General features: G+C 36.9%; 51 protein-coding genes, 1 tRNA gene and 1 other RNA gene. 49 read left to right on the top strand and 4 right to left on the bottom strand.

The annotated features are described in order from the left end of the window. The first annotated feature begins 258 nt into the window (after positions 1–258). Both HMPREF1495_RS06175 and HMPREF1495_RS06170 read left to right on the top strand, forming a co-directional pair. Positions 259–669: a hypothetical protein gene (locus HMPREF1495_RS06175; RefSeq protein WP_034212957.1), complete on the top strand. Its 411-nt coding sequence runs from the start codon at positions 259–261 to the stop codon at positions 667–669. A gap of 61 nt (positions 670–730) precedes the next feature. Then, a complete protein-coding gene (locus tag HMPREF1495_RS06170) occupies positions 731–1,513 on the top strand; it encodes a hypothetical protein (protein ID WP_051402813.1) in 783 nt (260 codons plus the stop codon). A gap of 127 nt (positions 1,514–1,640) precedes the next feature. Here the strand turns inward: HMPREF1495_RS06170 and HMPREF1495_RS06165 are convergent. Beyond that, a tRNA-Ser gene (locus tag HMPREF1495_RS06165) sits at positions 1,641–1,730 on the bottom strand. A 196-nt stretch (positions 1,731–1,926) separates the two neighbouring features. On the opposite strand from HMPREF1495_RS06165, the gene HMPREF1495_RS06160 reads away from it, so the two are divergent. Continuing rightward, positions 1,927–3,690 carry a zinc ribbon domain-containing protein gene (locus tag HMPREF1495_RS06160; RefSeq protein WP_034212955.1) on the top strand — a complete coding sequence of 588 codons (1,764 nt, stop codon included), beginning with the start codon at positions 1,927–1,929 and terminating at the stop codon, positions 3,688–3,690. 74 nt (positions 3,691–3,764) lie between these two features. Here the strand turns inward: HMPREF1495_RS06160 and HMPREF1495_RS06155 are convergent, their stop codons facing one another. Then, positions 3,765–4,184 (bottom strand): pyridoxamine 5'-phosphate oxidase family protein, encoded by a 420-nt coding sequence (locus HMPREF1495_RS06155; RefSeq protein WP_034212953.1) that lies wholly within the window; start codon positions 4,182–4,184, stop codon positions 3,765–3,767. 187 nt (positions 4,185–4,371) lie between these two features. On the opposite strand from HMPREF1495_RS06155, the gene serS reads away from it, so the two are divergent. The 9 genes from serS (at position 4,372) to HMPREF1495_RS13595 (ending at position 17,180) form a co-directional block, all read left to right on the top strand. Further along, positions 4,372–5,655 (top strand): serine--tRNA ligase, encoded by a 1,284-nt coding sequence (gene serS, locus HMPREF1495_RS06150; protein ID WP_034212951.1) that lies wholly within the window; start codon positions 4,372–4,374, stop codon positions 5,653–5,655. A gap of 56 nt (positions 5,656–5,711) precedes the next feature. Beyond that, positions 5,712–6,080, top strand: a complete 369-nt coding sequence (locus HMPREF1495_RS06145) for a VOC family protein (RefSeq protein ID WP_034212949.1) — start codon at positions 5,712–5,714, stop codon at positions 6,078–6,080. 24 nt (positions 6,081–6,104) lie between these two features. Continuing rightward, complete coding sequence (locus tag HMPREF1495_RS06140) at positions 6,105–7,304, top strand: NADP-dependent isocitrate dehydrogenase (protein WP_034212947.1); 1,200 nt, start codon at positions 6,105–6,107, stop codon at positions 7,302–7,304. Between the two features lie 80 nt (positions 7,305–7,384). After that, positions 7,385–10,750 (top strand): PD-(D/E)XK nuclease family protein, encoded by a 3,366-nt coding sequence (locus HMPREF1495_RS06135; protein ID WP_034212945.1) that lies wholly within the window; start codon positions 7,385–7,387, stop codon positions 10,748–10,750. Continuing rightward, positions 10,740–14,186 carry a helicase-exonuclease AddAB subunit AddA gene (addA, locus tag HMPREF1495_RS06130; protein ID WP_034212943.1) on the top strand — a complete coding sequence of 1,149 codons (3,447 nt, stop codon included), beginning with the start codon at positions 10,740–10,742 and terminating at the stop codon, positions 14,184–14,186. The genes HMPREF1495_RS06135 and addA overlap by 11 nt, the downstream gene beginning before the upstream one ends. Then, entirely contained in the window at positions 14,183–14,770 is a 588-nt protein-coding gene (locus tag HMPREF1495_RS06125; protein ID WP_034212941.1) for a Maf family protein, read from the top strand. The genes addA and HMPREF1495_RS06125 overlap by 4 nt, the downstream gene beginning before the upstream one ends. A gap of 163 nt (positions 14,771–14,933) precedes the next feature. Further along, complete coding sequence (locus HMPREF1495_RS06120; protein ID WP_034212939.1) at positions 14,934–16,574, top strand: DUF438 domain-containing protein; 1,641 nt, start codon at positions 14,934–14,936, stop codon at positions 16,572–16,574. After that, complete coding sequence (locus HMPREF1495_RS14325) at positions 16,571–16,855, top strand: DUF4491 family protein (protein WP_084544501.1); 285 nt, start codon at positions 16,571–16,573, stop codon at positions 16,853–16,855. Before HMPREF1495_RS06120 ends, HMPREF1495_RS14325 begins: the two co-directional genes overlap by 4 nt. Positions 16,856–16,991: 136 nt before the next feature. Next, a complete protein-coding gene (locus HMPREF1495_RS13595; RefSeq protein ID WP_256379710.1) occupies positions 16,992–17,180 on the top strand; it encodes a Maf family protein in 189 nt (62 codons plus the stop codon). Positions 17,181–17,266: 86 nt separating this feature from the next. On the opposite strand, the gene HMPREF1495_RS06115 is transcribed toward HMPREF1495_RS13595, so the two are convergent. Then, a complete protein-coding gene (locus tag HMPREF1495_RS06115; RefSeq protein ID WP_034212937.1) occupies positions 17,267–18,259 on the bottom strand; it encodes an N-acetylmuramoyl-L-alanine amidase family protein in 993 nt (330 codons plus the stop codon). A gap of 70 nt (positions 18,260–18,329) precedes the next feature. Then, positions 18,330–19,004, bottom strand: a complete 675-nt coding sequence (locus tag HMPREF1495_RS06110) for an MgtC/SapB family protein (protein WP_034212935.1) — start codon at positions 19,002–19,004, stop codon at positions 18,330–18,332. A 137-nt stretch (positions 19,005–19,141) separates the two neighbouring features. On the opposite strand from HMPREF1495_RS06110, the gene nusB reads away from it, so the two are divergent. From nusB to rnpB, 37 genes are all read left to right on the top strand, one after another. Further along, entirely contained in the window at positions 19,142–19,579 is a 438-nt protein-coding gene (gene nusB, locus HMPREF1495_RS06105) for a transcription antitermination factor NusB (protein ID WP_034212933.1), read from the top strand. A gap of 18 nt (positions 19,580–19,597) precedes the next feature. Next, entirely contained in the window at positions 19,598–20,776 is a 1,179-nt protein-coding gene (gene xseA / locus HMPREF1495_RS06100; RefSeq protein ID WP_034212931.1) for an exodeoxyribonuclease VII large subunit, read from the top strand. A gap of 13 nt (positions 20,777–20,789) precedes the next feature. Then, complete coding sequence (gene xseB / locus HMPREF1495_RS06095) at positions 20,790–21,002, top strand: exodeoxyribonuclease VII small subunit (protein WP_034212929.1); 213 nt, start codon at positions 20,790–20,792, stop codon at positions 21,000–21,002. Next, positions 20,995–21,885, top strand: coding sequence for a polyprenyl synthetase family protein (locus tag HMPREF1495_RS06090; RefSeq protein ID WP_034212927.1), 891 nt, complete (start codon positions 20,995–20,997; stop codon positions 21,883–21,885). Before xseB ends, HMPREF1495_RS06090 begins: the two co-directional genes overlap by 8 nt. 8 nt (positions 21,886–21,893) lie before the next feature. Continuing rightward, on the top strand, positions 21,894–23,771 hold the full coding sequence (dxs, locus tag HMPREF1495_RS06085) for a 1-deoxy-D-xylulose-5-phosphate synthase (RefSeq protein WP_034212925.1): 1,878 nt from the start codon (positions 21,894–21,896) through the stop codon (positions 23,769–23,771). Next, positions 23,761–24,552, top strand: coding sequence for a TlyA family RNA methyltransferase (locus HMPREF1495_RS06080; protein WP_034212923.1), 792 nt, complete (start codon positions 23,761–23,763; stop codon positions 24,550–24,552). Before dxs ends, HMPREF1495_RS06080 begins: the two co-directional genes overlap by 11 nt. Before the next feature lie 17 nt (positions 24,553–24,569). Further along, a complete protein-coding gene (locus tag HMPREF1495_RS06075) occupies positions 24,570–25,394 on the top strand; it encodes an NAD(+)/NADH kinase (protein ID WP_034212921.1) in 825 nt (274 codons plus the stop codon). 1 nt (position 25,395) lies between these two features. Beyond that, the gene (gene argR, locus HMPREF1495_RS06070; protein ID WP_007592901.1) at positions 25,396–25,851 is read left to right on the top strand and encodes an arginine repressor; all 456 of its coding nucleotides are present in this window, start codon (positions 25,396–25,398) and stop codon (positions 25,849–25,851) included. Positions 25,852–25,891: 40 nt separating this feature from the next. After that, positions 25,892–27,541, top strand: a complete 1,650-nt coding sequence (recN, locus tag HMPREF1495_RS06065) for a DNA repair protein RecN (RefSeq protein ID WP_034212919.1) — start codon at positions 25,892–25,894, stop codon at positions 27,539–27,541. Positions 27,542–27,554: 13 nt separating this feature from the next. After that, positions 27,555–28,997, top strand: a complete 1,443-nt coding sequence (gene glgA, locus HMPREF1495_RS06060; RefSeq protein ID WP_007592898.1) for a glycogen synthase GlgA — start codon at positions 27,555–27,557, stop codon at positions 28,995–28,997. Next, positions 28,994–29,479, top strand: a complete 486-nt coding sequence (locus tag HMPREF1495_RS06055; protein WP_034212917.1) for an HD domain-containing protein — start codon at positions 28,994–28,996, stop codon at positions 29,477–29,479. Before glgA ends, HMPREF1495_RS06055 begins: the two co-directional genes overlap by 4 nt. Next, positions 29,476–29,934, top strand: coding sequence for a divergent PAP2 family protein (locus tag HMPREF1495_RS06050; RefSeq protein ID WP_007592894.1), 459 nt, complete (start codon positions 29,476–29,478; stop codon positions 29,932–29,934). The genes HMPREF1495_RS06055 and HMPREF1495_RS06050 overlap by 4 nt, the downstream gene beginning before the upstream one ends. Then, positions 29,934–30,713 carry an HAD family hydrolase gene (locus HMPREF1495_RS06045; RefSeq protein ID WP_034212915.1) on the top strand — a complete coding sequence of 260 codons (780 nt, stop codon included), beginning with the start codon at positions 29,934–29,936 and terminating at the stop codon, positions 30,711–30,713. Before HMPREF1495_RS06050 ends, HMPREF1495_RS06045 begins: the two co-directional genes overlap by 1 nt. Positions 30,714–30,722: 9 nt before the next feature. Then, positions 30,723–31,700: a hypothetical protein gene (locus HMPREF1495_RS06040; protein ID WP_051402812.1), complete on the top strand. Its 978-nt coding sequence runs from the start codon at positions 30,723–30,725 to the stop codon at positions 31,698–31,700. Beyond that, entirely contained in the window at positions 31,687–32,166 is a 480-nt protein-coding gene (locus tag HMPREF1495_RS06035; RefSeq protein WP_034212913.1) for a DUF5721 family protein, read from the top strand. Before HMPREF1495_RS06040 ends, HMPREF1495_RS06035 begins: the two co-directional genes overlap by 14 nt. A 1-nt stretch (position 32,167) precedes the next feature. Next, positions 32,168–32,686 carry a sigma-70 domain-containing protein gene (locus HMPREF1495_RS06030; protein WP_034212911.1) on the top strand — a complete coding sequence of 173 codons (519 nt, stop codon included), beginning with the start codon at positions 32,168–32,170 and terminating at the stop codon, positions 32,684–32,686. 15 nt (positions 32,687–32,701) lie between these two features. Further along, the gene (locus HMPREF1495_RS06025; RefSeq protein ID WP_034212909.1) at positions 32,702–33,925 is read left to right on the top strand and encodes a 6-phosphofructokinase; all 1,224 of its coding nucleotides are present in this window, start codon (positions 32,702–32,704) and stop codon (positions 33,923–33,925) included. Positions 33,926–33,947: 22 nt separating this feature from the next. After that, on the top strand, positions 33,948–37,682 hold the full coding sequence (locus HMPREF1495_RS06020) for a phosphoribosylformylglycinamidine synthase (protein ID WP_034212907.1): 3,735 nt from the start codon (positions 33,948–33,950) through the stop codon (positions 37,680–37,682). 27 nt (positions 37,683–37,709) lie between these two features. Continuing rightward, positions 37,710–39,029 carry an aspartate kinase gene (locus tag HMPREF1495_RS06015; protein WP_034212904.1) on the top strand — a complete coding sequence of 440 codons (1,320 nt, stop codon included), beginning with the start codon at positions 37,710–37,712 and terminating at the stop codon, positions 39,027–39,029. A 1-nt stretch (position 39,030) separates the two neighbouring features. Next, positions 39,031–40,272: an NAD(P)/FAD-dependent oxidoreductase gene (locus tag HMPREF1495_RS06010; RefSeq protein WP_034212902.1), complete on the top strand. Its 1,242-nt coding sequence runs from the start codon at positions 39,031–39,033 to the stop codon at positions 40,270–40,272. Next, positions 40,253–40,918, top strand: a complete 666-nt coding sequence (gene cmk / locus HMPREF1495_RS06005; RefSeq protein ID WP_034212901.1) for a (d)CMP kinase — start codon at positions 40,253–40,255, stop codon at positions 40,916–40,918. Before HMPREF1495_RS06010 ends, cmk begins: the two co-directional genes overlap by 20 nt. Continuing rightward, positions 40,915–41,763: a 4-hydroxy-3-methylbut-2-enyl diphosphate reductase gene (ispH, locus tag HMPREF1495_RS06000; RefSeq protein ID WP_007592866.1), complete on the top strand. Its 849-nt coding sequence runs from the start codon at positions 40,915–40,917 to the stop codon at positions 41,761–41,763. The genes cmk and ispH overlap by 4 nt, the downstream gene beginning before the upstream one ends. Then, complete coding sequence (gene rpsA / locus HMPREF1495_RS05995) at positions 41,744–42,850, top strand: 30S ribosomal protein S1 (protein WP_007592865.1); 1,107 nt, start codon at positions 41,744–41,746, stop codon at positions 42,848–42,850. Before ispH ends, rpsA begins: the two co-directional genes overlap by 20 nt. A gap of 74 nt (positions 42,851–42,924) precedes the next feature. Further along, positions 42,925–43,770, top strand: coding sequence for a CPBP family intramembrane glutamic endopeptidase (locus HMPREF1495_RS05990; protein ID WP_034212900.1), 846 nt, complete (start codon positions 42,925–42,927; stop codon positions 43,768–43,770). 5 nt (positions 43,771–43,775) lie between these two features. Then, complete coding sequence (gene cbiG, locus HMPREF1495_RS05985) at positions 43,776–44,777, top strand: cobalt-precorrin 5A hydrolase (RefSeq protein ID WP_034212898.1); 1,002 nt, start codon at positions 43,776–43,778, stop codon at positions 44,775–44,777. Between the two features lies 1 nt (position 44,778). Next, a complete protein-coding gene (locus HMPREF1495_RS05980; protein WP_007592862.1) occupies positions 44,779–45,027 on the top strand; it encodes a hypothetical protein in 249 nt (82 codons plus the stop codon). 143 nt (positions 45,028–45,170) lie between these two features. Then, on the top strand, positions 45,171–46,163 hold the full coding sequence (plsX, locus tag HMPREF1495_RS05975) for a phosphate acyltransferase PlsX (RefSeq protein ID WP_007592860.1): 993 nt from the start codon (positions 45,171–45,173) through the stop codon (positions 46,161–46,163). 13 nt (positions 46,164–46,176) lie between these two features. Further along, positions 46,177–46,410 (top strand): acyl carrier protein, encoded by a 234-nt coding sequence (gene acpP, locus HMPREF1495_RS05970; protein ID WP_007592858.1) that lies wholly within the window; start codon positions 46,177–46,179, stop codon positions 46,408–46,410. A gap of 291 nt (positions 46,411–46,701) precedes the next feature. Beyond that, entirely contained in the window at positions 46,702–47,400 is a 699-nt protein-coding gene (gene rnc, locus HMPREF1495_RS05965; RefSeq protein WP_009664134.1) for a ribonuclease III, read from the top strand. Continuing rightward, positions 47,391–50,948 carry a chromosome segregation protein SMC gene (smc, locus tag HMPREF1495_RS05960; protein ID WP_034212896.1) on the top strand — a complete coding sequence of 1,186 codons (3,558 nt, stop codon included), beginning with the start codon at positions 47,391–47,393 and terminating at the stop codon, positions 50,946–50,948. The genes rnc and smc overlap by 10 nt, the downstream gene beginning before the upstream one ends. Before the next feature lie 9 nt (positions 50,949–50,957). Further along, the gene (gene ftsY / locus HMPREF1495_RS05955; RefSeq protein WP_009664101.1) at positions 50,958–51,887 is read left to right on the top strand and encodes a signal recognition particle-docking protein FtsY; all 930 of its coding nucleotides are present in this window, start codon (positions 50,958–50,960) and stop codon (positions 51,885–51,887) included. Positions 51,888–51,931: 44 nt separating this feature from the next. Next, on the top strand, positions 51,932–53,161 hold the full coding sequence (gene ilvA / locus HMPREF1495_RS05950; protein WP_034212895.1) for a threonine ammonia-lyase: 1,230 nt from the start codon (positions 51,932–51,934) through the stop codon (positions 53,159–53,161). Beyond that, positions 53,154–54,479, top strand: coding sequence for a chloride channel protein (locus HMPREF1495_RS05945; RefSeq protein WP_034212893.1), 1,326 nt, complete (start codon positions 53,154–53,156; stop codon positions 54,477–54,479). Before ilvA ends, HMPREF1495_RS05945 begins: the two co-directional genes overlap by 8 nt. A gap of 10 nt (positions 54,480–54,489) precedes the next feature. Further along, positions 54,490–55,371, top strand: coding sequence for a 4-hydroxy-tetrahydrodipicolinate synthase (gene dapA / locus HMPREF1495_RS05940; protein WP_034212892.1), 882 nt, complete (start codon positions 54,490–54,492; stop codon positions 55,369–55,371). Further along, positions 55,371–56,123, top strand: a complete 753-nt coding sequence (gene dapB, locus HMPREF1495_RS05935) for a 4-hydroxy-tetrahydrodipicolinate reductase (protein ID WP_034212891.1) — start codon at positions 55,371–55,373, stop codon at positions 56,121–56,123. Before dapA ends, dapB begins: the two co-directional genes overlap by 1 nt. 2 nt (positions 56,124–56,125) lie before the next feature. Further along, positions 56,126–57,382, top strand: a complete 1,257-nt coding sequence (locus HMPREF1495_RS05930) for a tRNA(Met) cytidine acetate ligase (protein WP_034212890.1) — start codon at positions 56,126–56,128, stop codon at positions 57,380–57,382. A 41-nt stretch (positions 57,383–57,423) separates the two neighbouring features. Next, an RNA gene (gene rnpB, locus HMPREF1495_RS13460) (RNase P RNA component class A) lies at positions 57,424–57,671 on the top strand; the annotation flags it as partial.

Raw genomic sequence — 57,671 nt, 5'->3', positions numbered from 1 at the left:
AGACTTGGGAATTGATTTAGGACATTTTATTACAATTAACCATACAACTTATTACATTTTTCGCATAGAGTAATATTGGTGTGTATAATAAGTGATAATATACAAGAATTAAAGGATGGTGTTGGCTATGAATGAGTTAAATCCTATGAGATATAAAAATGGAGATAAACTAAAGTTCAATATTGGTATTAAAATACCGTATTGAATAAATTATACTTGAAACATATAAATAGCTAAGATTAGATAAAGGAGAAATGTATGCTCAGTAATATATTAAAAAATTGTGCCATATGTAGTGCTATTTTATTGTTATTAAATTTTGGTGTTAATCCAATACAAGCTTCGACAAGAGATAAAAATGAAAGGGAAAATACCTTTGTAGTGAATGGAGAGATTCTAACAGAAGATGAGTACTGGGCAAAGATAGAAGCTCTGGGGGTTGAAGTAACTGATTCTATGAAATGTGATAAATGCATACCTGAGGATGATGTTTGTGTTGGGATGAATGCAGAAGAATTTTATAATTATATAAGTACTTTGGTGGAAGAATCTGATGATATATATGTTCTTGGATTCACCGAAGTTTCAGAGGAGGAATTTAAAGAGGTATTAAGTGAAGATGATACTGAGTACCATACTTTTGAATCAGATTTATTTGATTTAAACTAAATAATAAAAAATAAAATGTTTGGATGACGTAAAGATAACTTTGCGGCAAATGGTTATGTAAATGCGTATTAAAATTATAAAAAAGTATATAGTAAGCTTAGTTGTAATAACAGCTGTACTTGTCAGTTGCGGTGTAAATGTTAAACAGGATTCAGGTAATATTAATTCTGTAGAAACATCTATAGTTGAAAAAGAAAATGAAAGTACCGGAGAAACTAATACAGATAATATTCCTGTCAGCGTGGACAATAATTTATCTCAAGGAATAATAAAGGATGGAGTTTGTCTTGAACTTATTTCAGACATAGACATGACCCCTATGCATTATCTTACATTTAGAAAAAAGGACACTACTAATGGAAAGATAATTAAAATTGAAGGAGAAGATCATCAGCTGGATATTTCAGTACAAAATTTAGTTGCATATAATTTTGAAGATGGAAATCTTGTAATGGAATTGAATACATTGGAGGAAAATTTTCCGATTAGCATAATTTTTGACGGATATGAATATTTATACTCACCAACCAAGGTTTCTCCAAAAACAATTACTTTAAATTACGATATCAGCTATGATATTTATACTGCAAAAATTGATAAAAGTGAGATTTACCCAAATTCTATAGTTTTATATCTATCAAACCCCAATGATAAGGATGCTTTTCACGAAGCTTTTATTCTGGTAGATGATGATACAGGAAAAGAAACGGTTGCCAATACAATGTTTACGGATGAAGGTATGACACTTATTTTTCCCGGGAAGGATTTAGGGAAAAAGGATAGTATAACTGTTAAAATTGGAGGTAAGGACAATTATAGTTTTCAGGATATTTTACTTAAATAATCACAAAGCTAAGACATAGGTATGAGTGTAAAGTGTCTAATCTAATAAGAAAAATAAAGGGAGTATGTGACTTACTATGAGTTACATACTCCCTTTGTTGAAACTGTTACTACTACAGTTCTTTTCACGGAGGCGAAGAGATTCGAACTCTCGTGCCACGAAAAAGTGACAACCTGATTTCGAGTCAGGCTCGTTATGACCACTTCGATACACCTCCATGTTCTAGTATACAAAAAAATACGAATTAAATCAACCTTAATAATGATTAAGAAAAACACAATAATTACATTTTATATAGAAGAAACTCACATTTGGATTATTATTTTATTGGCAAATAACAATAAATAGATTGAAAAATATAAGAATTTATGTTAAGGTATTGGCAACAATAAAATATCTCGGGAGGGTTAGGCATGCAGTGTAAAAAATGTGGTTCTATGAACATCGACGGAGCAAAGGTTTGTGAGAGTTGTGGAGTTACCATGGAGGACGTGAACATGAAGCAGAATCAAAATGATACCGGAACAAAGACATCTAATACCGGTAGTACCCCCGGCAGTCAAAAAAAGTTACCGAAAAATCTTATCTTCGGTATAGCAGGTGCTATGGCTGCATTTCTTATTATTCTGATAGCAGTTTTGGCTATGAATTCAAGTAAAGTTATTGATTTGAACAAATATATCAGCTTTGAATCCAGCGGATATGACGGTTATGGACAGGCAAGTATAAATATTGACTGGGAAAAGCTTGAAAAGGATTATGGAAAAAAGATAAAGTACAGCAGTAAGGGTAAAAAGGAGTATGGTGTTTTGACCTATGCTTTTGAACCTGTATATGTACTTCATGATGCCGTATCGGGAGTAGAACTTGAAAAGACTGAAAAGTTAAGCAATGGCGAAAAGGTTAAGTATACCTGGACGGTAGATGATGAAAAAGCCAAGAGTATTAATTATAAGTTAAAGTATAAGAATGGAGAATATTCAATCTCAAACCTATATAAACTTGGTAAGTTTGATCCTTTTAAAGATATAAAGGTGGAATTTTCAGGGATTGCACCGGAGGGAGAAGCTAAGTTTACTTATAGCGGTGACGATATAATACATAAAGGCAAGTTTAAAATTGATAAGCATGATAACCTAAAAAACGATGATGTTGTGACAATAAGTCTTGATCTTAATGAAGATGAAATCAGCTTCTTGGCAACAAGATATGGAAGAGTACCTGAGAAAATGAGCGAAAGTTACACAGTATCGGGACTTGAAACTTATGTAACAAAATACAGTGAGTTTCCGGAAGATTTCATAAAAGAAGCAAATGGTAAAGCAACAGAGGTTATAAAAGAATATACAGACAGTGCATACGGTGAGGGTACTACACTTTCAGATTTAAAGTATGAAGGCTATCTTTTCAAAACAAATGTGGACGGATACAATGTATTATACATTATTTACAGCAGAGTACTTACAAGTGTGGAACATAAATATGTGACTACTAAGATGTACTATCCTGTGGCATTTAGGACCTTAATGCTTAGTGATAAAATAAGCTATAAGACAGGTCCGGAGTTGGTCGGCAAATCCTATGGAGTCGGAGATAACAGCGATACAAAGGGATTTAAGTTCCCAAGTGAGCTTTATAGCAACAACTATAAGAATACAGTCATAGAGGCCGGAGACGGTTTTGAAAAGTTCAAGGAGCAGTCGTATGTACACAAACTTGAAGATATGACTGACGAATACAGAAAAGCATTGCAGGATGAGGCAAGAGTGACTCTGGATGCATATATTGCAAAAGATTATAAGCCGAACATGCAGGTAAGCGATATTGAATTTGCCGGAGAGTATTTACAGTATACCTCAGATGACAAGCGTCAGTTTAACGGTACAAATGTATACTTTGTAGTGTTTAAGGCTAATTTGTCGGACGCAAACGGTAAATTTCCTACTACCACAATTTATTATCCGGTAGAATATACCTATATAATGAAATTAAGTGATAATGATTTTACAGCAGCCAATAATACAAGTGTTTTCCTTAACTACACAACTCTTCCAAATACCTATGATACTACAAGAGGTTTTATAGACGGCAATGAGATGTACAATAAAATAATAAGCAACCGTACAAAGTTATACGAGTATCAAGTCAGCGACAGTTTAAAACAGTTTGGAGAGTAATAATAAGTATATTATGCTTATACAAGCAAATATGTAGAATAGTAAAAAAAGGGGGCTGACAGTCAGCCCCTCTTTTATAACGTAATCGTTTGAATATTGGACAAATCTAAAGTAACAGTAGCTGTTTTAAAGTGTATTTCATATAATAACAATAAATTTCCTGCATGTTCTATTGTGTTTTTGTAATCGGGTATCTTGTCACAAAAGCAATCTGCCAAATCAAAAACGGTTTGCTTGCTTCTTAGTGCAATTCCTCTTGCCTTTATATGTTCATTGCCGTTTGTGGGGATTGTTGTAAAGGCTACGTTTCGATTTTGATCTATTTCCTGTACTTTTTTATTATCTTTAAAGGTTGCAAAGTATATGACATTATTTTTAGGATTAAAATAATAGTTGACTATTCTGACATTTGGATTGCCGTCTGTTCCGACGGTTGACAAAGCAAGGTCAGTCTGTGTAGTCATGATTCTTTGGAATTCTTTTAGTGTATCCATGAAAACCTCCGTTTATTTATAATAAATGAATAATACAATACCGAAAAAGGTTTATCAAGCCGATATTGCGTGCAACTCGATACCAACTTGGAATAGACATAAAAGCTCATTTGATGTATACTTTTCTCTATGTAAGATATCAAAAGATATCGTCTAAATATTTAGATATAGAGAAAAAGGGGAAGCCATGATTGATATTAAATTTTTAAGAGAAAATCCGGATATTGTAAGACAGAATATAAAAAACAAATTTCAGGATTTTAAACTTCCAATGGTTGATGAAGTTATAGAACTTGACGAGAAGCTTAGAAAGACAAAGGCCGAGGCTGATGAGCTCAGATCAAAGAGAAACAAGATTTCAAAAGAGATCGGTTCTTTGATGGCACAGGGCAAAAAGGAAGAAGCAGAACAGGTAAAGGCATCTGTAGCAAGTATCGGTGAGACATTGGCAGGTTTGGAGCCGCTTGAGGCCGAACTTGAAGAAAAAGTAAAGAAGATCATGATGACCATTCCAAATATCATTGATCCGAGTGTACCTATAGGTAAGGATGACAGTGAGAACGTGGAAATTGAGAAATTCGGTGAGCCTTTCGTACCTGAGTTTGAAATACCTTATCATACAGATATCATAGAAAAACTTAACGGTATAGATCTTGACAGCGCAAGAAAGGTAGCAGGAAACGGATTCTACTATCTTATGGGAGATATTGCAAGACTTCATTCAGCTGTAATATCTTATGCAAGAGATTTTATGATTGAGAGAGGATTTACATACTGTGTACCTCCTTTCATGATCAGATCGGAAGTGGTTACAGGTGTAATGAGCTTTGCCGAGATGGATGCAATGATGTACAAGATTGAGGGAGAAGACCTTTATCTTATCGGTACAAGTGAGCACTCTATGATCGGAAAGTTTATTGATACATTAAATGATGAGGCTAAGTTGCCATATACACTTACATCTTATTCACCATGTTTCAGAAAAGAAAAGGGAGCACATGGTATTGAGGAGAGAGGTGTTTATCGTATCCACCAGTTTGAGAAGCAGGAAATGATAGTTGTCTGCAAGCCTGAAGAGTCAAAGATGTGGTATGAGAAATTATGGCAGAATACCGTTGATCTTTTCAGATCTCTTGATGTACCTGTAAGAACACTTGAGTGTTGTTCGGGAGATCTTGCAGATCTTAAGGTGAAATCATGTGACGTAGAGGCATGGTCACCAAGACAGAAGAAGTACTTTGAGGTAGGAAGCTGCTCAAATCTTGGAGATGCACAGAGTAGAAGACTTAGAATCAGAGTGAAAGACGAAAACGGAAATAAATATTTTGCACATACACTCAATAATACAGTGGTTGCACCACCTCGTATGCTTATCGCATTCCTTGAGAACAATCTCAATGAAGACGGAAGCATAAGAATACCGGTAGCACTCAGACCTTATATGGGTGGAAAAGAAGTTATAAAAGGTTAAAAATATTACACCCTGTAGAATATACAGGGTGTATATTATAATGAAAGGGATAAAAGATGAATTTTTCATTTGCACATTTTAATTTTAATGTACTTGATTTAGAGAGAAGTTTAAAGTTTTACAAGGAAGCACTTGGCCTTGAGCCTGTAAGAAGAAAGGATGCAGCTGACGGATCATTTACTTTGGTTTATCTGGGAGATAAGGAAACAGGATTTCAGCTTGAGCTTACTTATTTAAGAGACAGAAAAGAGCCATATAATTTGGGAGAGCTTGAGTATCATCTTGCACTTGAAACAGATGATATGGAAGCGGCTCATGCATTACATGAAAAGCTTGGTGTAATATGCTATGAGAATCCGGGCATGGGAATATATTTTATAAGCGATCCGGACGGATATTGGATAGAGATAGTACCTAAAAAATAAAACTTTATAGAATTAGAGGTAAATATGGCAAAGATACAGATGATTACTCCACTTGTTGAGATGGATGGAGACGAGATGACAAGGATCCTGTGGAAGATGATTAAGGACGAGCTTATTCTTCCATTTGTAGATTTGAAGAGTGAATATTATGATTTGGGATTAAAGCACAGAGATGAAACAGATGATAAGGTAACTGTGGAGTCGGCCAATGCTACAAAAAGACTTGGAGTGGCTGTAAAATGTGCCACCATCACTCCAAATGCCGCAAGAGTTAAGGAATATGACTTAAAGGAGATGTGGAAATCTCCAAACGGTACTATCAGAGCTATCTTGGACGGAACGGTATTTAGAAAGCCTATATTGGTAAAGGGTATTGAGCCTAATGTCAGAACATGGAAAAAGCCAATTACCATTGCTCGTCATGCCTATGGTGATGTATATAAAAATACGGAGATGATTATAGACGGACCGGGCAAAGTGGAGCTGGTATATACAGACAGCAAAGGAAATGAAAAGAGAAGTCTTGTACATGAATTTAAAGCTGCAGGTATTGCACAGGGCGTTCACAATCTGGATGCTTCTATTGAAAGCTTTGCAAGAGCCTGCTTTGAATATGCTTTGAGTCAGAAAGAGGATCTTTGGTTTGCTACAAAGGATACCATATCAAAGCAGTATGATCATACCTTTAAGGATATCTTTGAGGAGATATATGAAAAGGAATATAAGCAGAAGTTTGAAGAGGCCAATATCACATACTTCTACACTCTTATAGATGATGCGGTTGCCAGAGTTATGAAATCCGAGGGTGGATTTATCTGGGCTTGCAAAAACTATGACGGAGATGTAATGAGCGATATGCTCTCATCCGCATTCGGTTCTCTTGCAATGATGACCTCGGTACTTGTTTCACCTGACGGATGTTATGAGTATGAGGCGGCACATGGTACGGTTCAAAGACATTATTATAAATATTTGAAGGGTGAGAGTACTTCTTCAAATTCGGTGGCTACCATCTTTGCTTGGAGCGGTGCGCTAAGAAAGAGGGGAGAGCTTGATAATCTTCCTGATTTGGTGGATTTTGCAAACAGACTTGAAAAGGCAACTCTTGATACCATAGAGTCAGGTAAGATGACAGGTGATCTCGGTGCGATTTCAAGCTTAGAGAATATACAAGTTTTAAACAGTGAAGAATTTATACATGAGATTGCAAAGAAGTTGCAATAATGTGGTATTGACTGAGGGTTTACCTCATACATAACAATGGATGGCAGTTTCCTATGGAAGCTGCCATTTTTAGGAGAAATATGGGATACAGATTTTATTTTGGAGCATCGGGTGCCGGCAAAACCTATAGAGCTTTTAGCGATATTATAAATGAGTCTATAAAGAACAGGGAAAAAAGATATTTTATTATTGTACCTGAGCAGTTCACTATGCAGACTCAAAAAGATATAGTGCAGATGCATCCAAGTCATGCAAGCAATAATATAGATGTACTAAGCTTTAACAGACTTGCATACAGAATTTTTGAAGAACTGGATATAGAAAATCCTAAGCTTTTAGATGAGCTTGATAAGGCACTTATACTTAGAAAGATAGCAAATCAGGTAGAGTTAAAGGCATGGAAGAAGCAGTTTCAAAAAGCAGGCTTTATAGACAATATCAAATCACTTATATCTGAGTTTATGCAATATGATATAAGCGATGGATTTATAAAAGAGCAGCAGGAAAATAATGAAGTAAACTCCTTATTAAAAATAAAACTTGAAGATATTTATAAGCTGAAAAAGGGTTTTGGAGAATATATAGCAGGGAAATATTTTACTAATGAACAGGTACTTGATATACTAAATCAAAATATTGTAAACAGTGAATTGCTAAAAGATGCTGTCATATTATTTGACGGTTATACGGGATTTACTCCGATACAAAACCGCATAGTTGAAAATCTGATGAAGGTTGCAAAAGAAGTGAGATTTTCAATAACTTTGGGAAAGAACATAAATCCTGATATAAAGTCATCTGAAAGTGATTTGTTTTTTATAAGTACAAAGATGATTTCTCAAATCAATGATATGGCTAAAAGATGTAATATCAAAAGACTGCCTGATATAAATTTAAATACAGGTGAAGTACACAGGTTTAAAAATTCAAAGGATCTTTACTTTTTTGAAGAGCATTTTTTAAGATATGACGGCAAGAGAGCAAAAGAGGTTTCAGATATCGAGATAAATCACCTGCTGAATCCGCTTGATGAGATAGATTATGTGGCAAATAAGATATTAAAACTCGTAAAGGATGAGGGCTACAGATACAGAGATATTGCGATAATATACGGAGATTTGGAAGGTGTATCAAACTCACTTGCCAACAGATTCCATCAGCTTGAAATCCCGTACTATCTTGATGAAAAGATGGATATAAACAATAATGAATTGGTTGAACTTATAAATGCTTTTATTGCTCTGATAAGCGATAACTTTTCATATGATGCGGTCAACAGGTTTTTAAGACTCGGTCTTTTGGACTTTGACTACAGAATGGTATCATTACTTGATAATTATCTGCTTGAAACCGGGATAAGAGGATATAAAAGACTGCATACAGATTTTACATATTTGCCGACGAGTTTTTCAGAGACTGAACTTGAAGAGATAAACGAGTTTAAAAATACGGCACTTGAAAAGATATCTCCTCTTTATAGGGCTATGAGTAAGAGTAAAATAAGTATAAAGGATGTATGTGATGCCTTCAGAAAAATATTTGATGAGCTTCAAATAGAGGAAAAGCTTGAGAATGTAAAAAATGAGCTTGAACTTTGTAATGATATAAAAAGAGCCAGAGAGTATGATGGTGTACTTGATGAGGTACTGAGTCTTTTTGAAAGGCTTGAGCTGATACTTGAAGGTGAGAGTATAACCAAAAAGGAGCTTTCAGATCTTCTGCATACAGGCTTTGAGGAGATAAAGCTCGGTATGATACCTGACAGGGTTGACAGAGTGGTCATAGGTGATTTAAAAAGAACCAGACTTGGCAGTATAAAGGCATTGTTTGTATGTGGAGCAAATGACGGTTCCCTGCCCACAGTAAAGGATGCGGGCGGACTTATAAATGACAGGGAAAAAAGAGAACTTAAATCTATCGGATTTAATCTTTCGGATACTGTCAGAGAAGATTTGTATACAGGAAGATTTTATTTATATCAGGTGCTTACAAAGCCTTCAAACAAGCTCTTTGTAAGTCTTACAGGTATGGATTTTGACGGTAAGAGTTGCAGGCCGTCAATACTTATAAATATGATCAAGAATATTTTCCCAAATATTGAAATAAAGACTCAAAAAGAAACTGAAATATACTCAAGATTTGAAGCCGAGGAATATTTGACCGACAATCTCAGGAAACTGAGAGCGAAGGAGAATGTTGACGAGGACCTTTTAAGGTATGTAGCTACATTTTTTGATAAGGAATTTATCAGAAAGCTTACAACTTTCGCTATGTACATATACCGTGACTCGGGTATCGGAGAAAGTGCCGCAAGGGAATTGTTCGGTGAGGAGCTTCGTGTAAGTGTAACAAGACTTGAAAACTATAACGGCTGTCCTTTTGAGCATTTTATCAGTTACGGTTTGGGAGTGGAAGAAAGACAGGTACATTCATTCAAGGCTTCCGATATAGGTACTTTGGTACATGAGATGCTTGAAAGATGCTTCAGATATGCCAAAGCAAGAAAGAAAACTGTTGCAAATATGGACGAGACAGAACTTTACTCTCTTGTGGATGAAGCTGTAAAGGAAAGCATGGCATCAGAGAAAAGTAATATCTTTGAAGAGAGCAAAAAGTCAAAGTTTCAGCTTGAAAAGATAGTAAGAATGACAAAGCTTACAATGCTTGTACTGGCAAAGCAACTTGCTGCCGGAAACTTTAAGCCGTTTGATTTTGAAAGAGTTTTTGGAGAAAGGGATAATCTTGAAGCCCTAAATATTGATTTAAAAAACGGTGCAAAAATGTATCTGAGAGGAAAGATTGACAGAGTGGATACCTGTGATACGGACGGAAAAACTCTTGTTAAGATAATAGATTATAAGACCGGAAATACGAAATGGGAAACAGATATGCCATACTATGGAAGAGCATTGCAGCTGGTTATATACCTTGATGCTGTAATGGAGCAGCTCTCAAAGTCGGGTAAAGAGATATTACCTGCGGCATTTTTCTATTATCATATAGATACACCTTTCCTTACCAGAGATGAGGCAAAAAATGAGAATGCCGTTTTAAATAAGCTTAAGCCGAGCGGAATAGTAAATACGGATCTTGATATAATAAAAAATCTGGACAGAAGTTTTGTGACCGAGAGTGATGTAATACCTGTTTCCACCAAAAAGGACGGAAGCTTTGCAAAATCTGCAAGTGTAGCAAGTACAAAAAGAATAAATTTCCTTAGGGAGTATGTAAGACAAAAGGCGAAGGATACGGCTGAAAATATCTTAAGCGGTGAGATAAGTATAAAACCGTCATTAAGGAGAGGCTTGGCAAAATGCGATTACTGTCCATATACTGCCATATGCGGTTTTGATGAGGGAATAGAAGGATTCTCATACAACAGCTTGACACCTATAAAAGATGATGAAATTTGGGAAAAGATGGAGAGTGAAAAAAATGTGGACTGAGGCACAACAGGCGGCAATAGATATAAAAAAGGGCAGTATATTGGTATCTGCAGCGGCCGGAAGCGGAAAGACCGCAGTACTGGTCGAAAGAATTATAAAAAAGATTACAGACAGTAAAAATCCTATAGATGTGGACTCTCTTTTGGTGATGACATTTACCAGAGCCGCAGCCGCTTCCATGAAGGAGAAAATTTATAATGCGCTTTTAAAGGAAATGGAAAAGCACGATAATGATTCCGAAGAATTTAAAAGACTTAAGGAACAGTCAATACTTCTATCATCAGCAAAAATAATGACTACCGACAGCTTTTGCCTTTCAATACTGAAGGAAAATATAGACAAAATAGATATAGATCCGGCATTCAGTGTGGCTGATGAGAGTGAAATATCACTTCTAAGAGCCGACACGATGGAGGAGCTTTTGGAAAGTGAGTATGATGCGGGAAGTGAAGACTTTATTGAACTTTCAGATGCCTTTGCAAATACCAAGGGAGATAGAAGCATATCTGAGTTTATCGAAAAGCTGTATCGCTTTGCGATCAGTAAGCCATGGCCGGAAGAATGGCTGGATTCATTGAATGAAAAGGGAGATGAGTGGCAGGAGTATATTTTTAATGAGATAAGCAGAAGTATTGATTCCATTTTATCAGATATAAAGGAAATAATAGAGATTTGTAATGAGGATGAAGGTCCCATTCAATATCTTGACAATATTTTAGAAGAGCAATCAAGTATCGGAAATATAAAAAACGCCGGTGATATATTTGAATTGTCCGAAAGACTGAATAATGTAAGTTTCGGCAGATTAAAGTCTGTAAAGGGTGGCAATGAAGAATTAAAGGAAAAGGCCAAGGGACTTAGAGATGCATATAAGAAAGCCATATCAAAACTTTCAGAGGAGTATTGTTTTGACAAAAAAAGGCTTTTGGAAGAGGAAGAAAAGGAAAAGCCGAAGATCAGAGCAATTGTAGATTTGACAAAGAAATATATTGCGCTTTTCAATGAAAAGAAGAGGGATAAAAATATTGTAGACTTTTCGGATATAGAGCATATGGCACTTGGAATACTCTTGGATGAAAATAAAAACCCTACAGAGATTGCAAATCGTTATAGAAAAGAGTTCAGTGAAATATATATCGACGAATATCAGGATTCAAACTACTTACAGGAAGCCATTGTGACGGCTATTGAAAAGAACAATATATTTATGGTAGGTGATGTAAAGCAGTCCATATACGGTTTTCGTCAGGCTTCACCACAGCTTTTTATGGATAAGTACAAGAGTTTTACACATTTTGAAAAGGCCGATTTTGATGATGAATTACAAAAGAAGGTAATTCTTAGCAAGAATTTCAGAAGCCGCAGTAATGTGCTCAATTGTGCAAATGTTATTTTCAAAAAGATTATGAAAGAAAACACAGGAGGAATTGAGTATGATGATGATGCGGCACTTTATCTCGGTGCGGATTTTAAAGAGGGAAAAGAATATATCAGCGAAATAATGCTGACACAGACCTCGGATATTGAAGATGATACAAATGCCATAGAACTTGAGGCAAGAGCCATTGCGAAAAGAATAAAGGAGCTTAAGACGGAGCTTAAAGTAGGTGAGGGCAGGGATTTAAAGTACAGCGATATTGTAATCCTTGTGCGAAGCAATATAGGTGAGAGCATTGCGAAGGTTTTGAATGATGAAAATATTCCGGCATATGCCGAAAGTAATAAAGGATATTTTAAGACCTTTGAGGTAAGAAAGATACTTGCTATACTGGCGGCAATTGACAATCCTTATTCAGATGTGGACCTTACGGCATTTCTTAATTCAAATCTTGTTGGAATAACAGATTTGGAACTTGCAAATATTGTTTCTGCGTACAGGAAATCAAAGAATATAGAAAAGTCGGCAAAGATTAGAATGATGGATGCTATTTTGTATGAGGGAAGTGAAAGCAATATTGAGCTTGAAACAAGAGAAAAAATAAAGACTGCGCTGGATTTTTTAAATAAATACAGGAAAAAGTCAGCATATATGAATATTGCGGCACTCTTACAGGATATTTATAATGAGACCGACTTTTTAAACCTGATAGCGGCTATGCCGGGAGGACAGGTCAGAAGAGCAAATCTGATGTTGCTTATAAATAAGGCAAAGACATTCAGTAATTCGGGATATAGCGGACTTTATAATTTTATCAGATATATTGCCAAGTTAAAGGACTTTGACAATGACTTCGGTGAGGCAGGTATACTTTCCGAAAATGATGATATAGTAAGAATCATGACTATACATAAGTCAAAGGGGCTGGAATTTCCGGTATGTTTCCTTGCATGTGCACATAAAAAATTCAATAAAACGGATTTAAGGCAGGGGATGGTAATAGATACCGACTTCGGATTGGGTGTGCAGTATGTTGACAGTGAAAAAAATATAAAAGACAGCTCTATAAAGCAAAACGTAATAAAACATAAGCTTAATGTAGATCTTATGGGCGAAGAGCTTAGAGTATTATATGTGGCGCTTACCAGAGCTATGGAAAAAATGATCATTTCAGGAAGCTGCAATGATGCCCAAAAGGAACTTGAAAAAATGAAGGATTCCCCGAGTTTTCTTGATATAAGATCCTGTAATTCATATCTGGATATGATACTTTTGGGACGTGACAATGTGCATTTTGATATTAAAACATATGATTATAATATGCTCTTAAAAGAAGAGGTAGAAACTCAAAAAGAGGTAAGAGATCTTCATAAGGTCTTTGAAGAGTTGAGTGAGAATGAGTATGATAATTTAAAAAACAGGCTCGAATACATCTATCCATATGCTGAAAATATCGATTTAAAAACAAAATTCTCGGTATCCGAGATAAAGAGAATGTCACAGAGTGAAGAGTTTGAAGTGAAGGAAAATAAAAAGCCGAGTATAAATGCAGGAAATGCTAGTGAGAGGGGAAATGCATATCATAAGTTGATGCAAAAGATTCACTATGAAAATATTTATAATTTCAGCAGTAGAGAGGACTTTGTAAAAGAAGAAATTTCACTTTTAAATAATCATGTATACAGAGAACTTATCAACCCTCTTGATATAGTAAAGTTTTTAGACAGTAAACTCGGAGCTGACTTTATAAAGTATAATGGGAGCCTGAAAAGAGAAAATCAATTTATTATGGGAATCTCAGCTAAGGAAGCAGGTATGGGTGAAAGCGATGAGACCATACTTATACAGGGTATTATAGACGCATATATTGAAAAAGATGACAATATAATTTTGGTGGATTATAAGACCGACAATGTAAGAGATGCAGAAAGTCTTATAAAGAGATATAAAACCCAGCTCCTGCTTTATAAAAAATCACTTGAAATGAGCACAGGTAAAACGGTAAATGATATTTTCATATATTCATTTGCACTTTGTAAGGAGATAAGAATAGAATGAAAGATATAAAAATAATTCTTGCTTCGGCATCGCCCAGAAGAAAGGAATTATTAAGTCAGATCGGACTTGATTTTGAGATAATGGTTTCGGATAAGGAAACCGAGATAGACAGTAAAGACCCGAGGGAGGCCTGTGAAAAGCAGGCCTGCCAAAAGGCGGCGGATATTGTAGAGCAGGCGACACTAAAATACAAGGAAAATGATTTTATCGTAATAGCTGCGGACACCATAGTGGCACTTGAAGGAAAAATACTTGGGAAACCGAAATCAAGAGAAGATGCAAAACAGATGATTGAAGCCATTTCCGGCAGAAAGCATAGAGTATATACGGCGGTATGTGTTTATAATTCTATTAAGAAAAGCTATGAGAGTTTTGTAGATGATACTCCGGTGGAAGTAGCCAAACTTTCAGAGGGAGAAATAGAAGATTATTTAGATAAAAAAGAACCCTATGATAAAGCGGGTGCCTATGCAATACAGGGATATTTTTCAAGGTATATAGTCGGAATAGAAGGTGATTATTACAATGTAATGGGACTACCGATAGGAAGACTTTATAGGGAACATTTAAGAAATTACATTTAGGCAATTGAAGATTAGAATTTAATATGGAAATTTCATTGTTTTTCTTTCTTCTTTTTTGCTATAATATTATAAGTTAGATTATTCTAACCAACTATGCAATACTATATTTTCCTTTCTAATCTAATTGGATAGCAGATAGGAATATCCCCTGAAGGAGAAAACTATGAGAGAGAATTTTCAAAATATTGATGGCAAGAAGTTAGAAATTGTCCATGAAATAAAATCCGCCTATGATGAGGGAAAGATTTCTTTGGAAGAAGCAAGAAAAGCCCTTAAAGATAGAGTACAGCACCTTGCACCCTATGAAATCGCCATTATTGAGCAGGAAATGGTGGAAGAAACCGAAGATGAGTGCATTAAGGAAGATATTCAAGCTATGCTGGAGGTCTTCCAGGATGTTTTAGTAACAAAGGATCAAGAGCTTCCGGAAAATCATCCCATCTCCTGTTACCGTAGGGAAAATGCCAAAATGAAGGAACTACTGCTTTCCGTTGAGGATTTGGTGCAGTACCCTCTCATTAAAAACCAATGGCTGGAGCTTTATGAAGACTTGTTGAAATTCAAGATTCATTTGTCCAGAAAGCAAAACCAATTATACCCGGTTTTGGAAAAGAAAGGCTTTACCCGCCCTACCACCACCATGTGGACTTTGGATGACTTTATCCGGGATGAGATTTCAGAGTGCTACAATCTTCTTTTAGAGGATAAGGAAGAGGAATTTATCGGAAAGCAGGCAGAACTTGTGGCTGATGTTCGGGATTTGATGGACAAGGAAGAAAATATCCTCTACCCTACCTCCTTGGAAATGATCAATGAAGAAGAGTTCCGTTATATGGCTGAGGGAGACCGGGAAATCGGTTTTGCCTATATTAGCGTGCAAGCAGATAAGTCCGGCAATTCAGCTTCGGCTTCATCTTCTGCCACAGCTTCTACAGCCGGTGCTCCCCTATCCGGACTTTCTTCCGCTCCCGGTTTTGCGGAAGAGCTTGCCGGTCTTCTGGGAAAATACGGCTTTAACAATAAAGAAGAAAAGTTGAATGTTACTACCGGTCAGCTTACCCTGGATCAGATTAACCTGATTTACCGGCACATGCCGGTGGATCTTTCCTATGTGGACGAAAATGAACTGGTGTGCTTCTACACCGACACCAAGCACAGAGTTTTTCCCAGAAGTAAAAATGTCATCGGAAGAGATGTGAAAAACTGTCATCCAAAGGCTTCGGTACATATCGTTGAGGAAATCATTAAGAAGTTCCGTTCCGGAGAGCAGGATAAGGCGGAGTTTTGGATCAACAAGCCGGACCTCTTTATTTATATCGTTTACTATGCGGTTCGAGATGAAAAGGGAAAGTTCCGCGGTGTGCTGGAAATGATGCAGGACTGCACCCATATCCGTTCCTTACAGGGCTCTCAAACTCTTCTGACCTGGGAGCAGCAGGAAAAGGGAGAAGGCAAAGAGACTGCTGAAGACGAAGACAAGAGAGAAGACTCAGAGACTTCTGAAGATGTAGGCAATAAAGAAAACACAGGGACTTTGGGAGACGAAGAAAATAGAGAAAGTACAGAGTCTTTGACAGCCGGCAAGCTGACAGAAATCACCGAAGACACTCTGTTAAAAGATATTTTGGAAGCAGATCCCAATGTAAAGACTCTCCTTTTCCGATTAAGCGATCGCTTTAAGGCCTTAAACACTCCTCTTGCTCGTATTATGTTGCCGAAAGCCACGGTAAAGATGATGAGTGAACGGGCAGAGGTGGATATTAACACTCTGCTTCGAGAGCTTCGGGGGTATTTTAAACTATGAGCTTTCAAGGTTTACTCTTAGGCTTGGTTTGTTTTCTCTGCATAGGGATATTTCACCCCATAGTGGTCTATGCGGAGTATTACTTTAGTAAAAAAATAGCCTGGCTTTTTTTCATAATAGGTCTATTCGCTTGTGTAGCCAGCATTTTTCTCCCTTCTCTTTTCCTCTCCGGAAGTTTGGCCATCTTTGGCATTTCCTGCTTTTGGAGTATCCATGAATTATATGAGCAGGAAAAAAGAGTGGAAAAAGGATGGTACCCGAAAAATCCAAAGAGAAAATAGTTCAATACAACGAAAATAAAGCTATAGATGCTGTAAAAATAGAAAGCTCTCTTTAGGCAACAACTCATGAAAAGAGTTTCAAGCTTCTATTTTTACAGCCACTTTTTTTAATTTTCTATTTTATTCACTAGTACATATAAAAAATTATTTTTCATTCTCACTATACTTCTATTTAGATAAAAAAGAACCTTATGATAAGGCAGGTACCTACGCAATACAAGGATATTTTTCAAGATATATAGTCGGAATAGAAGGTGATTATTATAATGTAATGGGATTGCCGATAGGTAGACTTTATAGGGAACATTTGAGAGATTACATTTAGAATCAAATAACAGCTTTTAAATTTTACAATCCTAAACATATCTAAAACGGATTGTAAAATAAAAGCTGTTATAAATTAATATATATTTAGTTTCCTTCAGGGTTTAGGCATTTGCCTTCTTTATCAAATTGATAGCTTACACCCTTTATATCAATGGATCGATCTCTGGCCATCTTGCCGTCAAGAAGCATATAGCACCAGCTTCCGTCATCCTTAGGTACCCATTCATTGGTAGCCATGGTACCGTTTGAATGTACATAGTAGGTATTGTTGCCGTCTTTTATCCACTTACGCATAGCCATCTTACCGTTGTAATTGAAATAATACCACTGATTGTTGTCAGGGTTTTGAGCCCACTCACCTTGTGCCATAGTGCCGTTTGAGTGGAAATAATAGTAAGCGTCTTTTATCTTCTGCCAACCGGTAAGCATTGAACCGTTATTGCTTAAATAGTACCAGTTACCGTCTATCACTTTCCAACCTGTGGTTTTTTTGCCGTTGGCATCATAATAATACCAATATCCGTCTTTTTCTTCCCAATTTGTTTTCTCAACGACATTTACATGAATTGATTTAGTGATATCTCTGTATGTAACATTGATATTGGTCTCACCGACCTTTTTAGCATGTACTTCACCTTGATAAACATCTGCAATATCGGGATTCTCCGAACTCCATACGGCAAATTGGCTTACATTGGTATAAATACCGCCTTCTAAAAATATTGCACTTGTATCAACGTCAAACAATAATTCCATATCCATCTCTGTGGGAGCGACAATAAGATGCTTAGTCAATCCGTCAGCGGAATCCGTACCGGCATTTGCCATTGCAAGGCCTGTCATTTTCTTTTCAATGGAATCCACATCATATTCATTTTCATAGTCGACACCGATACTGTTATAAACATCTCCGATATCTGTAGAACTGATTAATTCCCTTACGACACCTGTCTTAACCGAATTGTCTACGGCTGTAAGACTGCCTTCTTCAACGGAAGACTTATTTTCACAGCCTGTTATTAAAAAACTACTACCTATACCTAATGATAGTAATAAGAACGGTATAATCCTCTTCATATTCCTCCAAACTCTAAAACATTTACTTAGGGTATTATAGCTATTTAAAAATAGCATTTCAACATATATTTTAATATAATTCCATGAAAAAAATAATTCCCTGAGTATTTTTTACAAGACTTAATATAATATCGCGGCTGTTCTTTTGCTTACCCTGTATTGTAATTGTGGCCGCACCGCAGGTATCGGGTATCAAATTATTTTTGGTCAATTCAAGCTCGACTATATCCAAGTCATTTTGCCTGACATTGCTTAAGAAAATACTTAAAGGTATTTTTCTGTCGTATTCTATATATAATTCGACAGAGGTTGAGTCTTTTCTTAAAAATCCGTCCAAATTTTGAAGCAATGCCATTACAATAAATATAGCCACTCCGCCTGCTATAGCGCCTTCATAAAATCCTATTCCTATAGTCAGACCGCAGCAGGCGGCGGCCCATATACCTGCAGCTGTGGTAATACCTTTTACCTGATTACGGCCGGTAAGTATTATTGTTCCGGCACCCAAAAAACCTACACCGCTTACAACTTGAGCACCGAGTCTTACGGGATCACCGCTTTTAAATACCTGAAACACATATTGATTTGTCATCATAACAAGAGTTGAACCAAGGCAAACCAATATATATGTTCTAAAGCCTGCCGGCCTGTTTTTTCTTTCACGATCAAAGCCCAATATTCCACCAATCAATACGGACAGTATAATGCGAATTATCATAGAGTAAAAATTTAATTCCCTTGGCATACACACTCCTTAAAATATTTAATGTGCCTATTATATATTTAATATCTGATAAGGTAAATATCAATATAAATTAATTTGCTTTTAACCTTGCTATAAGCTATAATTATATGATTAATGTAGACAATATGGAGGATCATATGACAAGGCATTTGCTAAGAGAACATTGTTTTAAAATATTATTTGTTTTAGATTTTTATCCGGAAGAAGAGATGGAGATCCAAATAGATAATTATTTTGAATCACCGTCTTTAGAAGATGAAGAAGATACACTTATTCATGATGCAAATTATAGTGATGGGGATATAGAATATATAAAGTCAAAGGCAATGCTTGTAATTGAAAGACGTCTTGAGATTGACCAAATAATAAGCGATTTGTCACAGGGGTGGAAGCTTGAGAGAATAGGACGAGTTGAAAGAAATATTCTAAGACTTGCTATAGCTGAAATGAAATACGACAGCGATATACCTGTAAGTGTGGCGATAAATGAGGCGGTAGAGCTTGCAAAGACATTCGGTAGAGATGAGTCTTATTCATTTGTAAATGCTATATTGTCAAAGGTTAAAGTAGAGTAATAAATACCTGGAGGATATATGGTTTATTCTGTATCAAAAGTGAATGCATATATAAAAAATATGTTTATGCAGGACTTTGTACTAAATAAGATATCGGTAGAGGGAGAAGTAAGCAATTGTACATATGCAAACTCTAATCATATATATTTTACCATAAAGGATGAAGGAGGGACCTTATCTGCGGTTATGTTTGCCGGTCAGAGAGGAGGTCTCTCTTTTGATATGAAAAGAGGGCAAAAAGTAGTCGTTACAGGTACTATATCCTGCTATGAAAAAGAGGGCAGGTATCAGCTCTATGCAAATAAGATAGAGGAAGCAGGCAAGGGAGATCTGTATGAAAAATATCTGGAGCTTAAGGAAAAGCTTGAAGATATGGGTATGTTCGATCAAAGTTATAAGAAAGAAATACCGAGGTTTGTACAGAGCATAGGTGTGGCAACAGCTCAGACCGGAGCCGTAATAAATGATATACAAAATGTAAGTTACAGAAGAAATCCCTATGTCAGGATAGTTTTGGCACCATGCCTTGTACAGGGTGATGCGGCACCGAAAAGCATCATTTCCGCTATAAAAAAACTTGATAAAATGAATCTGGATGTTTTGATAGTGGGAAGAGGCGGAGGATCTATAGAGGATTTGTACTGCTTTAATGATGAAGAACTTGCAAAAACCATTTTTAATGCCAAAACACCTATAATTAGTGCCGTGGGACATGAAACCGATTTTACAATAGCCGACTTTGTGGCGGATTTGAGAGCTCCTACACCAAGTGCGGCGGCGGAGATTGCAAACTTTATCTATAACGACTATATGTATACATTGGACGTCTATAATAGAAAGCTTACAGAGCAAGTTGAAAGAAAGATAGATTATGCAAAAAGAGATTTGGATATGCTTCTTATAAAGCTGAATACTCTAAGTCCGCAGATACGTATAAGAGAACAAAAGCAAAGACTGGAAAACTTTGCAAAGATATTACAAAATACTTTTAAAAACAATTTGGAAAATAAAAAGACTGCACTTATAAACTTAAGTAAGAGGCTTGATACGGTATCACCTCTGAAAAGATTGTCAGGCGGTTATGCATATATAAGTGATAATAAAAACAATAAAGTTTTAAGTGCCGAAAGCGTAAAGCCTGAAGATGAATTAAATATATATTTTTCCGATGGCAAGGTAAGAGCAAAGGTCTTATAATAGAGGGAGAAATATGCCGAAAAAAGAAGAAAAAAAGCTTGGTATAGAGGAAAATCTGGTAAACATAGAAAATGTAATAGCAAAACTTGAAGAGCCGCAGACTACACTTGAAGAGGCATTTGTACTTTATGAAGAGGGTATAAAGCTGATAAAACAGGCAAGTGAGGGAATAGCTCATGTAGAGAGACAGATGGAGATACTGTCAGGGGATACAAAAGATGAATAAGGACAATTTAAAGAAAATAGAAGATATAATAGAGTCATTTTTTTTCAGCGAAGATGATTTAAATAAAAAGGTAATCACGGCCTCAAATGAAGCAATCAAAAACGGAGGTAAGAGACTTAGACCTCTTATAATGTTTGAAACTTATAAGGCTGTTGTGGGGGCGGAATATGATGAAGGAGTAATTGCACCTTTCTTGGCTGCAATAGAGATGATACATACATTTTCATTGATTCATGATGACCTTCCGGCAATGGATAATGACAGACTGAGAAGAGGTAAGCCTACTACATGGGTAAGCCATGGTGAGGATATGGCAATACTTGCAGGAGATATGCTCTGTGTACAGGCGTTTGAAATCATATCCGAGAAAATGCAGGATGTTGAAGATATTATTATTTTAAGAAGAATGTCAAAAGCATTGTATACATTGGCAAGAGCCACCGGAGGTTTCGGCATGATAGGCGGACAATGTGTGGATGTGGAGTATTGCGGTAAAAAGATGAGTGAAGATGTGATGAGATATACTTATTCATTAAAGACCGGAGCAGTATTACAGGCATCCTTTGTTATCGGAGGCATACTTGCAGGAGCAAATGATGAAGAAATCAAAATGCTTGAAAAAGCCGGAAGCTATATAGGTGAAGCATTCCAGATAAGAGATGATTATCTTGATATAGTGGCTGATGAAAAGGAGCTTGGAAAACCTACACATTCGGATGAAAAAAATGAGAAGACAACCTATGTAAATATAGTCGGTATTGATGAAAGCTTAAGAAGAGTTGAATCACTTAGTGCTGATGCTAAGAAATGCTTGAAAGAAGTAAGGGGAAATATGAACTCTATTTTTGAAATCATTGATATGATGGTAAATAGAACTTCATAAGAAGAAATATGATACTTGAAAATATTGAAAAGCCAAGTGATATAAAGAAATTAAAGAAAAAAGATTTAGATATATTAGCAAGAGAGATAAGAGATTTTCTTATTGAAAAAATAAGTATAACAGGCGGACATCTGGCAAGCAATCTTGGAGTTGTGGAGCTCACCATGGCCATGCATATTGCATTTGATTTGCCTAAAGACAAGATAATATGGGATGTAGGACATCAGTCTTATACTCATAAAATACTCAGCGGAAGAAAAAATGCCTTTGATAATCTGAGAAAATTCGGAGGAATGGCAGGATTTCCAAAGACCAGTGAGTCAAAGTTTGATGTCTTTAATACCGGACATTCTTCAACAAGCCTGTCTGCGGGACTTGGAATGGCATTCGGAAGAGATATAAAGGGTGAAAACTACAGAGTTATTTCAGTAATAGGAGACGGTGCTCTTACAGGCGGTATGGCTTATGAAGCTCTGAATAATGCGGCTCAGATAAAGAAAAACTTTATCATGGTCTTAAATGACAATGAGATGTCTATTTCAAAAAATGTCGGAGGTATGAACGATTACCTCAACAATATCAGAACCGGTGACGGATACAATAATCTAAAAAAGAGAGTTGTAAATTCACTGGAACGTTTGCCATATATCGGAAAGCCTATGATAGACAGCCTTAGACAAACAAAAAACGGCATAAAGCAGATATTGATACCGGGAATGTTGTTTGAAAATATGGGTGTTACTTATCTGGGACCTGTAGACGGACATAATATTACCGCACTTTTAAAAGTCTTTGAAGAGGCAAAAAAAGTGGAAGGACCTGTACTTGTACATGTACTTACCAAAAAGGGAAAGGGATATTCACCGGCGGAAAATCATCCTGAAAATTTCCATGGAATAGGCGCATTTGATATTGCAAGCGGTAATGCAAAGTCCGGAAGCAAAAAGCCAACATATACGGATGTTTTTTCTAAAAAAATAGTGGAGCTTGCAAGTGAGAATAAAGATATTGTTGCAATAACCGCCGCAATGCCGGAAGGCTGTGGACTTTTGGATTTTAAAAATAAATTTCCGAAAAGATTTATTGATGTGGGTATAGCTGAGCAGCATGCCATAACATCTGCGGCAGGACTTGCTGCATCAGGACTTACACCTGTTGTTTGTGTATATTCCTCATTTTTGCAAAGAGGATTTGATCAGATAGTGCATGATGTATGCTTACAAAATCTTCATGTGGTATTTGCAATCGACAGAGCGGGACTCGTAGGCGCTGACGGAGAAACACATCAGGGAATATTTGACGTGTCATTCCTTAGCTGCATTCCGAATATGACTTTACTTGCACCCAAGAATGCCAAAGAGCTGGAATCATGTCTTGAGTTTGCGATAAATTATGACGGACCTGTTGCTATAAGGTATCCGAGAGGTATCGCATATGACAGTTTAAATGAGTTTGAAACGCCTATAGAGTTTGGAAAGGGTGAGATGCTTTTTGAAGAAAGCGATATAGCCCTGCTTGCAATAGGAAGCATGGTAAGTACTGCAAAAAATCTCAGGGAAAAGCTGAAGGCAAATGATTTGAATGTATCCATTGCAAATGCCAGATTCTTTAAGCCAATAGATTTCGATTTGGTGGATAAATTATGTGAAAAACATAAGCTTATTGTGACAATGGAAGAGAATGTGATAAACGGTTCAATGGGTGAAAAAGTGAAAGCATATATTCATGAGAATCACAAAGAGGTGGAAGTTTTAAATATTGCACTGCCTGACGGATATGTTGAGCATGGAGATGTGAGTCTTTTAAGAGAAAAACTTGAGATAGATTCAGATTCCATACTGAAAAAAGTTTTAGACAAATATGAGATGATGAAAAATGAAAGATAGATTGGATATACTTTTGGTAAAGCGTGGTCTTGCCGAAAGCAGAGAAAAAGCAAAGGCCATAATAATGTCGGGCATTGTATATGTTGACGGACAAAAGGAAGATAAAGCCGGACAGACATTTGCCGAGGAAGTAAATATTGAAGTGCGAGGCAGTACATTAAAATATGTGAGCCGCGGCGGACTGAAACTTGAAAAGGCTATGGAGTGCTTTGATGTAAGTGTGGAAAATAAAGTCTGTATGGACATAGGAGCATCAAGCGGAGGCTTTACCGACTGCATGCTGCAAAACGGCGCAACAAAGGTATATGCCGTAGATGTAGGACATGGACAGCTTGCATGGAAACTTAGAAATGACGAAAGAGTAGTAGTCATGGAAAAGACGAATATAAGATATGTAAGACCTGAGGATATAGGTGAGGAGATAGATTTTGCAAGTATAGATGTATCTTTTATCTCATTGTCAAAAGTTTTACCGGCAGCTTACAATCTTTTAAAAGAAAACGGTGAGATTGTTGCACTTATAAAGCCCCAGTTTGAGGCCGGAAGAGAAAAGGTAGGTAAAAAAGGTGTTGTCAGAGAAAAATCCACACATATAGAAGTTATAGAAAATTGCTTTGAATATGCAAGAGAAAATAAATTCTCCGTAGAAGAACTTGAATTTTCACCTGTAAAGGGTCCTGAGGGAAATATTGAGTACCTGTATCATCTCGTAAAGAATAAAAAAGAAGAGAGTAATATAGATATAGAGGCGGTAGTAAACACCGCTCATGAGAGCTTATAAGAGAACGTGGAGGAAGCATGAAAAATTTTTTTCTTGTTGGAAACAGTGAGAAGGACGGAATAAAAAGAGCACTGTCCAATCTGGAAAATGAAATAAAGTCAAAGGACGGAGTATGCTATAAATCCTATGGCTATATTGATACAAAAGACTTCCCGAAAGTTGACTGTGTTATTACTCTGGGTGGTGACGGTACTCTTATAAGGGCTGCAAGAGATATATCACATCTTGGGATACCTATAATAGGCATAAATATGGGACATATGGGTTATCTTACAAGTATCAATAAAGCGGGTGATATCAAGAATATGGTGGATATACTTATCAATGATGAATATTTCATAGAAAAAAGAATGATGATATCCGCCACCGTTATAAGAGACGGAAAAGAAATATGTACTTTGAATGCTCTTAATGAAGCTGTTATCACCAGGCTTGAAAGATTAAAAACTATAAGATGTAATGTTTATATTGACGGGGATTTCTTGAATGAATATTCATCTGATGGTATAATTGTAGCAACGCCTACAGGCTCAACCGCATACAATTTGAGTGCGGGAGGACCTATCATAGAGCCGAGCTCCAAGATGATGCTGATAACGGCAATTTGTCCTCATGCCCTAAGTCAAAGAAGCATAGTACTTTCATCCTCAAAAGTAATACGTGTTTCATTTAATGACAATTTAAAGTCCAACAGAGAACTTGTAGTGGACGGCGATGAGAGTGTGATCCTGGAAAATAAGGACGTGATTGAATTAAGAGAGTCGGAAATATATGCCGGACTGATAAAATTAAAGAAGGGGAGTTTTCTGGACAACATCAGAAATAAGATGAATAGGATTTGATATGAAAACAAAAAGACATTCAAAGATTGTGGAACTCATTAACTCGTATGATATCGAGACACAGGAGGAACTTGCACAAAAGCTGGAAGAGGGCGGCTTTGTAGTAACTCAGGCTACAGTTTCAAGAGATATCAGAGATTTAAAGCTTTCAAAAGTGGTAACGGCTAACGGAAAGCAAAAATATTCTCTGATGCCTAAGCAGGACGGGATCTCTGAAAAATATGTAAGAATACTTGGAGAAGCCTTTGTATCAATGGATATGGCACAAAATATTCTTGTAGTAAAGACCGTGTCGGGTATGGCTATGGCGGCTGCGGCGGCTCTTGACTCCATGCAGATGAGTGAGATAGTAGGTTGTATTGCGGGTGATGATACAATTATGGCCGCCATAAGAAGTGTAGATGATACAGTGGTTGTTATGGAAAGAATAAGAAAACTTGTTTATAAGAATGAATAAGTATAACGATGTATCAGGGTAGTATCTAAAAAGGAGAATTATGCTGATAGAATTACATATAAAAAATCTTGCATTAATAAAAAAAGCGGATATTTACTTTAAAGAGGGACTTAGTGTACTTAGCGGTGAGACAGGTGCGGGAAAATCTATTTTGATAGATTCAATAAATCTTGCCTTGGGTGCAAAGACGAGTAAGGATATTATAAGAACAGGTGAAAATGAAGGTATTGTAGAACTTATTTTCACATTGGATGAGAAGCGAAAAGAAAAACTGAAAACATTGGATATATCTTTTGAAGACGATTTGCTGATAATAACCAGGAAAATAAGCTCCACAAGAAGTGTGTGCAGAATCAATGATGAAACCGTAACTCTTGCCAAGTTAAGAGAGATTACAGATACATTGATTGATATTCACGGACAGCATGAACATCAATCACTTCTAAGTGAAGGTAACAATCTGATACTGTTGGATTCTTTTTGTCTTGAAAAGCTTATGGAGATAAAGAAGAATTTATCAAAAAATTACGGTGAGTTAAAAAAGATAAATCAAAGAATTCAGGAAGGAATAGATGAAAGGCTCAGGAAAAGAGAAATCGATATACTTGATTTTGAAATCTCCGAAATAAAAAAAGCAAATATAAAGCCTAATGAAGAAGAGGAACTTGAGCAGGTATTTAAAAAGGGAAAGAGTATATCAAAGATAAATGATGTGCTTTCAGATTTGCTTGAAGAGCTTGAAAACGAAGATATAGGAAGCAATATCAAGTCGGTTTCAGAGATTGCCGTATTGGACGACAGTCTGGACATTGTATTGTCAAATTTAAATACAATTGAAGATTTGATAGCCGAAACAATGCATTATACAAGCAGATATCTCGATAATCTTGAATATGACGAGGAAGAACATGACAGGGTTATAGAGAGACTGGATACAATAAGACATATAAAATCAAAGTATTCAAGTGATTATAATAAAATCAAAGAGCTCTTAAAAGATAAAGAAAAGAGACTTGAATTTTTAAAAGACTTTGAGGATGAAGTACTTGTGCTGAAGGAAAATGCGATAAAACTTGAAGAGAGTATTATAAAAGACTGTACCAAAATCAGCGAAATAAGAAAAGATGTTGCAGTTACATTGGCAAAAAAAATAAAGGAAGAACTTGAAGATTTAAACTTCCTCGGAGTGGAATTTGAAATCAAATTTACAAAGAGAGAGAAGATTTCAAGAGACGGATTTGATGCGGTGGAATTTTTGATAAGTACAAATCCGGGGCAACCTCTAAAACCTTTACATATGGTTGCAAGCGGAGGTGAGCTGTCCAGAATAATGCTGGCGTTAAAGACTGTTTTTGCAAATAATGATGATATACAGACTTTGATATTTGATGAGATAGATACGGGAATAAGCGGAAACACGGCTGTAAAGGTCGGTGAAAAACTTAGCCATATATCAAAAACTCATCAGGTACTTTGTATTTCACATTTGCCGCAGATAGCTGTAATGGCGGATCAAAATTTGTTCATATCAAAGTCTACAGACGGAAAGTCTACACAAACGAATATTGATTTACTGGATAAGGATGGTAAAATAAAAGAGATAGCCAGATTGATCGGCGGAAATAATTTGACTGAAGTTGTACTTAAAACCGCAAGGGAAATGATACAGGAAGCGGACTCAAGGAAATAAGGAGGGAACACCTATGAAGAAGATATTATTTGTTGCATCGGAAGCGGTACCGTTTATTAAAACAGGCGGTTTGGCGGATGTGGTCGGCTCTTTACCGAAGTATTTGGATAAGAGATATTTTGATGCCAGAGTTATTTTGCCGAAGTATATGTGTATGAAGGAAGAAATAAGAAACTCTCTGGAATATATAGGTGATTTCTATATTGATTATGCCGGCTCAAGTAAGTATGTAGGAGTATTAAAGAAGGAAGTTGAAGGAGTAACATTTTATTTTATAGATAATGAAGAGTACTTCGGAGGTCCAAAGCCTTATGGAGACTGGCTTTATGATATTGAAAAGTTTATTTTCTTCTCACAGGCCGCTCTATGTGCACTGCCTTTTGTAGACTTCAGACCGGATCTTATTCACTGTCATGACTGGCAGACCGGCTTGGTTCCCGTATATTTGAAGGACAGATTTGCAGGCGGAGATTTCTTTAGAGGAATAAAGTCCGTATTTACAATACATAATCTTAAATTCCAGGGTACTTGGGATGTTAAGACAATACAATATTTTTCAGGCTTAAGTGATTATTATTTCACACCTGATAAGTTGGAGGCTTTTAAGGATGCCAACCTCTTAAAGGGTGGACTTGTATATGCTGATGCTATAACAACAGTATCAAAGACATATGCAAATGAAATACAAAATCCTTTCTACGGTGAAGGATTGGACGGGCTTTTAAGAGCCAGACAAAATGATCTGAGAGGTATTGTAAACGGTATTGATTATAATGAGTTTGACCCTGAAACAGACAAGCTTATTTATAAAAATTATAACAGCAAGAACTTCAGAAAAGAAAAAATTAAAAATAAGAGAGCTTTGCAAAAAGAGCTTGGACTGCCTGTAGACGACAACAAGTTCATGCTTGCGGTTATTTCAAGACTTACGGATCAAAAGGGCTTTGATTTGGTGGAATATATGATGGATCAAATCTGTGAGGAGAATGTACAGCTTGTGGTACTGGGAACCGGAGATGACAGATATGAAAACATGTTCAGACATTATGCATGGAAGTATCCTGACAGAGTGTCTGCAAATATCTATTACTCCGAGGAGATGTCACATAAGATATATGCCGCTGCGGACGCCTTCCTTATGCCTTCATTGTTTGAACCGTGCGGTCTCAGCCAGCTGATGTCTTTAAGATACGGAACTCTTCCTATAGTTCGTGAGACAGGCGGACTTTGTGATACCGTAGAGAGCTACAATGAATTTGAGTCAAAGGGTACAGGTTTCTCGTTTGCAAACTATAATGCACATGAGATGCTTGACAGAATAAATTTTGCAAAGCATATTTATTATGATAAAAAAAGAGAATGGAATAAGATGATTGACAGAGCGATGGCTGTGGACTTCTCATGGAAGCAGTCTGCACTTGAGTATCAGGCTCTGTATGATTGGTTAATAGGATGAAAGAATATTTAAGTAATATAGAGTATATGGAATGTGTGAAAGATATACTTAACAGTGAAATTTTTCAAAAACTGGACGGCTTTGTTCAGCATGGATGTACATCCACAATGGAGCACAGTATAGACGTTTCATATACAACATATTTAGTGTGCAAAAAACTTGGTTTAAATTATAAATCTGCTGCAAGAGCGGCGCTTTTACATGATTTTTACCTTTATGACTGGCATAGACCGACAAAGGAAACGGGAGCATTTTTACATGGCTTTACACATCCTTATAAAGCGGCAAAAAATGCCAAAAAGTATTTTAATATAACAAATAAGGAAGCAAGTATGATTAAAACTCATATGTTTCCTTTAACACCGATTCCTCCTCTTTCAAGGGAGGGATGGGTGCTTACAATGGCTGACAAGTCAACTTCTGTAAATGAAATAATTGCAAATATGAAAAATGTTCACAGAGCAGGGGAGGGGACTGTATGAGTATTTTAGATGATATTGTTTCAAATCAGGTGCTCATCAGTGCGGCTCTTGGATGGCTGGTCGCTCAGCTTTTAAAGACAATGATTGATATATGGTATAATAAATCATTTTCACCCGACAGACTCTGGGGAAGCGGCGGAATGCCAAGTTCACATTCGGCTACGGTATGTGCTCTGGCAACCTCAAGTGCATTAAAACACGGGTTTGCAGGCTTTGAGTTTGCCGTTACATTTATTTTTGCTTTGGTTGTTATGTATGATGCAATGGGAGTAAGAAGAGAGACGGGAAAGCAGGCAAAACTTCTTAATATGATTCTGGAAAATAATATTTTTGAAGATAATTTTGAACATTTTGAAGAGAGATTGAAAGAATTCGTAGGACATACTCCGCTTCAGGTATTTATGGGTGCGATTTTAGGTATTGTTATAGCATTTGTAATTGGAGGAATATATTAATGATAAAACTTATTGCCTCGGATGTGGACGGAACTTTGGTAAGTGACGGCGGCGGCAAGCTTGACAAAAGAATAGTTGATATGATAAAGGCTGTTCATGACAAAGGAATTCATTTTGCCGTTGCCTCCGGAAGGCAGTGGGTGAGTATAGAAAATGTCTTTGAAGAAGTAAAGGACAAGATATTTTATATATCAGATAACGGAGCTTATATCGGTGTAAACGGTAGAAGTCTGTTTGTAAATGAAATGGATGATAAGATTTCAAAGGAATTGATTCTTGATTTAAGAAAAAACAAGGATTTGATTGCGGTGGTTGCCGATGAATCATCATACTATATTGAGGAAAACAATGAATTTCTTATAGACTGGATAAGAGGAGGATACAGGGGCAGAATAGAACTTGTAGACGACCTTACCAAGGTGGAAAATATAATAAAAATTTCCGCATATTCGGAGAATGTATACGGTAAGGCCGATGATATTATAGAAAAATATTCGGATAAACTTTTGGTAAATTATGCAGGTGAGATGTGGCTTGACTGTACCGCAAAGGAAGTGAGCAAGGGAAATGCTCTAAAGAAGCTTCAGGAAGCTTTTGATATAAAGGAAAACGAGACAATGGTTTTCGGTGATCAGGCCAATGATGTTGAAATGTTTAAGGCGGCTTACTATTCATTTGCAGTAGAAAATGCAGCTCCTGTAGCAAAGGAAGCGGCAAGATTTATGGCAGACAGCAATGAAAACCTTGGAGTTTTGAAGATATTAAACTATCTGCTTTAGGAGACGGAATTGAAGAGAAAATTTTTAGTCGGATTCATAACGGCTCTTTTTATTTCAGGTTGTGGAATAAAAACGTCCGGCATAAGTGAAAATATAAAGATAAATTTATCAGAAAACAAACTTGGATATAATTACAGTCAGATGCTTATTCCCGCATTGTCGGAGAGTCAAATTATTACCGATACATATACAGATGCAATATGGGACAGCTATGTTGACAAGGACACAAAATTTACATTCAGAGATAATTTTTATAATGATTTAAAAAATTATTATAAAGAACTTGTTGTACTTAAAAGAATTGCGGGAAATGAAAACATCACATTATCTGAGCAGGATAAAACAAAAGCATTAAAGCTTTCAAAGATATTTTACGATGAAAATGTAGCAAACAGTGAAAGTTTTCCGGGACTTACACAGGAAGACTGTGATACGGTTTTCATGGATTATGTTCTGGTGGATAAAACAAAAAAAGAATTGATTGAAAAGAATGTAAAAGAAGTCAGTGAAAGTGAAGCCAGAATAATGGATTTTCATGTGATTGAGGTTTCTGATTATGAACTTGCAAATACTCTTTTAGACAGATTAAATAATGGAGAGAATTGTGTGAAGCTGGCAACTCAATTCTCTGAAAGCGACAGTATTTCAAGAAGCATAGCGATAAATAACGAAACTGATGATGTAAAGAACACTTTGGGAGTAATGGAAGACGGAAGTGTAAGTCCCATAGTTACAAACAAGGGTAAATATGTGCTTTATAAATGTGTAAAGAGCTATAATGCGGAAGCCACAAAAAAGAATAAGCAAAGAATAAAAGAAGAAAGAGAATCGGCATATCTGTTGAATTTATATAATGAGTTTGTAAAAGAAAATCCTATAGATATAAACGAAAGCGAGTTCGATAAGGTTTGCAAAAATTCAGGGTCTCATCTTTCGGGAAGAGATTTCTTTACACTGTGGTCGGAGGAAGCAAATGCAGGTCTTTGAGATTTTGGAAGTTAAGGAATTTACAAAATGTCTTTTTATGACAGATATATTTGATAAATTTACTGTTGTGGAAGCCAAGTTTCATACATTTGTAAAATATGATATCAACTGTAGGCTTAATAAGCCTTATTTTGACGAAGAAGAAAACAGAGATTTTTGCACCTGGGGTGAGATAAGGCCTATTTGCTTTGGAATAATAAAGGGAAAGAGAAGACCTACTTTTTTCAAGCTGGTTTTTAAGTTTTCAGAAGAATTTAAAAGAGGTTGGATTAAAAGCAATACAACAAAAGATATAGATGGGGATTTGTATTTGAATATAAGATATTCAAATAAAGAAATGAATTTAATATCTTCATTTTCGCCGAAAACTTTTTTACCTGACAGAAAAATTTCAGATGCATTTGATTTATATGTAAAAAATATGTTTGGAAGAATAAATATTACAGTGGAAGAAACGGGAGAATAAAGTGAAAGATAAGAGCATTCTTGAGATGTATCTGGAGGATATGAAGGAAATAAAACCTCTTGAAGAATCGGAACTTGATACATTAAAAAAAGCACTCTTAAGTGGGGATAACAGTGCAAAAAACAGGATTATCGAAGGTCATATGATGTATGCTACAGAGCTTATACAACCCTTTGTAGGTTGCGGCCAGGAAATAACGGATTTGATAAGTGAGAGTCATCTGGCGCTTACAATGGCTGTGTCTGAGTATAAATCGGGAGATTTAAAAGCTCAGATAAGAACAGCGGTGGAAAAAAGACTAAATGAGATAATTGATGAGGAGACAAAGATAAAGAATGCTTCAAATATGTTGGCGGAGAGATTGAACGACTTGATGGAAGCATCAAGGATTTTGGCACAGGAGTACGGCAGAGAAGCAAGCGTAGAGGAACTTTCAGACAGACTTATGGTTCCGAAAGATGAAGTGGAAGAACTTTTAAAAATAAGTTTGAACGCAATGGATCCGGAAAAAAATATTTAGAATATGGAGAAGCTTATGGAAGAGAGAAAAAATTTGATTGTAGGTCAGTCTGGAGGGCCTACAGCGGCTATTAACGCATCTTTGGCGGGGGTGTATTGCGGAGCAAAGCATTTCGGATTTGAAAAGGTGTATGGAATGAGATTCGGAATCGAGGGATTCTTAAATGAAAAAATAGTAGACCTTGATGAAACACTTAATTCAGAGCTAAATATTGAACTGTTAAAAAGAACACCGAGTTCATATCTGGGTTCTTGCAGATACAAACTGCCAAAGCCCGAAGCAGGCAATGAAGTTTATCAAAAGGCATTTGAGCTTCTTGAAAAGTACAGTATTGATGTTTTTATCTATATAGGCGGAAACGATTCTATGGATACAATACTTAAAATGTCGGAGTATGCAAAAATCATAGGAAGCCCGATAAAGTTTGTCGGAGTTCCGAAGACTATTGATAATGATTTACCTGTTACAGATCATACACCGGGATACGGAAGTGCGGCAAAGTATATAGCTACATGTATTTCGGAAGTTGTAAGAGACTCAAATGTATATGATTTAAAGAGTGTGACATTTGTTGAGATAATGGGAAGAAATGCAGGTTGGCTTACAGCAGCTGCAGCTCTGGCTAAGAACAGTTTCAATGACGGAGCGGATTTCATTCTCTTACCTGAAATAGGTTTAAATTTAAAAGAATTTATAAATATACTCGGAAACAGACTCGATGAAAAGAACAATATTGTTGTGGCGGTATCCGAGGGTATAAAAGATCAAAACGGAAATTATATAAGCGAGGATGAGGGAAATGTGGATGCATTCGGACACAAGATGCTTTCAGGAACTGCAGCTTACCTTGCTAAAAAAATAAAAAGTGAACTTGGCGTAAAAACAAGAGCCGTGGAAATAAATACATTGCAAAGAGCGGCGGCTCATCTTCAAAGTAAAACAGATATAGATGAGGCTTTCAATATCGGATTTTTGGGTGTAAAGGCCGGAATTGAAGGTGAAACCGGAGTTATGATGTATTTTGACAGGGTAAATGACGCCCCATATTTGTCTATTGTAAGAAAATGTGATATAAATTTAGTTGCAAACATAGAAAAAGAAATCCCCAGAGGCTGGATAAGCGAGGATGGATTTGGAGTAAATGAAAAATTCGTTGAATATGCGAAACCGCTTATTACGGGTGAGCTTTCAAATATTGTTTGCGAAGGAATACAAAGTCATATAATTAGTCTTAAGTAGTGGTTTCCGAGGAGGAAAAAAGATGGGCGTTAGAAGGATTTATGTAGAAAAGAAGCCGGATTTTGCTATCAGAGCAAAGGAACTTTCGGGTGAGCTTAGGAACTATTTGGGCTTGAAAAACCTTGATAATGTCAGGGTTTTGGTCAGATACGATATTGAAAACATATCGGATGAAGACTATAAAAAAAGCTTGGGTACTATATTTTGTGAGCCGCCGCTGGATATCTGCTTTGAGAGTAAGTTTTCACATCTTGAAAGTGATTTTTACTTTACTGTAGAGTATTTGCCGGGACAGTTTGATCAAAGGGCTGATTCCGCCATACAATGTGTGAAGCTGCTTGGAAGTGAAGATGATATAAATATCCGCTCCGCAACAACTTATATTTTCTCAGGGCGGTTTAGTGAAGCCGACAAGGAGAGGATAAGAGATTACTGTATAAATCCTGTAGACTCAAGGATTGCCGATGAGTCTATACCCGAAACTTTAAAAACAGACTTTGAAATGCCTAAGGATGTAGAGTCTATAGAAGGCTTTATAACCATGGATGAAAAAGCCTTGAAAGATTGTTATGAGAGTCTTTCCTTGGCTATGACATTTGATGACTTTAAATTTATACAAGATTATTTAAAAAATGATGAAAACAGAAATCCCTCTGTCACTGAGATAAGAGTATTGGATACATATTGGTCAGACCACTGTAGACATACAACTTTTTCAACTCAGCTAAAAGACGTAAGCTTTGAGGAGGGATTTTTTGGTGTTCCCGCAAAAGAATCATATGAAAGATATTTAAATGACAGAAAGGTCCTTTATAAGGACAAAAAAGATAAAAAAATCTGCCTGATGGATATTGCACTTTTGGCTATGAAGAAGCTTAAGGCCGACAATATTCTTACCGATGTGGAGGAAAGTGATGAGATAAACGCCTGTTCAATCGTTGTACCTATTTTAGTAGACGGTAAAAAAGAAGAGTGGCTTATCAATTTTAAGAATGAAACTCATAACCACCCTACGGAAATAGAGCCTTTCGGTGGGGCGGCAACCTGTCTTGGAGGTGCTATTAGAGATCCGCTCTCAGGAAGAACTTATGTGTATCAGGCAATGAGAATTACAGGTGCCGCAGATCCTACATTGCCTATTGAAAAGACAATGCAGGGCAAACTTCCTCAAAGAAAGATAGTAACAGGAGCCGCACACGGATATTCATCATATGGCAATCAGATAGGTCTGGCTACAGGCTATGTAAAAGAAATTTATCATCCTGACTACGTCGCAAAGAGAATGGAAATCGGAGCGGTAATGGGAGCCGCAAAGAGAGCAAATGTTATCAGAAAAACTTCAGATCCCGGTGATATTATAGTACTTCTGGGAGGCAGAACAGGAAGAGACGGCATAGGAGGTGCTACAGGTTCAAGCAAAGTTCACAAGACCGATTCCATAATGACTGCAGGTGCGGAGGTACAAAAGGGTAATGCACCTACCGAGAGAAAGATACAAAGGCTTTTTAAAAGACCTGAGGTGACAATACTTATAAAGAAATGTAACGACTTCGGTGCAGGCGGAGTGTCTGTGGCAATAGGAGAACTTGCAGACGGACTTATTATCGATCTTGATAAAGTGCCTAAAAAATATGCCGGACTTGACGGCACGGAGCTTGCAATCTCGGAATCACAGGAGAGAATGGCTGTGGTACTTGCACCTGAATCGGTAGAAGAATTTTGCAAATATGCAGAGGAAGAAAATCTTGAGACAAGTATTGTAGCAAAGGTTTTGGAAGAAAAAAGGCTGCAAATGACATGGAGAGGCAAAACTATAGTCGATTTATCAATGGCATTTCTTGATACAAACGGTGCCACCTCCACAACAGATGTTTATGTAAAAGCTCCAAATGAAGAAAAAAATCCTTTTAAATATCAAAATACAGAAAACAATATAGAAAAAAGATGGCTGGAAACAGTTTCCGACTTGAATGTGGCTTCACAAAAGGGACTTGTGGAGATGTTTGACTCAAGTATAGGAGGAAAAAGTGTCCTCATGCCATACGGCGGAAAATATCAGCTTTCAGAGACTCAAAGTATGGTAGCCAAGCTGCCGCTTTTGGATGAAGAAAGTGATTCGGTTACCATTATGAGCTATGGATTTGATCCGTATCTGTCAAGCTGGAGCCCATATCATGGGGCAATGTATGCTATAGTCAGCTCTTTAAGTAAAATTGTAGCCGCAGGCGGAGATTATAAAAAGGTACATTTTACTTTCCAAGAATACTTTAGAAGAATGACTGAGAGCTCGACCTGGGGAGAGCCGCTCTCGGCACTTCTTGGAGCTTATGAAGCACAGATGAAGCTTGGGCTTGCATCCATAGGCGGCAAGGACTCAATGTCAGGTTCATTTAATGATATAAATGTACCTCCTACCTTGGTTTCTTTTGCAGTGGCGGTAGGTGATAATAAAAATATTATATCTACAGAGCTGAAAAAAGTTAGGAATAAGCTCTACTTCGTAAAATTAAAGAGAGATAAATATAATCTTCCCGATTTTGAATATTTAAAGAGAATATACAGTGATATTCAAACAGACATAACAAATAAAAAAATAGTAAGTGCATTTGTTTTGGAGAGAAACGGAATAGCGGAGGCTGTTTCAAAGATGTGCTTTGGAAATATGCTGGGTGTAAGCCTTAAAGCGGATGAGGAGACTTTATTTGCTCCGGAGTTTGGAGGCTTTTTGCTGGAATCCGAGTCGGAACTTCATTTTGAAGGAGCAATTTATCTTGGAGAGGTAATTAAAGAGCCGAAGGTCATAGTAAATGCGGAAGAGATTTCACTTGATAAGATATTAAAAAACTGGAAAAAACCGCTTGAGAGTGTATTCCCGTCAGTAGAAGAGCCTTTAAATAAAGAGGTACTTGAAGATAAAATATATAGGGCTGAGAGCATTTATATTGCAAAAGAAAAAAATGCAAATCCTAAAGTATTTATTCCGGTTATGCCTGGAACCAACTGCGAGTATGATTCAATAAGAGCATTTAGAAGAGCCGGTGCAAGTGCGGAGGCATTTGTATTTAGAAACAGTTCACCTTTGGCTATAAAGGAATCTGTAGAGCAATATAAAAATGAAATAAGAAATTCACAGATAATAATGTTCCCGGGAGGATTTTCTGCGGGTGATGAGCCTGACGGTTCCGCAAAGTTTTTTGCTACAGTGTTCAGAAATGAAATTTTGAAAAAAGAGATCGAAGATTTGCTGGGCAGAGACGGTCTGATACTTGGAATATGCAACGGATTCCAGACACTTATAAAGCTTGGACTTTTGCCTGACGGAAAGATAAAAGAACAGGAAGAGCTTTCAGCAACTTTGGCTACAAATACTATAGGCAGACATATTTCAAAAATGGCATATCTTAAGACGGTAAGTAATAAATCACCATGGCTTATGAATGCAAAACTTGGAGATGTGTATGCAAATCCGGTTTCACATGGAGAGGGAAGATTTGTAGCCCCGAAAGAAAAAATTGATGAGTTGTTTAAAAATGGTCAGGTAGCTACAAGATATGTGGATTTAAACGGAAATCCTACCATGTGCGGTGAGTACAATCCGAATGGTTCTTATGCGGCCATAGAGGGAATTACAAGCCCTGACGGAAGGATTTTCGGTAAGATGGCACACTCAGAAAGAAGAGAAAACGGTGTCGCTATAAATGTTTTTGAAAAACAGGACTTGCAAATCTTTGAATCTGGTGTAAAATATTTCAGATAAATCAGATAAAAAGGTTTGGAGAAGATAATGATAAAAGTAGTAAAATTTGGAGGCAGCTCACTGGCCAGTGCACATCAATTTAAAAAAGTGGGAGATATCATAAAGGCTGATAAATCAAGAAGATTTGTTGTTCCGTCCGCACCGGGAAAAAGAAATTCCAAGGATGAGAAGGTAACAGACCTTTTATATGAGACATATGATGCGGCTGTAGAAGGCGGTGCATATAAGAAAAAGTTTGAAAAAATCAAAGCAAGATATGAGGAAATTATAGATGGGCTTTCACTTGATTTAAATCTTGATCATGAGTTCGCAAAAATAGAAGAACAGTTTTTAAATAAAGCCGGAAGAGAGTACGCCGCTTCAAGAGGTGAGTATTTAAACGGTATTATAATGGCAAAATATCTTGGAGTTGAGTTTATAGATCCTGCAGAGATGATTTTCTTCTTTGAAGACGGTACATTTGATGCGGAGGCTACAAACAAAGAGGTTTCAGAGAGACTTGAGAAAGTTCAAAGAGCGGTAATTCCGGGATTTTACGGTAGCGATCATTCGGGAAAAATCAGAACATTTTCAAGAGGCGGTTCAGATATAACAGGTTCTATAATTGCAAGAGGTATAAAGGCCGATTTGTATGAGAACTGGACAGATGTATCGGGATTTTTGGTGGCTGACCCGAGAATCATACCAAATCCTGAGACCATAGAGTCGATAACATATAAGGAGCTTAGAGAGCTTGCATATATGGGTGCTTCAGTACTTCATGAAGATGCAATCTTCCCTGTAAGAAAAGAGGGTATTCCTATTAATATCAGAAATACCAATAAGCCGGAAGATAAGGGTACAATGATAGTAGAGAGTACTTGCAAGAGTTCCAAATTTACTATCACAGGTATTGCAGGTAAGAAGGGATTTTGTGCCATAAATGTCGATAAGGCAATGATGAACTCTGAGGTAGGTTTCTGCGCAAGAGTATTGGATGTTTTTGCACAGAACAATATCTCTATAGAGCATATGCCTTCAGGTATTGACACTATGACCGTACTTGTACATCAGTCCGAGTTTGAAGAGCATGAGCAGCAGATAGTTTCAGGTATACACAGAGCCGTAGGCCCTGACACTGTAGAGATGGAGTCGGGACTTGCACTTATAGCCGTGGTTGGTAGAGGAATGAAGGCAAACAGAGGTACTGCAGGAAGAATATTTGCGGCACTTGCACATGCCAGAGTTAATGTAAAGATGATAGATCAGGGTTCATCAGAGCTTAATATCATTGTAGGCGTTAAGGAAAATGACTTTGAAACAACTATAAAGGCTATATATGATATGTTTGTAAAATCGGTATCGTAAAATGGCAAAGGTAATAATAATAGGCGGAGGTGCGGCAGGAATGATAGCAGCATACTCCGCTGCTTTAACATCAAAGCAGGTAATACTGCTGGAGAAAAATGAAAAACTCGGTAAAAAGATATTTATTACAGGCAAGGGCAGATGTAATCTTACAAATGCCTCAGACATGAATACGGTGATGGAAAATGTTGTAAGTAATAAAAGATTTTTATTTAGTGCGTTTAAAAACTTCACAAATGAAGATATTATGAATCTTGTGGAGAACAACGGGACAAAGCTCAAGATTGAAAGAGGAAACAGAGTATTTCCGTTAAGCGATCATTCCTCGGATATAATAAAGTCACTTGAAAATGCAATAAGAGATCTGCATGTGGATATAAGACTTAACACAAAGGTGGATGAGCTTATAATAGAAAATGACAGATGTATAGGTGTGGCAATCGGAAAAAATAAAATCATGGCGGATGCCGTAATAGTTGCTACAGGCGGAATGTCATATCAGGCTACAGGTTCCGACGGTGACGGATACAGATTTGCCAAAGAGGCAGGCTTAAGTGTAAGTAAGCTCTATCCTTCTTTAGTACCTTTTAACATAGAGGGCGAGAGAATAAAGGCATTACAGGGGCTTTCTTTAAAGAATATCCATGCTTATATCTACAATGACAAAAAGCTTGTATATGATGAATTCGGTGAAATGCTTTTCACACATTTCGGAGTGAGCGGACCTGTAATAATATCCGCATCTGCAGTTATCGGAAACAAAAATATAAAAGGCTACAGACTGAGTATTGATTTAAAGCCGGCTCTGGATGAGGAAAAGCTTGATGAAAGAATTCTACGAGATTTTGCAGAGCAAAAAAATAAAAGTTTGAAGAACTCTTTAAATAAACTCTTTCCTGCAAAGCTGATAGATGAGGTCATATATCAAAGTAAGCTCGATCCCGATAAAAAGGTGAACCTACTTACAAAAGAGGAAAGACACAGTCTTGTTCATACTACAAAAAATCTTGAATATGTGATAAGCTCTACAAGAGGCTTTAATGAAGCTATAATAACAAAGGGCGGAGTTGAAGTTTCACAAATAAATCCGAAGACTATGGAATCAAAGAAGATAAAGGGATTGTTCTTTGCAGGTGAGGTACTTGATTTGGATGCATTCACAGGCGGTTATAATCTACAGATAGCATGGTCAACAGGATATGCGGCAGGAGAAGGAGCGGGAAATGAACAGTATAGCGATTGACGGACCTGCGGGAGCGGGTAAATCGAGTATAGCAAAGGCTTTAAGTAAAAGACTCGGATATATTTATATAGACACAGGTGCAATGTACAGAGCTGTGGCGCTTTTCTTTTTGGAGAATAATGTGGCGGACGGTACGGACAGCAGAATCGAATCTTTGTTGGACAAGCTTGAGATAAGCATAAAGTACGAAGACGGTGCACAGAAAGTTATCCTAAACGGAGAAGATGTCACAGGTAAGTTAAGACTTGAAGAGATAGGAAAACTGGCAAGTAAATTCAGTGCAATAGGCATTGTCAGAGAAAAGCTGGTGGCACTTCAAAGAAAACTTGCACAAAAAGAAAATGTGGTGATGGACGGCAGAGATATAGGTACCGTAGTACTTCCTAATGCCAATTTAAAGATTTATTTAAGTGCAAGTTCAAAAGTCAGAGCTAAAAGAAGATATCTGGAACTTTTAGAAAAGGGACATACGGATTTGGACATAAATGATATAGAGGATGAGATAATAAAAAGGGATGAAGCCGATATGAACAGAAAGATTTCACCTTTAAAGCAGGCTGATGATGCCTATTATCTGGATTCATCCGATATAACACTTGAAGAGGTGGTATCAAAGATACTGTCGATGGTAAAAGAGGAAAGATGAAAGTCGAATTAGCAAAAAGTGCCGGTTTTTGCTTCGGAGTTGAAAAAGCGGTAAACACCGTATATGAAGAAGCCAAAAAAGGCAATGATATAGTCTATACTCTGGGACCCATAATTCACAATGAGGAAGTTGTGAAGGATATGAAAAAAAGAGGTGTGGAGGCCGTTAAGATAGAAGATTTGGCTTCACTGCCGAAAGGCACTGTAATCATACGCTCACATGGGGTAAGCAGAGAGATATTTAATTTTGTAAAAAGAAGCGGACATAGAGTGGTGGATGCCACCTGTCCTTTTGTTAAAAAAATTCATGCCATAGTTTCCGTACAAAGCGGTAAAGGAAAAACTGTGGTAATAATCGGAAATCCCGAGCATCCCGAAGTGATGGGAATAAGAGGCTGGGGAGATGAAAATACCTATGCTGTTGAAAACATCGAACAATTTATAAATTTAGAATTAAAAAAAGATAAAGAAATAATAATTGTGGCTCAAACGACATTTAATCATAAAAAATTTCAAGAAATCATTGATAAAATATCGCTTTTGGGTTATGATGTAAGATGTTTTAATACGATTTGCAATGCAACACAGGAAAGACAAGCTGAGGCAAAAAATATAGCATCAAATGTGGATGCCATGATAGTTATAGGAGACAAAAAAAGCTCCAATACAGGCAAGCTTGTGGAAATATGTCAGGAAGAATGTAAGAATACAGTTTTTATTCAAACTCTTGAAGACCTAGATTATGATGCTTTACTTTCTGTGGATAGTGTAGGTATTACGGCAGGGGCGTCAACCCCAAAACATATCATTGAGGAGGTTCAAAATATTGTCAGATCTAAGTTTTGAACAAATGTTAGATGAGTCATTCAAGACTCTACACACGGGAGAAGTTGTCAACGGTAAGGTAATTGATGTTAAGGAAGATCAGATCATTCTTAATGTCGGATTTAAGTCAGATGGTATCATCACAAGAAGTGAATATAGTAATGACAACGGTTTAGATTTAAGAACAGTTGTAAATGTCGGTGATGACATGGAAGCAAAAGTCTTAAAGATAAACGACGGAGAAGGTCAGGTTCTCCTCTCATACAAGAGATTGGCTCAAGATAGAGGTAATAAGAAGCTTGAGGATGCTTTCAACAACCATGAGGTTCTTACAGGAAAAGTTGTACAGGTAGTTGAGGGTGGTCTCAGTGTAGTGGTAGAGGATGCAAGAGTATTTATACCTGCATCACTTGTATCAGATACATTTGAAAGAGATTTATCTAAATATAAGGATACAGAGATTGAGTTCGTTATCACAGAGTTCAATCCTAAGAGAAGAAGAATCATCGGTGACAGAAAGCAGCTTCTTGTAGCTAAGAAGGAAGAGCAGAAGAAGGCTTTATTTGAGAAGATAACACCGGGTGATGTAATTGAAGGTACAGTAAAGAATGTTACAGATTTCGGAGCATTTGTTGACCTTGGTGGTGCAGACGGTCTTTTACATATCTCAGAGATGAGCTGGGGTAGAGTAGAGAATCCAAAGAAGGTATTTAAGTCAGGTGATACCGTTACAGCCTTCATTAAGGATATCTCAGGTGAGAAGATCGCACTTTCAATGAAGTTCCCTGATCAAAATCCATGGCTTGACGCTGAAGAGAAGTTCGCACGTGGTAATGTTGTTAAGGGTAAAGTTGCAAGAATGACAGATTTCGGAGCATTCGTTGAGATTTCAAACGGTGTTGATGCATTGTTGCATGTATCTCAGATTTCACATGACCATGTTGAAAAACCTTCAGATGTGCTTAAGGTAGGAGATGAGGTTGAGGCTGTTATCGTTGAGTTCAATGAGGCAGACAAGAAGATCTCATTAAGTATCAAGGCTTTGACACAGGCAAATGAAGAGCTTGAGAAAGAGAACGCAAGAACTTCAGAGTCTGTTGAAGAATAATAAATACTTTAGTTTATACAAGGTCGTAGGTGTTTTCATCTGCGACCTTTTTAACGGAAAAAATAAGGAGATGTATGAAGAGAAATTATAAAAATGTAGTATTTTGGTGCATTGTAGTTGCACTTTTATATCTTAGCTATGAGTGGCTAAGTGATGTTATATTCAGAGGATTTAATTATCTGGATGTAAAATATATGATAGTACCTGATGCGCTTTTGCCGAGCATAAATGCTTTTGTAGATACATTGATATCGGTGGTACTTATTGTTATCTATCTGATATTGGCTATATTTATAGTTAAGAAGCATGAAAAAGGAATTAAGCTTGGATTTGTAAAAGGGTTTATTTTCTGTATTGTAATGGGATTTGCATTCTATGGTATAGCAGGTCTTTGGTTTGAAATAGTTGACAGATTTTTGGTATCAATACCTTTTATAGCAAAGAATGTGGAGTATTTTTCAGGAGTATATGACGATTTGGAGTCCGGAGCATATATCTGGTCATTGCTTTCAATATCAATTATAGGACCTATAGTTGAAGAGATACTTTTCAGACTGCTCATTTTCAACTCACTTGAGAGAATAACAAAGAGTCCGTGGTTTGCAATAATTGTATCCGGAGTATTATTCGGTATCTGGCATATGATCTTTGTTCAGAGCGTGTATACAGCGATAATGGGCTGTATTATGGGACTTATTTACTACAAGACAAGAAATATTTTTTACACGATTTTTATACATATGGTAAACAATACAATCGGAAATCTGCCTCCGGCTCTTAATACCGATTTGGTAAATACGTCCATAAACCGTATATCATATGCAATGGTTATTCCGGCTGTTATTTTGCTTGTTATTTTCTGCTTAAAGAAACCTGAAAGCAGGGAAACCGAAACCGAAACATATACATACGGATTATAAAAGATATGAATATAACTGTTTTTTCATTTACAAAAAATGGTAAAGATGTAAATATCAGATTGATGGATATATTGAAGAATAACAATGTTTCATCATATACAATGTCAAAGTATATTTCAGACAGTAGAATGAAAGCCTTTACGGACTTGAAAGAAACCGTAAAGAGGCATTTCAGTGATGATGCAATTATTTTTGTCGGAGCTACAGGGATTGCGATAAGAAGCATTGCACCATATGTAAAAGATAAATTTAGCGATCCTGCGGTGCTGGTTATAGATGAGCTTGGAAGATATGTGATATCTCTGCTCTCAGGACATGTGGGTGGTGCCAATGAGTTGGCGGAATATATAGGAGGGGCACTTGGTGCCACTCCTATTATTACTACAGCCACCGATATAAACGACACATTTGCGGTGGATGTATTTGCAAAAAAGCATAATTTAATAATCTCATCAAGAAAACTTGCAAAGGATGTGAGTGCCGCATTGCTTGATAAAAAGTCGGTGGATATTGACAGTGATATTGACAGCATAAATGTGGAAGATATCAAAAAGAAATTGAATCCTTTAAATGCGGACTGTGAGTTAAAGGTAAGGATTACCGACAGAACTTATGATGACAATGTACTGACTCTTATACCCAAGGATATATATCTTGGTGTAGGATGTAAAAAAAATACGGATACACAAAAAATGTGGGATTTTGTAAATGAAGTAATGAAAGAAGAAGGCATTGATATAAGAGCAGTGAAGGCGGTAGGCAGCATTGATATAAAGAAAGATGAAAATGCAATCAAAGAACTTAGCAAAAGACTCTCGGTTCCTTTTAATACTTTTTCAAAGGATGAACTAAACGAGGTTGAAGGAGAGTTTAACGAGTCCGATTTTGTAAAACAGACTGTAGGTGTAGGGAATGTATGTGAAAGATCGGTTCTTATACAGTGTAATAATCTGATACTGGGAAAAACGGCAAAAGGCGGCATGACTCTTGCTATAGGACGGGAATGATATGGTATATCTTATAGTTGATAAAGAAAATGAAAATGATTTTGAAAAAATAAATTCTTATAAAGTTTATTTGCAGAATCTGTATCATGATGATGTGGAGTGTATCATAGAAGACAACAGGGTAATTACACCTCTCGGCAAAGAGGGGGAAGCTTTGGAAGAAAAGGGAAGAATTGTCAGAAAGAAACTCTCAGGTGCAAATGCGGTATATCTTTGGCGTGATAATGAGTTTACGGCATTAAAGATTTGACGGACAAATTATTAGACTATAAATACAGGTTATACCAAATATAATAAAAATATTTTCTATATTAATAATTTCATATTGCGAATATTTTTCTATTCATATATGATACAATGGTATCAAAGTAAAACTTACTTTCGAGGTGTGTTATGGTTACAGTTGCATTAGATGCAATGGGTGGAGATTATTCACCCGAAGAAATAATAAAAGGGGCGTTTGATGCCTTAAAGAAAGATAAAGACATTAATGTTATTTTAGTCGGTAAGAAGGAGGTTTTAGAGGGGAAGATAACCGAAGAGTATAAGGACAGATGCAGTGCGGTTTACGCATCTGAGGTAATAACAAATGAGGAAGCACCTGTAGCGGCTATCAGAGCAAAGAAAGATTCATCAATAGTAGTGGGAATGAACCTTGTAAAGGAAGGTAAGGCGGACGGATTTGTAAGCGCCGGAAGCACAGGAGCCGTTCTTGTAGGCGGACAGCTTATAGTAGGCAGGATTAAGGGAATACTCAGACCTGCATTGGCGCCGCTTATTCCTACGGAAAAAGGAGTGTCTTTGCTTATAGACTGCGGTGCAAATGTGGATGCAAGGGCTGAACATCTGGTTCAGTTTGCCAGAATAGGTTCCTTGTATATGGAAAAAGTAATAGGTATAAAAAATCCGAGAGTCGGCATTGTAAATATAGGTGCCGAGGAAGAAAAAGGAAATGCTCTTGTAAAAGAGACCATGCCGCTTTTGAAAGAATGTGACGATATCAACTTCATCGGCAGCGTAGAGTCAAGAGAGATACCTAAGGGCGGTGCCGATATTATAGTTTGTGAGGCATTTGTAGGTAATGTTATACTTAAGCTTTATGAAGGCCTGGGTTCTACACTGCTTGGTAAGATAAAAGATGCTTTGATGAAAAATGTCTTTACAAAGATAGGTGCAATGATGATAAAATCATCATTAAAAGAGACATTAAAGTCTTTTGACGCAAGTGAATACGGCGGAGCGCCTTTACTTGGTTTGAACGGCCTTGTGGTAAAAGCACATGGTAATTCAAAGGCAAATGAAATTTGTAATTCAATTTTACAATGCAAGAGCTTTAAAGAAGAAGCTTTGAGTGATATTATAAGAGAAAAAATGACAAAGAATTAGAATGGAGAAAAAAATGGAGTTTGAGAAATTAAAGAAAATTATCGCTGAGGTTTTAAATATTGATGAGAGTACAATTGAGCTTAATTCAGCTTTTGTAGACGATTTGGGAGCCGATTCACTTGACCTGTTTGAGATTATTACAGGAATTGAAGAAGAATTTGAGCTTGAGATACCTCAGGAAGTTGCAGAGAATATTCATACTGTAAATGATGCGGTAGAAGAAATAAAGAAGGCAACCGGTAACTGACTCCTTGATGAAAGATAATGAGGCTATTAACCATTATGAGTTATTATCGCTTATATTTTACAATCCTAATCGCAACACTTTCTTAAAGCTTCGCAGGATTTTACGCAGTCTGCGGAACTCGTTTGTTCGCTTGAAGAGCAGCGAACTGCACTCAAACAGGTCCTCGACTGCTGAATCCTGTCTCGCTTTGCGAAAGTGTTAAACGCTACAAGGATTGTAAAATAAGAAGCATAATATTCAATCTAATGATAATAGCCTCTTTTGTAAAATTAGAAATAGTAGAGGGTTTGTATGAATAATAATTTAAATGAATTACAGGAATTATTAGGATATGAGTATAAGAATAAAGAGCTTTTAAATCAGGCGCTTACACACAGTTCATATGCAAATGAGCATCAGCTGGGGAAAAACGGATCAAACGAAAGACTAGAGTTTTTGGGGGATGCCGTTTTGGAGCTTGTAAGCAGTGAATTTTTCTATGGAGTCTACCCAGATAAACCTGAGGGTGAGCTTACAAAAATAAGAGCCGGTTTTGTCTGTGAAGCGGCTTTGGCGGACTGTGCCAAAAATATAAAACTCAGTAAGTTTTTAAAGCTTGGAAAAGGCGAGGAACATACAGGCGGAAGGATGAGGCCGAGCATTATAAGTGATGCATTTGAGGCACTCATTGGCAGCATCTATTTAGATGGTGGTTTTGCTAATGCAAAAGAGGTGATTTTAAAATTCATTCTGAATGAATACGAAAATAAAGTCTTCTTTTATGATAGCAAGACTATATTACAGGAAGTGATTCAATCACAGGACTCAAAATCTGTAGAGTATACCCCGATATCTGAAGAGGGGCCAGATCATTTGAAAAAATTCGTAGTTGCGGTAAAAATTGACGGTAAAACAATAGGAATGGGAGAAGGTGTAAGCAAAAAGTCGGCGGAGCAGGCGGCAGCCTATGAAGCGCTAAAAAAATTGGGGAAAATTGAAGGATGTATTTAAAACGTATTGAAATTCAAGGATTCAAATCCTTTGCAAATAAAATTGTATTTGATTTTCACAATGGAATAACCGGTATTGTAGGCCCGAACGGCTCAGGAAAAAGTAATGTTTCGGATGCGGTAAGATGGGTACTTGGTGAACAGAGTGCAAAGCAGCTCAGAGGCGGAAATATGCAGGATGTCATATTTGCAGGTACCGAGCTTAGAAAACCGCTTGGATTTGCCTATGTTGCAATTACTTTGGACAATTCCGACCATAAGCTTGATATAGACTTTGAAGAAGTTACGGTTTCAAGAAGGCTTTTCAGATCCGGAGAAAGCGAGTATATGATAAACGGTTCAGCCTGCAGGTTGAAGGATATCAGTGAGCTTTTCTTTGATACAGGTATAGGTAAGGACGGATATTCCATTATAGGACAGGGACAGGTAGATAAGATACTCAACGGAAAGCCTGAAGAAAGAAGAGAACTTTTTGACGAGGCGGCAGGTATCACAAAGTTTAAAAGAAGAAAAGGTCTGGCTCTAAAAAAACTGGAGTCTGAGAGAGAAAGCCTTGTGAGAGTAAACGACATTCTTACAGAGCTTGAAAAACAGGTAGGTCCTCTTGAAAGACAGGCAAAGGTTGCCAAAGAGTTTTTAGCATTGCGTGAAGAACTGAAAACCTTTGACGTAAACAGCTACATAATGGAGTATAACAGCATAACTCAGAATCTGAATGAATATAAGAAGAGAGAAAAACTTCTTTCAGATGATTTAAACGATGCAAAAGCTTCACTTGAAAGATCGAAGCAGGACTATGAAAATATCACTGCAGATTTAAAAAAGATAGATGAAGAGCTGGATGAATTAAGAAATACCAGAAGTACTACAAGTATTACATTGCAGGAAATCACTTCACATATTGAAATCTTAAAGGAGCAGATAAATTCCGAAAACAGGAATAATGAAAATCTTGCATCAAGAGGCGAAAATATAGACAGTGATATAGAAAAAAAGCAAAAAGAACTTGATAAACTTGAAGAGGAAAAGAATTCTTTACAAAAGCTTTTAAATGAAGCGCGCGAAAAAGAAAACAGTGTTTTTGAAGAACTTGAAAATATTGATAAAAATATCAATGAGCTCACAAAAAGACTTGAAGATTTAAAAAATGCTTCAGAAGAGTTCAACTCAAAGAATGCCGATCTTAGAGCAAAGAAGGAAAGGTATAAAGGTATCCTTGAGCAGGTTAGACTTAGAAAATCTCAAATGACACAGAGACTTTTGGAGAGTAAAACAGGCCAAAATACTTTAGAGATAAAGATTGAAGAAGAGGATAAAAATCTTTCAGAGATAAATGCTTCTATAGACACAGTCAATGCGGCAAAAAAAGAGCTTGAAAACAAGAATGAAGCAATTCATACGGAGATAACAAGATTTGCAAAGGTGGCATCGGACTTGCAGATTAAATACCAAAGAGAATCCGCAAGACTTACTTCGATGAAAAATATTGCCGAAAGATATGAAGGCTATGGAAATTCCATAAAAAAGATTATGGAGACCAGAGACAGAATCGGCGGCATTCATGGAGTTGTTGCCGATATTATCAAGGCGTCACAAAAGTATGAAATTGCCATAGAAACGGCTCTTGGAGGAAGAATTCAGAATATAGTTACAGATTCGGAGAACACTGCAAAGATTCTTATTGACTATATTAAGAAAAATAAATACGGAAGAGCCACATTCCTGCCACTGTCCTCAGTCAGAAATTCAGCATTTTCAAATAAAGAATTTTTAAAAGAAAAAGGTGTTATAGGAATAGCATCGGAGCTTGTGGAGTTTGACAGTGCCTATGTAAACCTTGTAGGAAGCCTGCTTGGAAAGATTGTTGTTATCGACAACATTGATAATGCGATTGCTTTTGAAAAGAAATTCAGATATGAGTACAGAGTTGTTACACTTGACGGTGAGTCTTTAAGCCCGGGAGGTTCTATAAGCGGTGGTGCTTTTAAAGGTGCAGGAAATCTGCTTGGTAGAAAGCGTGAAATAGACGAACTTGAAGCCGAAATATCGGAGCTTTTAAAAAATTATACACAGGCAAATGATAAGGTGGAAGCTTTCAAGGTCGAGAGAAATTCCATAAATGCAAAACTTGAAGAAAACAGAGTGCAGAGCCAGGAACTTATTATTGAAAAAAATAATATAGAGCATAGAAGAAACAGTCTTATAGAAAAGCTTGATGAATTAAAGGCTTCATCTGTTTCTGTTCAGACAGATTTTGAAAATATCGATAATGAACTTACGGAAATAGAAAATGAGACTAAGAGGCTTGATAATACACTTCTTAATGTAGGCGAGGACTTTGGAAAAGTCGGAAAAGATATTGAAAATATCGAAAAAGAAATTCAAAGTCATAGAAGCAAAAGAGAAACTGTGGTTGAAAGACTTAATTCTTCAAAGCTTGAATATGCAAATATATCACAGAGACTTGAATTCAGCGATGAAAATGTAAACAGAACAAAAGCGGATATGGATGCTCTTATAGCCGAGAAATCGGGACTTAAGGGTAAGGCTGAAGATATCATAAGAAATATAACCGAGAAACATCAAAGAATTGAAGAAGAGCAAAGGGCAAGAGAGGAACTTGCTCAAAAAATAGAGGAGTTTAAGAAAAAAGAAGAAGAGCTTAGTGAAATCAAGGAAACAAAAAGTAAGTCACAGAATAAGATATTTGAAAACAGAGATATTTACAGTGACAGAGTTTCACTTCTTGACAGAGATATCTATAGACTGCGAGGTCAGATAGAAAAATCCGAAGAAAGAATTTCTGAGCGAACAAATTATATGTGGAATGAATATGAACTCACATATAATTCTTCTTTGGAGCTGAAGACCGATACAGGTATGAGTTTAAATGATATCAGAGCAAAGATACAGGAACTCAGATCAAAAATCAAAGCTCTCGGTAATGTAAATGTAAATGCCATTTCAGATTACAATGAAGTTTCGGGAAGATATGAGCTTATGAAAAAGCAGCATTCGGATATCTTGGAAGCTGAAGAAACTTTGATAAAGATTATTGAAGAGCTTGATATTGCTATGAAAAAGCAGTTCGCTGAAAAGTTTGAAGAAATAGCCAAAGAATTTGATGAAGTATTTAAGGAGCTCTTTGGTGGCGGTAGCGGTAAGTTGGTACTTGAAGAGCAGGATGATATGCTTGAAGCGGGTATTGCAATTATTTCACAGCCGCCGGGAAAGAAACTTCAAAATATGATGCAGCTTTCAGGAGGTGAGAAGGCGCTCACAGCTATTGCACTTCTTTTTGCAATACAAAACCTTAAGCCTTCTCCATTTGCACTTCTTGATGAGATAGAGGCCGCTTTGGATGATTCAAATGTAGACAGATTTGCAAAGTATTTGCATAAGCTGACAGATCATACACAATTCATAGTAATTACACATAGACGTGGTACTATGGTATCTTCAGACAGGCTTTACGGAATTACTATGCAGGAAAAAGGAGTTTCAACTCTTGTTTCAGTAAATCTTATAGAGAATGAACTTGATAATTAGGAGTTTTATATGGAAGAAAAGAAAAGAGGATTTTTTTCGAGGCTTGTAGAAGGCCTTACAAAGACAAGAAATGCCGTTGTAAGCGGAATAGAAAATGTCTTTCTGGGATATGATGTAATAGATGAGGACTTTTATGAGGAGCTTGAAGAGACCCTTATTATGGGTGATATCGGTATCAGAGCTTCTACAGATATCATAGAAGAACTTAGAAAAAGAGTAAAAGAAGAACATCTTACCTCACCTTCACAGTGTAAAGATGTGCTTATTGAGACTATAAAGCAAAGAATGGATCTGGGTGAAAATGCTTATGAATTTGAAAACAGAAAATCCGTAGTATTTGTTATAGGTGTAAACGGCGTAGGAAAGACCACATCTGTTGGAAAGCTTGCAAGCCAGCTTAAAAAAGACGGAAAAAAAGTACTTGTGGTAGCAGCGGATACTTTCAGAGCCGCGGCAATAGAGCAGCTTGAGGAATGGACAAAGAGAGCCGGTGTGGATATAATAGCTCAAAATGAGGGTTCGGATCCGGGAGCGGTGGTATTTGACGCCTGCAAAGCCGCAGTGGCAAGAAATACCGATGTAATGATAGTCGATACGGCAGGAAGACTTCATAATAAGAAAAATCTTATGGAAGAGCTGAAAAAGATAAATAAAATAATTGAGAGAGAATATCCGGATGCATACAGAGAGACATTGGTGGTACTTGACGGTACTACAGGACAAAATGCACTTGAACAGGCAAGGGTATTTAATGAAGCCGCGAATATAACAGGAATTATACTGACAAAACTTGACGGAAGCGCAAAGGGAGGTATCGCCGTAGCAATACAGGCGGAGCTTTCAATTCCGGTAAAGTATATCGGTGTGGGGGAGAAAATAGACGATTTACACAAGTTCGATTCACAGGAATTTGTAGATGCACTGTTTAGTAATGAGTAATAAAAAAGCTGTTACAAATTATGCAAAATAGAATCGAGGCAATCATGAAGGAATTTACATTAGAAAAATTTGAAGAAGCCAGCGAGCTGGTACAAAGAGTTACATCGGAAACCAAGCTGGTTTTCAGTGAGTTTTTTTCAGAGCAATCAGGAAATAAAGTGTTTTTCAAGCCTGAAAATATGCAGTATACAGGAGCATACAAGGTAAGAGGAGCATACTATAAGATATCTACTTTATCTGAAGAAGAAAAGGAAAAAGGAATTGTAACGGCATCCGCAGGTAATCATGCACAGGGAGTGGCATATGCCGCAAAACTTGCAGGAATAAAGGCTACGGTGTTTATGCCTACCACAACACCACTTATAAAGATAAACAGAACAAAAAACTACGGTGCAAATGTGGAGCTTTACGGGGATGTATTTGATGAGGCCGCAGCAAAGGCTATGGAGTACGCTAAAGAGAGCGGAGCAACCTTTGTACATCCCTTCAATGACTTGACAGTTGCTACAGGACAGGGAAGTATTGCGATGGAAATAATCAAAGAACTTCCTACTGTAGACTATATACTTGTACCGATAGGCGGAGGCGGCTTATGTGCAGGAGTGGCAACACTTGCAAAGATGTTGAATCCGAATATACATGTTATTGGTGTAGAGCCTGAAAATGCGGCATGTATGAAAGCATCTATAAAAGAAGGTCATATAGTGACTTTAGAATCTGCAAATACAATTGCAGACGGAACCGCGGTAAAGACACCGGGAGATAAGCTCTTTAATTATGTTAAAGAAAATATAGATGATATTATAACTATCAATGACAACGAGCTGATAGTTTCATTCCTTGATATGGTGGAAAATCATAAGATGATAGTTGAAAACTCAGGTCTACTTACCGTTGCCGCACTGAAGCATCTGAATGTAAAGGGTAAAAAGATTGTTTCAATATTGAGTGGCGGAAATATGGATGTTATAACAATGGCATCTTTGATACAACACGGACTTATAGAAAGAGACAGAATATTTACCGTTTCAGTGCTCTTACCTGATAAGCCGGGTGAACTTGCAAAGGTAGCAGACCTTTTGGCAAGTGAGAGAGGAAATGTTATAAAGCTTGAGCATAATCAGTTTATAAGTATAAACAGAAATGCGGCAGTAGAGCTTAGAATTACTATTGAAGCTTACGGAACGGAGCATAAGAAACAGATAGTTGAAAGATTGAATAAAGAGGGGTACAGACCTAAACTTGTAAGGAGTAAGGGAACTTATAATGCTTGATGGAAAAGTAAATGTAGATTTCAGGGGATTTTTAGATAAATTTCATTTTAAAACCAATATAATCTATTGCATAAAATGGGGGATAGTTTCAGTTATAATAGGCGTAGTTGTCGGTGTTGCGGGCTCAAGCTTCGGACATGCCATAGATTTGGCGACAAGAATCTGGAGAAGTCACAGCTATACACTTTACCTTATGCCTATAGCGGGACTTTTGATTGCGGCACTTTATCATTTTATACATGCCGACAATCCGAGAGGCACCAACTATGTAATTGATTCAATCTCCTCGGGAGAAAGACTGCCTTTAAAGATGGCTCCGGCTATTTATATATCATCATTTCTTACACATTTGACTTCAGGAAGTGCAGGAAGAGAAGGTGCGGCATTGCAGATAGGCGGAAGTATAGGAAGTTTTATCGGAAGAAGATTAAAGCTTGGACAGAGCAGATTTTCAGATAAGGCCGATATAAATATTGCAATAATGTGCGGAATGGCGGCATGCTTTTCGGCACTTTTCGGAACACCGATTACAGCATCAATATTCAGTATGGAAATATTCAGCGTAGGTGTAATGTATCATGCGGCACTTATTCCATGTATACTTTCATCATATGTTGCAGTATATATTGCAGGACTTTTACATACACCTGAAGAGAAATTTATATTGCAAAACGCACCGGAGTGGAGCCTTAAGATGGTATTATTTATGATATTGCTTGCGGCTTTAAGCGCAACGGTGGCGATATTGTTTTCCGTAGTGATGCATGAAAGTGCAGATCTTTATAAAAAATATTTTAAAAATCATTATATTAGGATTGTAGTTGCATCAATTTTATTTATAATATTAACTGTAATCTCGGGAAGCAGAGATTACAACGGAGGCGGATTCTGGCTGATAGAAAGAAGTATGGAAGGAGATGTGAGATATGAAGCATTTCTTATGAAAATACTTTTTACTGCGGTAGCCCTTGGAGGAGGTTTTAAAGGTGGAGAAATAGTTCCGACATTTGTTATAGGAGCAACCTTCGGAGGTGCTTTTGCAAAGCTGTTCGGACTTCCTTATGAGCTATGTACTGTATGTGGAATGATTGCATGCTTTGTCGGAGTAACCAACTGTCCGATAGCCTCGATTTTTATGGGAATAGAATTTTGCGGTAGCCTTGGACTTAATTATTATGCTATAGTAGTGGGAGTCAGTTTCGTTTTATCAGGCTATTACGGACTATACAGTTCGCAAAAGTTTGCATACTCAAAAACAGAAGCGAGATATGTAGGTTCAGACGCAATAAGTATCAGAAAGAAAAGACAAAACAGTTAGGAGGTCATTTATGGCTATATTTGAAGGAGCAGGTGTTGCACTTATTACACCTATGAATGAAGACGGTAGTGTAAATTATAATAAATTGGAGGAAATACTTGAGGAGCAGATAGCAGGCGGTACGGACTGTATTATTGCATGCGGTACAACAGGTGAAGCTTCAACTCTTACAGTAGAAGAACATTTAGATGTTATAAAGAGAACAATTGAGATAGTAAACAAAAGAATTCCGGTAATTGCAGGTACAGGTTCAAATTCTACGGAAACAGCAGTGGAGTTTTCAAAAGAAGCACAGGAATACGGTGCTGACGGTGTGCTTGTAGTTTCACCTTATTACAATAAAGCTACACAAAAAGGACTAATACAGCATTTCAGTGCAATAGCAAATGCAATAGATATTCCTGTTGTGCTTTACAATATTCCGGGAAGAACAGGAGTAAATATCGAGCCTGAGACTATTGCATACCTGGTAAATAATGTACCTAATATAGTCGGTGTAAAAGAGGCAAGCGGAAACTTCTCAAATGCAATAAAGACTTTGAGACTCTGCCCTGAGATAGATATGTATTCAGGAAATGACGACCAGGTTGTTCCGCTTATGAGTATCGGAGCAAAAGGAGTTATATCAGTTTTATCAAATGTAGCTCCAAGACAGACACATGATATGTGTCAGGCCGCACTTGACGGTGATTTTGTAAAGGCAAGAAAGATGCAGATAGAGGCTCTTGATGTTGTAGAGAATTTGTTTACAGAGGTAAATCCTATACCTGTAAAGGCTGCAATGAACTTACAGGGAAAGAATGTAGGACCGCTTAGACTTCCTCTTACACAGATGGAAAAGGCACATGAGGATGCTTTGGCTAAGGCTATGAAGGAGTACGGTATATTATAATGACTAAAATAATATTAAACGGTGCAAACGGAGCCATGGGCAAGGTGGTCAGCGAGCTTATAGCTTTGGATTCTACTGTTGAAATAGTGGCGGGAGTTGACTTAAATACAGATGTGGACTTGGGATTTCCTGTATTTGATGATATAAGAAAGATAGATATAGAGGCGGATGCCGTAATTGACTTTGCTTCAGTGAAGGCTGTGGATAATCTTCTGGATTTTATTGAAGAAAAAAAGATACCTGCCGTTATTTGTACCACAGGACTAAGCGAGGAACAAATCGGAAGAATCAATGAACTTTCAAAAAACACGGCAATACTTCGCTCTGCAAATATGTCATTGGGTATAAACACATTATCTAAAGTTTTGACACAGATAGCTCCAACACTTAGAGCTGCAGGCTTTGATATAGAGATAGTGGAAGCTCATCACAGAAGAAAACTTGATGCACCGAGCGGTACGGCTATTTTACTTGCGGATGCGGTAAATGAAAATATGGATGAGAAGCTTACTTATACCTATGACAGAAGCAAAAGACATGAGCCTAGAAGATCTGATGAGATAGGGCTTTCGGCTGTAAGAGGCGGTACAATAGTCGGAGATCATGATGTGATCTTTGCAGGTGAAGATGAAGTTATAACATTAAGTCACAGAGCTTATTCCAGAAAAATCTTTGCAAACGGTGCGATATCCGCAGCTAAATTCTTACAGTGCAAGACTGCAGGACTATATGATATGAGTGATGTGATTTAAATATGAAGATATTGGGGATTATTGCGGAATATAATCCTTTTCACAACGGACATGAGTATCAAATAAAGAAAGCAAAAGAAATTTCAGGTGCCGATTATATAATTGCAATTATGAGCGGAAATTATGTACAAAGAGGAGCACCGGCTATATTTGATAAAAGTATAAGAACGAATATGGCGTTAAATGCCGGAATTGATGCGGTTTTTGAAATTCCGGCTCTGTTTAGCGGTGCAAGTGCAAATGATTTTGCGGGATTTGGAATAAGTCTTTTAAAAATACTTGGCGTGGACTTTATATCATTCGGTGCAGAAAATGATAATTACAAACTTCTTGATACTGTAGCAAAAGTTTTAACTGATAAAGAGCAGGAACTTGCTGTAAAAAAACATATGGCAGAGGGGTTAAACTATGCCAAAGCAAGGCATAATGCGATAATAGAGGCATTGAAAGAACAGGAGAGGGAAGATATTACTGAGATAGAGAATATACTTTCTTCTCCCAATAATATACTTGCAATCGAATATCTAAAAAATATAAGACTAAGTAATGCTGATATTCATCCTGTTATAATCAGTAGAAGCGGAAGTGGCTACCATGAAAAGGAAATAGAGGAGAGCAAGTTTTCATCGGCTACAGCCATCAGAAAGCTTGTCAGTGAATCAAACTCGGATATATTTATGGAAAGCATAAAAACTGCCATACCCGAGGTAAATATAGATTTATTTAGAAAAAGTAAGCCTGTGCTTGATGATGATTTTTTATTTACAGTACAAAGAAGCATATTGGAAAAGCTTTATAAGTGTGAAGATTTATTGGATTACTGTGATGTCACAAAAGAGCTTGCAAATACTGTAGAAAAAAATATATTTGAACTTGAAAATAAAAACTACAGTGATTTTATTTTGAAGCTTAAAAGTAAGAACTTCACATACACCCGAATAAGCAGAGCAATTTTTCATTTGCTTTTAAATCATAAAAAGAAATTATTGGAAGAAATAAAGGCGGAAAAAAATATGGCCGCCTATCCGATGCTTTTAGGTTTCAGAGAGGATGCAGGCGATCTGCTTTCGGAACTGAAAAAAAGAAGTGAGCTTCCGATTATCAGTAAGGTAAGTAATGCAGGGGATATATTAAGTCCTGCTAGTCTTAAAATATTTGAAAATAATATTTATTCAGATTTTTTATATAATTCGATTCACTTTGAAAAATACGGTGAAAAGCTTTGTAATCCGTACAAAAGGAATGTGGTTATGGTATAATTTTACCTTGCCAAATCTTTTCCCGGATGTTAAAGTATCTTTTAGTAAAACAGACGGTCGCACAAATGTGAGGAAAGTCCGGGCTTTATAGGGCAGGATGCCGGATAACATCCGGTGGAGGCGACTCCAAGGAAAGTGCAACAGAAAACAACCGCCGAAAGGTAAGGGTGAAAAGGTGGTGTAAGAGACTACCGCTCATATGGTAACATATGGGGACAGTGTAAACCCCATCCAAAGCAAGACCGAAGCGAATAGGGCTGCCCGTCCGATATTCAGGTAGGTCGCTAGA

The sequence above is a fragment of the Lachnoanaerobaculum sp. MSX33 genome (genome assembly GCF_000512995.1).
Classification (GTDB): domain Bacteria; phylum Bacillota; class Clostridia; order Lachnospirales; family Lachnospiraceae; genus Lachnoanaerobaculum.
Note: the sequence above shows the minus strand (reverse complement) of the source record. Positions and strands in the feature narration are given on the sequence as shown.

What these genes read in the sequence shown, in the direction of transcription:
- HMPREF1495_RS06175 (WP_034212957.1), top strand. Translation starts at nt 259, where the DNA reads ATGCTCAGTAATATATTAAAAAATTGTGCCATATGTAGTGCTATTTTA.
- HMPREF1495_RS06170 (WP_051402813.1), top strand. Translation starts at nt 731, where the DNA reads ATGCGTATTAAAATTATAAAAAAGTATATAGTAAGCTTAGTTGTAATA.
- HMPREF1495_RS06160 (WP_034212955.1), top strand. Translation starts at nt 1,927, where the DNA reads ATGCAGTGTAAAAAATGTGGTTCTATGAACATCGACGGAGCAAAGGTT.
- HMPREF1495_RS06155 (WP_034212953.1), bottom strand. Translation starts at nt 4,184, where the DNA reads ATGGATACACTAAAAGAATTCCAAAGAATCATGACTACACAGACTGAC.
- serS (WP_034212951.1), top strand. Translation starts at nt 4,372, where the DNA reads ATGATTGATATTAAATTTTTAAGAGAAAATCCGGATATTGTAAGACAG.
- HMPREF1495_RS06145 (WP_034212949.1), top strand. Translation starts at nt 5,712, where the DNA reads ATGAATTTTTCATTTGCACATTTTAATTTTAATGTACTTGATTTAGAG.
- HMPREF1495_RS06140 (WP_034212947.1), top strand. Translation starts at nt 6,105, where the DNA reads ATGGCAAAGATACAGATGATTACTCCACTTGTTGAGATGGATGGAGAC.
- HMPREF1495_RS06135 (WP_034212945.1), top strand. Translation starts at nt 7,385, where the DNA reads ATGGGATACAGATTTTATTTTGGAGCATCGGGTGCCGGCAAAACCTAT.
- addA (WP_034212943.1), top strand. Translation starts at nt 10,740, where the DNA reads ATGTGGACTGAGGCACAACAGGCGGCAATAGATATAAAAAAGGGCAGT.
- HMPREF1495_RS06125 (WP_034212941.1), top strand. Translation starts at nt 14,183, where the DNA reads ATGAAAGATATAAAAATAATTCTTGCTTCGGCATCGCCCAGAAGAAAG.
- HMPREF1495_RS06120 (WP_034212939.1), top strand. Translation starts at nt 14,934, where the DNA reads ATGAGAGAGAATTTTCAAAATATTGATGGCAAGAAGTTAGAAATTGTC.
- HMPREF1495_RS14325 (WP_084544501.1), top strand. Translation starts at nt 16,571, where the DNA reads ATGAGCTTTCAAGGTTTACTCTTAGGCTTGGTTTGTTTTCTCTGCATA.
- HMPREF1495_RS06115 (WP_034212937.1), bottom strand. Translation starts at nt 18,259, where the DNA reads ATGAAGAGGATTATACCGTTCTTATTACTATCATTAGGTATAGGTAGT.
- HMPREF1495_RS06110 (WP_034212935.1), bottom strand. Translation starts at nt 19,004, where the DNA reads ATGCCAAGGGAATTAAATTTTTACTCTATGATAATTCGCATTATACTG.
- nusB (WP_034212933.1), top strand. Translation starts at nt 19,142, where the DNA reads ATGACAAGGCATTTGCTAAGAGAACATTGTTTTAAAATATTATTTGTT.
- xseA (WP_034212931.1), top strand. Translation starts at nt 19,598, where the DNA reads ATGGTTTATTCTGTATCAAAAGTGAATGCATATATAAAAAATATGTTT.
- xseB (WP_034212929.1), top strand. Translation starts at nt 20,790, where the DNA reads ATGCCGAAAAAAGAAGAAAAAAAGCTTGGTATAGAGGAAAATCTGGTA.
- HMPREF1495_RS06090 (WP_034212927.1), top strand. Translation starts at nt 20,995, where the DNA reads ATGAATAAGGACAATTTAAAGAAAATAGAAGATATAATAGAGTCATTT.
- dxs (WP_034212925.1), top strand. Translation starts at nt 21,894, where the DNA reads ATGATACTTGAAAATATTGAAAAGCCAAGTGATATAAAGAAATTAAAG.
- HMPREF1495_RS06080 (WP_034212923.1), top strand. Translation starts at nt 23,761, where the DNA reads ATGAAAGATAGATTGGATATACTTTTGGTAAAGCGTGGTCTTGCCGAA.
- HMPREF1495_RS06075 (WP_034212921.1), top strand. Translation starts at nt 24,570, where the DNA reads ATGAAAAATTTTTTTCTTGTTGGAAACAGTGAGAAGGACGGAATAAAA.
- argR (WP_007592901.1), top strand. Translation starts at nt 25,396, where the DNA reads ATGAAAACAAAAAGACATTCAAAGATTGTGGAACTCATTAACTCGTAT.
- recN (WP_034212919.1), top strand. Translation starts at nt 25,892, where the DNA reads ATGCTGATAGAATTACATATAAAAAATCTTGCATTAATAAAAAAAGCG.
- glgA (WP_007592898.1), top strand. Translation starts at nt 27,555, where the DNA reads ATGAAGAAGATATTATTTGTTGCATCGGAAGCGGTACCGTTTATTAAA.
- HMPREF1495_RS06055 (WP_034212917.1), top strand. Translation starts at nt 28,994, where the DNA reads ATGAAAGAATATTTAAGTAATATAGAGTATATGGAATGTGTGAAAGAT.
- HMPREF1495_RS06050 (WP_007592894.1), top strand. Translation starts at nt 29,476, where the DNA reads ATGAGTATTTTAGATGATATTGTTTCAAATCAGGTGCTCATCAGTGCG.
- HMPREF1495_RS06045 (WP_034212915.1), top strand. Translation starts at nt 29,934, where the DNA reads ATGATAAAACTTATTGCCTCGGATGTGGACGGAACTTTGGTAAGTGAC.
- HMPREF1495_RS06035 (WP_034212913.1), top strand. Translation starts at nt 31,687, where the DNA reads ATGCAGGTCTTTGAGATTTTGGAAGTTAAGGAATTTACAAAATGTCTT.
- HMPREF1495_RS06025 (WP_034212909.1), top strand. Translation starts at nt 32,702, where the DNA reads ATGGAAGAGAGAAAAAATTTGATTGTAGGTCAGTCTGGAGGGCCTACA.
- HMPREF1495_RS06020 (WP_034212907.1), top strand. Translation starts at nt 33,948, where the DNA reads ATGGGCGTTAGAAGGATTTATGTAGAAAAGAAGCCGGATTTTGCTATC.
- HMPREF1495_RS06015 (WP_034212904.1), top strand. Translation starts at nt 37,710, where the DNA reads ATGATAAAAGTAGTAAAATTTGGAGGCAGCTCACTGGCCAGTGCACAT.
- HMPREF1495_RS06010 (WP_034212902.1), top strand. Translation starts at nt 39,031, where the DNA reads ATGGCAAAGGTAATAATAATAGGCGGAGGTGCGGCAGGAATGATAGCA.
- cmk (WP_034212901.1), top strand. Translation starts at nt 40,253, where the DNA reads ATGAACAGTATAGCGATTGACGGACCTGCGGGAGCGGGTAAATCGAGT.
- ispH (WP_007592866.1), top strand. Translation starts at nt 40,915, where the DNA reads ATGAAAGTCGAATTAGCAAAAAGTGCCGGTTTTTGCTTCGGAGTTGAA.
- HMPREF1495_RS05990 (WP_034212900.1), top strand. Translation starts at nt 42,925, where the DNA reads ATGAAGAGAAATTATAAAAATGTAGTATTTTGGTGCATTGTAGTTGCA.
- cbiG (WP_034212898.1), top strand. Translation starts at nt 43,776, where the DNA reads ATGAATATAACTGTTTTTTCATTTACAAAAAATGGTAAAGATGTAAAT.
- HMPREF1495_RS05980 (WP_007592862.1), top strand. Translation starts at nt 44,779, where the DNA reads ATGGTATATCTTATAGTTGATAAAGAAAATGAAAATGATTTTGAAAAA.
- plsX (WP_007592860.1), top strand. Translation starts at nt 45,171, where the DNA reads ATGGTTACAGTTGCATTAGATGCAATGGGTGGAGATTATTCACCCGAA.
- acpP (WP_007592858.1), top strand. Translation starts at nt 46,177, where the DNA reads ATGGAGTTTGAGAAATTAAAGAAAATTATCGCTGAGGTTTTAAATATT.
- rnc (WP_009664134.1), top strand. Translation starts at nt 46,702, where the DNA reads ATGAATAATAATTTAAATGAATTACAGGAATTATTAGGATATGAGTAT.
- smc (WP_034212896.1), top strand. Translation starts at nt 47,391, where the DNA reads ATGTATTTAAAACGTATTGAAATTCAAGGATTCAAATCCTTTGCAAAT.
- ftsY (WP_009664101.1), top strand. Translation starts at nt 50,958, where the DNA reads ATGGAAGAAAAGAAAAGAGGATTTTTTTCGAGGCTTGTAGAAGGCCTT.
- ilvA (WP_034212895.1), top strand. Translation starts at nt 51,932, where the DNA reads ATGAAGGAATTTACATTAGAAAAATTTGAAGAAGCCAGCGAGCTGGTA.
- HMPREF1495_RS05945 (WP_034212893.1), top strand. Translation starts at nt 53,154, where the DNA reads ATGCTTGATGGAAAAGTAAATGTAGATTTCAGGGGATTTTTAGATAAA.
- dapA (WP_034212892.1), top strand. Translation starts at nt 54,490, where the DNA reads ATGGCTATATTTGAAGGAGCAGGTGTTGCACTTATTACACCTATGAAT.
- dapB (WP_034212891.1), top strand. Translation starts at nt 55,371, where the DNA reads ATGACTAAAATAATATTAAACGGTGCAAACGGAGCCATGGGCAAGGTG.
- HMPREF1495_RS05930 (WP_034212890.1), top strand. Translation starts at nt 56,126, where the DNA reads ATGAAGATATTGGGGATTATTGCGGAATATAATCCTTTTCACAACGGA.